The organism is Ruminococcus sp. NATIVEDY161 (assembly GCF_045819895.1).
GTDB lineage: Bacteria > Bacillota > Clostridia > Oscillospirales > Acutalibacteraceae > Ruminococcoides.
Genome location: NZ_CP162392.1, coordinates 1,095,128 through 1,152,798, shown reverse-complemented (window position 1 = coordinate 1,152,798; position 57,671 = coordinate 1,095,128). Strand labels below are relative to the sequence as shown.

The 57,671-nt window shown below is 46.3% G+C and carries 52 protein-coding genes, 1 tRNA gene and 2 riboswitches (2 of these 55 running past the window's edge); of the genes, 25 read left to right on the top strand and 28 right to left on the bottom strand.

Translation table 11 applies throughout. From position 1 onward, the window contains the following. The 6 genes from AB1I50_RS05620 to AB1I50_RS05595 form a co-directional block, all read left to right on the top strand. Nucleotides 1–707 carry the 3' portion of a LicD family protein gene (locus AB1I50_RS05620; protein ID WP_407725228.1) on the top strand. 169 nt of this gene lie to the left of the window's left edge, so 707 of the gene's 876 nt are visible here — the last part of the coding sequence; the start codon falls outside the window, past its left edge; the stop codon is at nt 705–707. Next, nucleotides 691–1,416 carry a DNA alkylation repair protein gene (locus AB1I50_RS05615; RefSeq protein ID WP_407725227.1) on the top strand — a complete coding sequence of 242 codons (726 nt, stop codon included), beginning with the start codon at nt 691–693 and terminating at the stop codon, nt 1,414–1,416. Before AB1I50_RS05620 ends, AB1I50_RS05615 begins: the two co-directional genes overlap by 17 nt. Nucleotides 1,417–1,453: 37 nt before the next feature. Continuing rightward, a riboswitch (FMN riboswitch) is annotated at nt 1,454–1,592 on the top strand. Nucleotides 1,593–1,697: 105 nt separating this feature from the next. After that, the gene (locus AB1I50_RS05610; protein ID WP_407725226.1) at nt 1,698–2,372 is read left to right on the top strand and encodes an ECF transporter S component; all 675 of its coding nucleotides are present in this window, start codon (nt 1,698–1,700) and stop codon (nt 2,370–2,372) included. A gap of 98 nt (nt 2,373–2,470) precedes the next feature. Next, nucleotides 2,471–2,568, top strand: a riboswitch (THF riboswitch). 62 nt (nt 2,569–2,630) lie between these two features. Next, nucleotides 2,631–3,203 carry a folate family ECF transporter S component gene (locus tag AB1I50_RS05605; RefSeq protein WP_407725225.1) on the top strand — a complete coding sequence of 191 codons (573 nt, stop codon included), beginning with the start codon at nt 2,631–2,633 and terminating at the stop codon, nt 3,201–3,203. Between the two features lie 184 nt (nt 3,204–3,387). Continuing rightward, complete coding sequence (locus AB1I50_RS05600) at nt 3,388–3,744, top strand: BlaI/MecI/CopY family transcriptional regulator (RefSeq protein WP_407725224.1); 357 nt, start codon at nt 3,388–3,390, stop codon at nt 3,742–3,744. Nucleotide 3,745: 1 nt separating this feature from the next. Continuing rightward, nucleotides 3,746–4,963, top strand: a complete 1,218-nt coding sequence (locus AB1I50_RS05595; RefSeq protein WP_407725223.1) for a M56 family metallopeptidase — start codon at nt 3,746–3,748, stop codon at nt 4,961–4,963. A 10-nt stretch (nt 4,964–4,973) separates the two neighbouring features. Here AB1I50_RS05595 and AB1I50_RS05590 read toward each other — a convergent pair whose 3' ends face one another. Together AB1I50_RS05590 and rny are read right to left on the bottom strand one after the other, a co-directional pair. Further along, the gene (locus tag AB1I50_RS05590) at nt 4,974–6,461 is read right to left on the bottom strand and encodes an IS5 family transposase (RefSeq protein WP_407723075.1); all 1,488 of its coding nucleotides are present in this window, start codon (nt 6,459–6,461) and stop codon (nt 4,974–4,976) included. A 370-nt stretch (nt 6,462–6,831) separates the two neighbouring features. Further along, entirely contained in the window at nt 6,832–8,385 is a 1,554-nt protein-coding gene (rny, locus tag AB1I50_RS05585; RefSeq protein ID WP_407725222.1) for a ribonuclease Y, read from the bottom strand. A 551-nt stretch (nt 8,386–8,936) separates the two neighbouring features. On the opposite strand from rny, the gene gap reads away from it, so the two are divergent. The 3 genes from gap (at nt 8,937) to AB1I50_RS05570 (ending at nt 11,895) form a co-directional block, all read left to right on the top strand. Beyond that, nucleotides 8,937–9,968 carry a type I glyceraldehyde-3-phosphate dehydrogenase gene (gene gap, locus AB1I50_RS05580; RefSeq protein ID WP_407725221.1) on the top strand — a complete coding sequence of 344 codons (1,032 nt, stop codon included), beginning with the start codon at nt 8,937–8,939 and terminating at the stop codon, nt 9,966–9,968. 368 nt (nt 9,969–10,336) lie between these two features. Beyond that, nucleotides 10,337–10,894, top strand: coding sequence for a DUF6935 domain-containing protein (locus tag AB1I50_RS05575; protein ID WP_407725220.1), 558 nt, complete (start codon nt 10,337–10,339; stop codon nt 10,892–10,894). A 23-nt stretch (nt 10,895–10,917) separates the two neighbouring features. Further along, nucleotides 10,918–11,895, top strand: a complete 978-nt coding sequence (locus AB1I50_RS05570) for a DUF4428 domain-containing protein (protein WP_407725219.1) — start codon at nt 10,918–10,920, stop codon at nt 11,893–11,895. Between the two features lie 449 nt (nt 11,896–12,344). Here AB1I50_RS05570 and AB1I50_RS05565 read toward each other — a convergent pair whose 3' ends face one another. The 16 genes from AB1I50_RS05565 to AB1I50_RS05490 all read right to left on the bottom strand — a co-directional run bounded on the left by AB1I50_RS05565 (nt 12,345) and on the right by AB1I50_RS05490 (nt 28,461). Then, complete coding sequence (locus AB1I50_RS05565) at nt 12,345–12,692, bottom strand: hypothetical protein (RefSeq protein ID WP_407725218.1); 348 nt, start codon at nt 12,690–12,692, stop codon at nt 12,345–12,347. A gap of 161 nt (nt 12,693–12,853) precedes the next feature. Then, a complete protein-coding gene (locus AB1I50_RS05560; protein ID WP_407725217.1) occupies nt 12,854–14,605 on the bottom strand; it encodes a M56 family metallopeptidase in 1,752 nt (583 codons plus the stop codon). Between the two features lie 3 nt (nt 14,606–14,608). Then, complete coding sequence (locus AB1I50_RS05555; protein ID WP_407725216.1) at nt 14,609–14,983, bottom strand: BlaI/MecI/CopY family transcriptional regulator; 375 nt, start codon at nt 14,981–14,983, stop codon at nt 14,609–14,611. 181 nt (nt 14,984–15,164) lie between these two features. Then, entirely contained in the window at nt 15,165–16,217 is a 1,053-nt protein-coding gene (gene rfbB, locus AB1I50_RS05550; protein WP_407725215.1) for a dTDP-glucose 4,6-dehydratase, read from the bottom strand. A gap of 14 nt (nt 16,218–16,231) precedes the next feature. Next, a complete protein-coding gene (gene rfbA, locus AB1I50_RS05545; protein ID WP_407725214.1) occupies nt 16,232–17,107 on the bottom strand; it encodes a glucose-1-phosphate thymidylyltransferase RfbA in 876 nt (291 codons plus the stop codon). A 12-nt stretch (nt 17,108–17,119) separates the two neighbouring features. Next, nucleotides 17,120–18,580 (bottom strand): hypothetical protein, encoded by a 1,461-nt coding sequence (locus AB1I50_RS05540; RefSeq protein ID WP_407725213.1) that lies wholly within the window; start codon nt 18,578–18,580, stop codon nt 17,120–17,122. 14 nt (nt 18,581–18,594) lie between these two features. Beyond that, complete coding sequence (locus AB1I50_RS05535) at nt 18,595–18,987, bottom strand: SMR family transporter (protein ID WP_407725212.1); 393 nt, start codon at nt 18,985–18,987, stop codon at nt 18,595–18,597. Beyond that, entirely contained in the window at nt 18,980–19,339 is a 360-nt protein-coding gene (locus AB1I50_RS05530; RefSeq protein WP_407725211.1) for an EamA family transporter, read from the bottom strand. Before AB1I50_RS05530 ends, AB1I50_RS05535 begins: the two co-directional genes overlap by 8 nt. After that, nucleotides 19,332–20,279 (bottom strand): glycosyltransferase family 2 protein, encoded by a 948-nt coding sequence (locus AB1I50_RS05525; protein WP_407725210.1) that lies wholly within the window; start codon nt 20,277–20,279, stop codon nt 19,332–19,334. Before AB1I50_RS05525 ends, AB1I50_RS05530 begins: the two co-directional genes overlap by 8 nt. A gap of 4 nt (nt 20,280–20,283) precedes the next feature. Further along, complete coding sequence (gene pseH / locus AB1I50_RS05520; RefSeq protein ID WP_407725209.1) at nt 20,284–20,811, bottom strand: UDP-4-amino-4,6-dideoxy-N-acetyl-beta-L-altrosamine N-acetyltransferase; 528 nt, start codon at nt 20,809–20,811, stop codon at nt 20,284–20,286. A gap of 3 nt (nt 20,812–20,814) precedes the next feature. Beyond that, complete coding sequence (gene rffA / locus AB1I50_RS05515) at nt 20,815–21,945, bottom strand: dTDP-4-amino-4,6-dideoxygalactose transaminase (RefSeq protein ID WP_407725325.1); 1,131 nt, start codon at nt 21,943–21,945, stop codon at nt 20,815–20,817. A gap of 642 nt (nt 21,946–22,587) precedes the next feature. Next, nucleotides 22,588–24,288, bottom strand: coding sequence for a phosphoenolpyruvate--protein phosphotransferase (ptsP, locus tag AB1I50_RS05510; protein WP_407725324.1), 1,701 nt, complete (start codon nt 24,286–24,288; stop codon nt 22,588–22,590). Between the two features lie 124 nt (nt 24,289–24,412). Beyond that, entirely contained in the window at nt 24,413–24,676 is a 264-nt protein-coding gene (locus AB1I50_RS05505) for an HPr family phosphocarrier protein (protein ID WP_407725208.1), read from the bottom strand. Between the two features lie 86 nt (nt 24,677–24,762). Beyond that, nucleotides 24,763–26,691: a PTS fructose transporter subunit IIABC gene (locus tag AB1I50_RS05500; RefSeq protein ID WP_407725207.1), complete on the bottom strand. Its 1,929-nt coding sequence runs from the start codon at nt 26,689–26,691 to the stop codon at nt 24,763–24,765. A gap of 100 nt (nt 26,692–26,791) precedes the next feature. After that, nucleotides 26,792–27,712 carry a 1-phosphofructokinase gene (gene pfkB, locus AB1I50_RS05495; RefSeq protein WP_407725206.1) on the bottom strand — a complete coding sequence of 307 codons (921 nt, stop codon included), beginning with the start codon at nt 27,710–27,712 and terminating at the stop codon, nt 26,792–26,794. After that, nucleotides 27,709–28,461 carry a DeoR/GlpR family DNA-binding transcription regulator gene (locus AB1I50_RS05490; RefSeq protein WP_407725205.1) on the bottom strand — a complete coding sequence of 251 codons (753 nt, stop codon included), beginning with the start codon at nt 28,459–28,461 and terminating at the stop codon, nt 27,709–27,711. The genes pfkB and AB1I50_RS05490 overlap by 4 nt, the downstream gene beginning before the upstream one ends. Nucleotides 28,462–28,660: 199 nt before the next feature. On the opposite strand from AB1I50_RS05490, the gene AB1I50_RS05485 reads away from it, so the two are divergent. From AB1I50_RS05485 to AB1I50_RS05460, 6 genes are all read left to right on the top strand, one after another. Beyond that, entirely contained in the window at nt 28,661–29,131 is a 471-nt protein-coding gene (locus AB1I50_RS05485; RefSeq protein ID WP_407725204.1) for an rRNA maturation RNAse YbeY, read from the top strand. Nucleotides 29,132–29,263: 132 nt separating this feature from the next. After that, entirely contained in the window at nt 29,264–31,267 is a 2,004-nt protein-coding gene (locus AB1I50_RS05480; protein ID WP_407725203.1) for a BMP family ABC transporter substrate-binding protein, read from the top strand. Beyond that, nucleotides 31,264–31,857: a metallophosphoesterase family protein gene (locus tag AB1I50_RS05475; RefSeq protein WP_407725202.1), complete on the top strand. Its 594-nt coding sequence runs from the start codon at nt 31,264–31,266 to the stop codon at nt 31,855–31,857. Before AB1I50_RS05480 ends, AB1I50_RS05475 begins: the two co-directional genes overlap by 4 nt. Nucleotides 31,858–31,872: 15 nt before the next feature. Next, a complete protein-coding gene (locus AB1I50_RS05470; RefSeq protein WP_407725201.1) occupies nt 31,873–32,646 on the top strand; it encodes an MBL fold metallo-hydrolase in 774 nt (257 codons plus the stop codon). 526 nt (nt 32,647–33,172) lie between these two features. Next, nucleotides 33,173–34,555, top strand: a complete 1,383-nt coding sequence (locus AB1I50_RS05465) for a TrpB-like pyridoxal phosphate-dependent enzyme (protein ID WP_407725200.1) — start codon at nt 33,173–33,175, stop codon at nt 34,553–34,555. 175 nt (nt 34,556–34,730) lie between these two features. Next, the gene (locus AB1I50_RS05460) at nt 34,731–36,257 is read left to right on the top strand and encodes an asparagine synthetase B family protein (protein WP_407725199.1); all 1,527 of its coding nucleotides are present in this window, start codon (nt 34,731–34,733) and stop codon (nt 36,255–36,257) included. A gap of 70 nt (nt 36,258–36,327) precedes the next feature. Here AB1I50_RS05460 and AB1I50_RS05455 read toward each other — a convergent pair whose 3' ends face one another. The 4 genes from AB1I50_RS05455 to AB1I50_RS05440 all read right to left on the bottom strand — a co-directional run bounded on the left by AB1I50_RS05455 (nt 36,328) and on the right by AB1I50_RS05440 (nt 39,734). After that, on the bottom strand, nt 36,328–36,957 hold the full coding sequence (locus tag AB1I50_RS05455) for a hypothetical protein (protein WP_407725198.1): 630 nt from the start codon (nt 36,955–36,957) through the stop codon (nt 36,328–36,330). Nucleotides 36,958–37,015: 58 nt separating this feature from the next. Then, a complete protein-coding gene (locus AB1I50_RS05450; RefSeq protein ID WP_407725197.1) occupies nt 37,016–37,702 on the bottom strand; it encodes a GNAT family N-acetyltransferase in 687 nt (228 codons plus the stop codon). A 67-nt stretch (nt 37,703–37,769) separates the two neighbouring features. Then, on the bottom strand, nt 37,770–38,630 hold the full coding sequence (locus tag AB1I50_RS05445; RefSeq protein ID WP_407725196.1) for a BRO family protein: 861 nt from the start codon (nt 38,628–38,630) through the stop codon (nt 37,770–37,772). Between the two features lie 306 nt (nt 38,631–38,936). Continuing rightward, the gene (locus AB1I50_RS05440; RefSeq protein WP_407725195.1) at nt 38,937–39,734 is read right to left on the bottom strand and encodes a histidinol-phosphatase; all 798 of its coding nucleotides are present in this window, start codon (nt 39,732–39,734) and stop codon (nt 38,937–38,939) included. A gap of 268 nt (nt 39,735–40,002) precedes the next feature. Here AB1I50_RS05440 and pflA point away from each other — a divergent pair, with 268 nt between their 5' ends. The 6 genes from pflA to AB1I50_RS05410 all read left to right on the top strand — a co-directional run bounded on the left by pflA (nt 40,003) and on the right by AB1I50_RS05410 (nt 46,865). Further along, complete coding sequence (pflA, locus tag AB1I50_RS05435) at nt 40,003–40,734, top strand: pyruvate formate-lyase-activating protein (protein ID WP_407725194.1); 732 nt, start codon at nt 40,003–40,005, stop codon at nt 40,732–40,734. Between the two features lie 18 nt (nt 40,735–40,752). Next, the gene (gene pflB / locus AB1I50_RS05430) at nt 40,753–42,996 is read left to right on the top strand and encodes a formate C-acetyltransferase (RefSeq protein WP_407725193.1); all 2,244 of its coding nucleotides are present in this window, start codon (nt 40,753–40,755) and stop codon (nt 42,994–42,996) included. Nucleotides 42,997–43,051: 55 nt separating this feature from the next. Continuing rightward, nucleotides 43,052–43,432, top strand: coding sequence for a rhodanese-like domain-containing protein (locus AB1I50_RS05425; RefSeq protein ID WP_407725192.1), 381 nt, complete (start codon nt 43,052–43,054; stop codon nt 43,430–43,432). A gap of 439 nt (nt 43,433–43,871) precedes the next feature. Continuing rightward, a tRNA-Leu gene (locus tag AB1I50_RS05420) sits at nt 43,872–43,958 on the top strand. Between the two features lie 333 nt (nt 43,959–44,291). After that, nucleotides 44,292–45,137 (top strand): tyrosine-type recombinase/integrase, encoded by an 846-nt coding sequence (locus tag AB1I50_RS05415; protein ID WP_407725191.1) that lies wholly within the window; start codon nt 44,292–44,294, stop codon nt 45,135–45,137. A 267-nt stretch (nt 45,138–45,404) separates the two neighbouring features. After that, nucleotides 45,405–46,865 carry a DUF6056 family protein gene (locus AB1I50_RS05410; protein ID WP_407725190.1) on the top strand — a complete coding sequence of 487 codons (1,461 nt, stop codon included), beginning with the start codon at nt 45,405–45,407 and terminating at the stop codon, nt 46,863–46,865. Nucleotides 46,866–46,957: 92 nt separating this feature from the next. Here AB1I50_RS05410 and AB1I50_RS05405 read toward each other — a convergent pair whose 3' ends face one another. The 4 genes from AB1I50_RS05405 to AB1I50_RS05390 are packed head-to-tail and all read right to left on the bottom strand — an operon-like array spanning nt 46,958 to nt 50,206. Beyond that, nucleotides 46,958–48,619 carry a recombinase family protein gene (locus tag AB1I50_RS05405; protein ID WP_407725189.1) on the bottom strand — a complete coding sequence of 554 codons (1,662 nt, stop codon included), beginning with the start codon at nt 48,617–48,619 and terminating at the stop codon, nt 46,958–46,960. Nucleotides 48,620–48,656: 37 nt separating this feature from the next. After that, nucleotides 48,657–48,893: a hypothetical protein gene (locus tag AB1I50_RS05400; RefSeq protein WP_407725188.1), complete on the bottom strand. Its 237-nt coding sequence runs from the start codon at nt 48,891–48,893 to the stop codon at nt 48,657–48,659. 48 nt (nt 48,894–48,941) lie between these two features. After that, complete coding sequence (locus AB1I50_RS05395; protein WP_407725187.1) at nt 48,942–49,928, bottom strand: relaxase/mobilization nuclease domain-containing protein; 987 nt, start codon at nt 49,926–49,928, stop codon at nt 48,942–48,944. Next, nucleotides 49,889–50,206 carry a plasmid mobilization protein gene (locus tag AB1I50_RS05390; protein WP_407725186.1) on the bottom strand — a complete coding sequence of 106 codons (318 nt, stop codon included), beginning with the start codon at nt 50,204–50,206 and terminating at the stop codon, nt 49,889–49,891. Before AB1I50_RS05390 ends, AB1I50_RS05395 begins: the two co-directional genes overlap by 40 nt. A 121-nt stretch (nt 50,207–50,327) precedes the next feature. Between AB1I50_RS05390 and AB1I50_RS05385 the strand changes: the two genes are divergently transcribed. Next, nucleotides 50,328–51,809: an IS1182 family transposase gene (locus tag AB1I50_RS05385; protein WP_407723922.1), complete on the top strand. Its 1,482-nt coding sequence runs from the start codon at nt 50,328–50,330 to the stop codon at nt 51,807–51,809. Nucleotides 51,810–51,998: 189 nt separating this feature from the next. Here the strand turns inward: AB1I50_RS05385 and AB1I50_RS05380 are convergent, their stop codons facing one another. After that, on the bottom strand, nt 51,999–53,144 hold the full coding sequence (locus tag AB1I50_RS05380; protein WP_407725185.1) for an AAA family ATPase: 1,146 nt from the start codon (nt 53,142–53,144) through the stop codon (nt 51,999–52,001). A gap of 280 nt (nt 53,145–53,424) precedes the next feature. Here AB1I50_RS05380 and AB1I50_RS05375 point away from each other — a divergent pair, with 280 nt between their 5' ends. Together AB1I50_RS05375 and AB1I50_RS05370 are read left to right on the top strand one after the other, a co-directional pair. Next, a complete protein-coding gene (locus AB1I50_RS05375) occupies nt 53,425–54,585 on the top strand; it encodes a DUF6076 domain-containing protein (RefSeq protein WP_407725184.1) in 1,161 nt (386 codons plus the stop codon). Next, nucleotides 54,578–55,390, top strand: coding sequence for a sigma-70 RNA polymerase sigma factor region 4 domain-containing protein (locus AB1I50_RS05370; protein ID WP_407725183.1), 813 nt, complete (start codon nt 54,578–54,580; stop codon nt 55,388–55,390). Before AB1I50_RS05375 ends, AB1I50_RS05370 begins: the two co-directional genes overlap by 8 nt. A 337-nt stretch (nt 55,391–55,727) precedes the next feature. On the opposite strand, the gene AB1I50_RS05365 is transcribed toward AB1I50_RS05370, so the two are convergent. Next, on the bottom strand, nt 55,728–57,215 hold the full coding sequence (locus AB1I50_RS05365; RefSeq protein ID WP_407723075.1) for an IS5 family transposase: 1,488 nt from the start codon (nt 57,213–57,215) through the stop codon (nt 55,728–55,730). 236 nt (nt 57,216–57,451) lie between these two features. Here AB1I50_RS05365 and AB1I50_RS05360 point away from each other — a divergent pair, with 236 nt between their 5' ends. Beyond that, nucleotides 57,452–57,671 carry the 5' end (the start) of a sugar transferase gene (locus AB1I50_RS05360; RefSeq protein ID WP_407725182.1) on the top strand. Its footprint extends 386 nt past the window's final position, so only the first 220 of its 606 coding nucleotides appear in the window; its start codon is at nt 57,452–57,454; its stop codon lies off the right edge, out of view.

The following is a 57,671-nucleotide window of genomic DNA, read 5'->3' as shown; positions in this document are numbered from 1 at the left end:
ACGACGTTGACGTTATGCTTCCGCGAGGGGATTACGAAAAACTGCCCAAACTCTGGCGCGAACAGCACGCCGACGGCAGGTTTAGGCTTTTGAAAACCGACGACGAAATGTTCACCGGCAACATCTTCATCACTATCACCGACACCGATTACACAATGGTAAAGACAAACCAGACTACGGTGGATATCCCCCACGGACTTGTGCTTGACGTTTTTCCTCTCGACGTTGCACCCGACAGCCGGTTCGCGCGTAAAATGCAGTTTGTCTGGACAATGATTTACTCGCTGTTTTTGGCGCAGGTTGTGCCCGAAAACAACGGCGGACTGATGGCCTTCGGCAGTAAGGTTCTGCTCGGGATTTTCAGGGGCAAAAAGATTAGAAACAAAATTTGGCGTATGGCTGAGAGCCATATGACAAAGTACAAGCTCAGCGAGAACAAATGCGTTACCGAGCTGTGCGCAGGGCCTAAGTGGATGCGCCCCGAGTACCCCAAGCGGATTTATGAGGGCGTTGATTACGTAACCTTTGAGGGCTTGCGTATGCCGTGTATGAAGGGCTACGACGAGTACCTCACGATGGTTTTTGGCGACTATATGACGCCTCCGCCTGCGGACAAGCAAAAGCCTCACCACGACGTGGCGTATCTCGATTTGAACACGCCCTGCGAGGTGTACGACAGAGAGCATAAAGATGAATTTACAAGTTGACGGCTGGAGCGCGGATTACTACGCACGATTTGTGGAATACTTAAAAACTTTTGCGGACGAAAAGTACAGGAGCTTTCATTCCGCACTTGTTCCGACCGAGCAAGTAGATACCTTCCTCGGCGTTCGTATGCCGAAGCTCAGAGAGCTTGGAAAAGAGATTTCCAAAGGCAATCCGAGGGATTACCTGAATATGCAAATCAGCGGATATTACGAGGAAAAAATGCTCCGCGGTATCGTCACCGGACTGATAAAGCCGAGGGACTTTGATGATTTTACAGCGCTTGCGGACGATTACATTCCGTACATCAGCAATTGGGCGCTGTGCGACTGCTTTTGCTCGGGCTTAAAATACGTCAAAAAGTGCCGTGCGGAGTTCTTTGCGCACATCAAAAGCGTTTATCTGACGAGCGAAAATCCTTGGGCAATCAGAACCGCACTTGTACTTATGCTCGACTACTACCTTGACGGCGAGTACATCGACGAGGTTTTGAGCCTGACGGACAGCGTAAATAACGACCACTACTACGTAAAAATGGCGCAGGCGTGGCTAATAGCTACCGCCGTCGCAAAGTGTGAGGAAACAACGCTAGAGTACCTCAAAACCGCGAAAATCCCAAATGACGTCTTTAACAAGGCAATTCAAAAGTCGCGCGAGAGCTTTAGAATAAGCGATGAAACAAAAGAATATTTGAAAACACTTAAGAAGTGATTGACAAATAGAAAATTTGTAATATAATAGTATTAGAGGTTGTCTTCGGGGCGGAGTGAAATTCTCCACCGGCGGTGAGCGGAAGTTTTTTCGTAAGTCCGCGAACAGGTGTTTTGCCTGCCGAGCCTGTGAGATTCAGGCACCGACGGTTATAGTCCGGATGAAAGAAGATGCAGAGCGGCTCGGCCGCATATTTTGCACCATAATACCCGACGTACAATTTGTGCGCCGGGCTTTTTGTTTTCCAAGGACAACTTTAATAAATCTTTGGAGGTCTTTTTATGGCAGACACAAAACAATTTTCAACAGGCAAAAAAATTGCCGCAATGGCAATGCTCACGGCGCTTGCCTTCGCGGCGGACTTTTTCCTCAGAATTCCGAACATCGCAGGATTTCTGACCTACGAGCCCAAGGACGTTGTGCTCACAATCGGCGCGTTCATCTTCGGCCCCGTGGCAGGGCTTGTAATGGCGCTTTTGGTGTGCTTGCTCGAAATGGTAACCGCAAGCTCAACGGGCGTTATCGGACTTTTGATGAACTTTTTGGCTTCGGCAACGTTCGTCGGCGTAGCCTCGGTAATCTACTACCGCAAAAAAACAATGCTCAGGGCGGTTATCGGACTGGTTGCAGGCTCGCTGTCGATGATAGCGGTAATGCTGCTGTGGAACTACATTATGACGCCGATTTATATGGGCGTTCCGCGCCAGGCAGTGCTCGAAATGTTCCTGCCCGTGCTCATTCCGTTCAACGCGATTAAGGCAGGTCTTAACTCGGCACTCGTGCTGCTGCTTTACAAGGCGGTTGTAACGGCTCTGCGAAAGGCAAAGCTTGTTCCCACGCGCGAGAGTAACGACAGCACAAACAAAACCACAAATACGATTATCGTCATAGTGGTCTCGGCTGTGGCGGTAGCGACAATGCTGCTCGTAATGCTGATTTTTGCAGGCATAATTTAAAGCCGCCGCACAGGGCAAACGGCTTGACAAAAACAAACTATTTCTTATTTAAAACTATTCCTTGACAAATTATCATTAGGTGGTATAATTAAAGCAATAACAGAGTAGAAACCAATGCGTAAAGTGGTTTGCGGACGGGGAGTTGCCGTGAACACGAAAGGCTTTGCCTGCGGTGTCGGTTTTGCATCCCGCTGTATTTATTGACGTATTTTAGCGGGCAGTTATTCTGCCCGTTTTTTTATTTTTAGGGGGTATAAAATGTCAGGACTTAAAGTGTTTGTTAATTCTGCAAAAGAACTAAAAAAAGTCTATTCGCTTGCGGCAATCGCGATGCTCCTTGCGCTCAGGGTAGTGCTGGGAATGTTCGCAAACGCGACTCTGCCGATGTTCGGCGGAACAGTAAAAATCAGCGGAGCGTTCTTGCCGATTGCTATTTGCGGCGCTATGTTCGGCCCGATTCCTGCCGCCTTGGTAGGAGCGCTGGGCGATGTAATCTCATTCTTAATCGCGCCGGGCGGAGCGTATATTCCGGGCTTTACAATCAGCGGAGCGCTGACGGGCTTAATCTATGGCTTCGCGCTGTACAAGGACAACGTAACAATCCCGAGGGTAGTCATCGGATGGCTGATTAATATGATAGCCGTCGAGACGTTTTTGGCGGCGTTTTGGTTTTACATCTTCTTCAATCCGGGCTATGAAACGCCGTACCTCGTGTTTTTATCAACGCGCTTCATCAGCGTTGCGGTCAAGTGTATTCCCGAAATCCTGCTGATTTTCGGCGTGGGCAAGCTGACCGCGAAGCTCGACAACCGAATAGGGAAGAAAGCGTAAATTTCAGGGGCGGATTTTCCGCTCCTTTTTTTGTGCAGAAAACTGCTATTTATAACCCCGCCGTTGAAGAAACATTACCGCACAATTACGCTGTTCAAAGGCGGGCAAGAGCGCCCACCGGCACTTGACAAGCTTGTCTATTGGTGATAGACTTATTGTATAATTAGACAGAAAGAGGATAAAAATGAAAAATCTCGGACTTGTAGAGGGAAAATTTTGCGATTTAGTGTGGGCAAACGCGCCGGTTACAACGGCTCAGCTTATAAAGCTTTGCGAAAAGGAGCTTAACTGGAAGCGCACAACGACCTACACCGTGCTGAAGCATATGATAAACCGCGGTTTGTTTGAAAACGACAACAAAACCGTGCGCGTGCTCATTACGCGCGATGAATTTTACGCCGACCAAAGCAGGGAGTATGTCAGCGAGCAGTTTGAGGGCTCTCTGCCTAAGTTTATCGCGGCGTTTACCTCAAAATCCAAGCTCAGCCGCGAGGAAGCGGAGGAGCTTAAGCGGATGATTGACAACGCCTCGGAGGACTGAAATGCCGTCAATGATTAGTTTTGTAAAAACGCTGGTTTCGATGAGCGCGTCGTCGGTCTGGATAATCTTAGCTGTTATAATTTTAAGGCTGATTCTTCGCCGTATTCCCAAGCAGGGAAGAGTGCTGATGTGGATTTTGCCTGCGGTAAGGCTGACGGTTCCGTTCAGGTTCGAATCGCGGTTCAGCGTAACGCCCGAATTTACAAAGGCGGTTCCTGCGATGTCGCCCATATATTCCGCGCCCGTCAGCCGTGCTGAAATCATAATGACCGTAATTTGGGCAGCGGTCACACTCGGAATGTTGCTTTATATGATTATAAGCTTTGTGCGGCTGAAAATCCGCGTGCGCGCAAGCCTTAATCTGAGGGATAATATTTTTATCTGCGATACTATCAGCTCACCGTTTGTGCTCGGTGTGATTCGCCCGAGGATTTACGTGCCGTCGGATATTGACGGCAAGGCGCTCGACTATGTTCTTATGCACGAGCAGGCGCATATCAGGCGGCTCGATACCGTCTGGAAGCCGCTCGCGTTTTTGATACTGAGCGTTCACTGGTTCAATCCGCTCGTGTGGGCGGCGTATGTGCTGTTTAACCGCGATATAGAGCTTGCATGCGACGAACAGGCGGTTAAAAATCTTACGTTTGGCAGGCGTAGGGAATATTCCACCGCTCTGCTTGACTGCTGTACAAAAAATTCCTTTACGGCGGCGTGTCCGTTCGCGTTTGGGGAAAAGCCGGTTAAACAGCGGATTAAAAGCGTGCTCGGCTACAAAAAGCCGAAGCTTGTTTATAAGCTCGCCGCGGTGGTCTGCTGTGCCGCGGCAACGTTGCTGTTCCTCACAAATCCCGTGACGGCAAAGGTCGTTCGCGATAACAGTGTGGTTTCGGTAAATCCGCTTAAAAATATTTGGGACGAACCGCCTGTAACTGAACCTGCAACTGAGCCTTCAACTATCGCACCTACCGAAACGGTTGAGAAAGATGAAGAACCACACGTGGAAGATTATGCCGAAGCGGAGTATTCATCTAACTCCGAAGAAATATACTACGAGGCGGATAATTACAGCGGCTATGAGGCGGAGGATAATAATTACAGCGAGGATTATTTGGATAACAGCGGAAATGAACCTGTCGGATATGTCGAACCCCAGCCATTTGAGAGCGACACTGAAAAGTATGTGCTTGAAAAGAACTGGTGGGAAAACCCGGTAATTTAGTCTCTGCTCATTAACCGCACGAAACGGATATGAGGTTATTTTTCAGCTTCAGCAGCATTGATATTACGTCGTACAGGAATCCCAAAAATCGGCGCAAAGAACCTCTTGCTAATTTTTCGAGGTTCAATACCAGTAGGGAAAGCGCAATGGAACAACGGGTCGTTGTATCGAGCTTCGTTCTGATGAGTCCCAAGCCGCAGCATCTCTTTGCGAGGCTGAAGCCTCGCTCGACTTCGATACGATCCGTGTTATCACTGTATGCAGTTTTGCGTTCCTCCGGCGTCGGTTCTTTTTTTGGACGCCCCAAAGCCGGACCGGATATACGGATACCCTTGCTCTTGCAGAAAGCTCTGTTGTTCCGATTGCGGTATATCTGATCGACCAGCACCCTTTCGGGATAGCGTCCGGTTCGCTTGCGGTATCTCTCTATTGCCGAGATGAGCACATCCGCTTCATTGTAAGCGTCAAAGGATAATCTCTCTAACCGTGCGAATCCGTTTTCATCAATGCTCATATCCAGCTTTGCACCGAATTCTACCGGAGCTTTTGCTTTGCCGCGCACGATGGGTCGGATATACGGCTGAGAAATACTGACGATGCGGTCTTTGACGCTGTGAACATTGTTGTCATACATGTACTTTTGCTGTTCATACAGCTCTTTGATGACCGTTAACCGCTTGGCTTGCTTTTCGGTAAGAACTACTCCGTTGGCTAATACAAACATATCGATATAGCCGAGGTCTCGACGAATATACTGAAGCTGCTGCTTGATCGCCTTGCGGATCTTTTTCTTGGTACGCTTTTTGCATTTCGCCAAATTCAGATAATCTTTTCTCGCGTTTTTGCGATACATCCTTGGCTTGTAAAAATTGTAGGTATAGCAGATATCGTCTATGATGGATTCAAGATTTTCTCTTGCCTCGTTCAGCAGATTGATGTCCTGCGGGTAAGAGATGTTCTGAGGAGCACAGGTAGCGTCAAGAATCAATGTGCCTTTGTTGTCTGCTTCGGATTTCTCATTCTCTTTGCTTTCAGCATCCTCGCCGCCATCGGAGTGACTGTTGTTATCCGAATCATCGTCTTCATTGTTTTCAGGCAGATTGAATTGGATCATCATTTCGTTGATGTCTTCAAGGATGTCATCTGTCAGACGTTTGCGAAACTCTACCAAAAGTGACGGCGCAAAAGGCGCTTCATAAGAATATCCCGGAAGTCCGATAAAGTATTGGTAGTAGGCATTCTCCTTGATTTGCTCGACAAGCTCACGGTCGGAATAATCATATTTCTTCTGGATCATCAGCGACCCGAGAGCTGTTTGTAAAGGTTTTGCCGGCATACCGGTCTCGCTCGGAAACAGCGCGGCATATTTTATCTCGATGTCGTACCACGGTATACTCGCAGCCTTCTTTACCCAGCGGTTCTCAGGATCCATCTGCATCCCTGCGGGCTGATTGAAATCTGTAAAACTCATTTGTTGATTTCTATGGAACTTATACATACTGTCCTCTAACTTAAGTGCAAGCTTTTTTATTGCTCTTGATTATTTTCTTGCACTTATTATAGCACATTTCGATGAAAAATGCACTGTTTATCGAGAATTTTACTGATTGCTTGTTTTGAAGGCAGTGACTAATTTATAATGTCAGAGGAGAGAGAATTGATTAAAAAATCAATCGAACTTTTACAGTATGACTGATAATATAAGAGCATAAAAATAAGCGCTTCCGTTTTGCGGAAGCGCTTATTTTTTGCGTTTGTTGAGTTGTAAAAATACATTGCCGTACCCGGCAATCCTTTGACGCGTCGTTAGTCCGCGGTCAGTATTAAACCGACTTAGCCAAAGGCGCATTGGATGCAACGTCACGTTGCTATTTTGCGAACTCCGCCGCGCGGCTTTCGCGGATGATGTTAACCTTAATCTGACCGGGATATTCAACTTCCTCTTCAATCTTCTTACAGATTTCTCTTGCGAGGGGAAGCATTCTCTCGTCGTTAACAACCTCGGGCTTAACCATAACCCTGATTTCGCGGCCTGCCTGAATAGCGAACGAGCGGTCAACTCCGCCGAACGAGGAAGCAACTTCTTCGAGCTTTTGCAGGCGCTTGATGTAGTTTTCAACGTTTTCGCGTCTTGCTCCGGGACGTGCCGCTGAAAGCGCGTCGGCAGCCTGAACCAGACAAGCGACGATTGTCTTAGCCTCAACGTCGCCGTGGTGCGCGTGAATCGCGTGGATAACGGCGTCGCTCTCCTTGTACTTTCTCGCCAATTCTACGCCGATTTGGATATGAGTTCCCTCAACCTCGTGGTCAATCGCCTTGCCGATGTCGTGCAAAAGACCTGCGCGCTTTGCAAGAGTCGGGTCAAGTCCGAGCTCGCTCGCCATCATACCGGCGAGGTAAGCGACCTCGATTGAGTGGTTAAGAACGTTCTGACCGTAGCTGGTACGGTAGCGAAGCCGTCCGAGCATTTTGATAAGCTCGGGGTGAATGTTGTGAATACCGACCTCAAGAACGGCGCGTTCGCCTTCCTTCTTGATAGTCGCGTCAACCTCGCGTCTTGCTTTTTCAATGGTTTCCTCAATTCTGGCGGGGTGAATACGACCGTCGGAAATGAGCTTTTCGAGCGCGATTCTCGCAACCTCGCGCCTAACGGGCTCGAAGCACGACAGCGTAATCGCCTCGGGTGTGTCGTCAATAATCAGGTCTACGCCTGTCAGGGTTTCAATCGCCCTGATGTTTCTTCCCTCACGTCCGATGATACGTCCCTTCATCTCGTCATTGGGAAGCGGTACTACCGAGATTGTAGCCTCGGCAACCTGCTCGGCGGCAAGTCTCTGGATAGACAGAGAAATAATGTTGCGCGCCTTCTCGTCAGCTTCTTCCTTAAGCTGCTCCTGATACTCCATAATCTTCACGGACTTTTCGTGAACAAGCTCGTCCTCGAGCTGAGTGAGTAAGTAGCTCTTTGCCTGCTCAGCGGTGTAGCCGGAGATTTTCTCAAGCATTTCAAACTGGCTCTTTTTGAGGGTTTCAACCTCAGCGAGCTTTTGGTCTGCTTCTTTGAGTTTCTTGTTAACTCTCTCGTCCTTTTTCTCGACATTATCGAGCTTGCGGTCGAGGGTTTCTTCCTTTTGCTGAATTCTGCGCTCTTGGCGCTGAACCTCTTTGCGTCGGTCGGAAATTTCCTTTTCGCTCTCGTTTCTGAAGCGGTGAACCTCGTCCTTACCCTCAAGAATAACCTCTTTCTTCTTAGCTTCGGCAGTCTTGATAGCGTCCGAGACAATCTTTTTGGCTTCTTCCTCAGCACTTCCGATTTCCTTTTCGGCAGTGTTCTTGCGGATTTGAATGCCCAAAAATACACCGATCACAGCGCCGACCAACAACGCAGCAACGATGCAGATTATCGCAATGGGTAACTGCATACTTACTGACACCTCCTTAGTTTAGTTTTTTTAAAATCATCATAATTCCATTACAAAAACTTTAAAAGGTGCCGTTAGACAAGATATTCAGTTTTAATCATTTAAATATTTTTTATATAGCCGACAGCCGAAAATCGCCTTAAACGGCTTAAAAATAACCCAAAGGTCATCAAGATTAATAAAAAATATCTATATATAACGGCTCTGTTAAAGAGTCTGGTAAAAAGAATAACAAAAGGCAACTCCATATTACGCCTTTTGCAAATCCATTACGCCATAATAACGGATTATAGAATAATTTTATAACAAATTCAATAATATGTCAAGTCGTCAACCGTGCGAAATGCAGAAAAATAATTACAATATCGAAATTTGTCTGTAAAAAATGCAATATAGTCTTAATCGGGTTTGCAAATTTACAAATCCGCAAAAATGTACGTAGGTTTTTAGAAAAAATTTCAAAAATTCAGCTCTAAATTGCCTTTAAACTATTGAAGAAATGAAAAAAATGTAATATAATAGAGATACCATAATATTAGGAGGAATTTATTATGTCAGTAAAAGTTGCTATTAACGGCTTCGGCCGTATCGGACGTCTTGCTTTCAGACAGATGTTCGGCGCAGAGGGTTACGAAGTTGTAGCTATCAACGATCTTACAGATCCCAAGATGCTCGCTAACCTTCTTAAGTACGACACAGCCCAGAAGGGCTATTGCGGTACAATCGGTGAGAATCTCCACACTGTTGAGGCAGGCGAGAATTCTATCATCGTTGACGGCAAGGAAATCACAATTTATGCTAAGCCCAACGCTGCTGAGCTTCCCTGGGGCGAGCTTGGCGTAGACGTTGTTTTGGAGTGCACAGGCTTCTACTGCTCTAAGGCAAAGAGCCAGGCTCACATTGACGCAGGCGCTAAGAAGGTTGTTATTTCTGCTCCCGCAGGCAAGGACCTTCCCACAATCGTATACAGCGTAAACGAGAACGTTCTCACAGTTGACGACAAGATTATCTCTGCTGCTTCCTGCACAACAAACTGCCTTGCTCCCATGGCTGATACTCTTAACAAGTATGCTCCCATTCAGAGCGGTATCATGAGCACAATCCACGCTTACACAGGCGACCAGATGATTCTTGACGGTCCTCACAGAAAGGGCGACCTCAGAAGAGCAAGAGCCGGCGCTGCTAACATCGTTCCTAACTCAACAGGCGCTGCTAAGGCTATCGGTCTTGTAATTCCCGAGCTCGACGGCAAGCTCATCGGTTCTGCACAGCGTGTTCCTGTTCCCACAGGTTCAACAACAATCCTTACAGCTGTTGTTAAGGGCACAGACGTTACCGTTGAGGGCATCAACGCTGCTATGAAGGCTGCTGCTTCAGAGTCCTTCGGCTACAACGAGGATCCCATCGTTTCTTCAGACGTTATCGGTATGCGTTTTGGTTCACTCTTTGACGCTACTCAGACAATGGTTTCAAAGGTTGCTGACGATCTGTACGAGGTTCAGGTTGTTTCTTGGTATGATAACGAGAACTCCTACACCAGCCAGATGGTTAGAACAATCAAATACTTTGCTGAGCTCGGCTAATAGCTGCTTGGTTTAATATTTGAGCTTAAAGGCTGTCCTTCGGGGCAGCCTTTTTTAGTGAATAATGAATATTGAATAATGAATAATGAAAAATTGTAGGGGCGACCTTAGCACGTCGGCAACCCTTTTGGGCTACGCCCATTTCCCCTAACAGGGGAATCACATTGCTCGCCCGCATAAGCCGAGCGTTCCCATTACACCGTTTTTTGAAAGGAAAAATTGGTTTCCTATCAGCGGGCGTGCACTGCACGCCCCTACAACACAATGATTTAATAAATAATAAAAATATCTTAAAATCCCTTGTAATTTTGTTTAATTTACCGTATAATGAAAATGTAAACATTTTAACTGACTAAAGGAGTGTAGCTATGGGACTTTTTGATAACATTACGAACAAGGCGCAGGGTGCCGTTCAAGGCGCAGGCGGCTCTAATAAATCCGTCGATGTGACCTTTGCCAAGCTCCCCGAAACCTTGGAGGAGTTTATGGCTTTGCCGCAGTCAGCCCTTGCAAATCCGTTTGATACCGCGGCTCTTACCGTGCTTGCCCTCTGCTTTTATCCGCAGGACAAGGAGCTCTGTTATCAAATGCTCGAGTTTCTGAAAGGTCCGGGCACGCTCAGTCCGTATGAAAAGCAGTTTATCAGGGACCGTTTTATGGACAGCGACTACGTGCCGAGGTCGTACTTCAAGGGCGCGACTCCGCAGAACGACTACCTGCCCTCGCAGCCGTACACAATTTCGGTCAGCGAAAATCCGTATTCATACCAAAATCAGGGCTACGCCAAGCTATTTATCAGGTCGGGCGGAGCGGATAGTCCGCGCGAGGTGCTCTTAAGGCTTGCCAAGGACGGCAAGTGGTATCTTTGGGAGCAGTTTTTGCTCGTCGGAATCCGCGCTCCCGAGAGCAGCAACCCCTGGGCATAAATTTAACATAAAGGAGAATTACTATGGGACTTTTTGAGAAGAAATATTGCGATATCTGCGGAGAGAAAATCGGCCTTTTGGGCAACAGAAAGCTCGAGGACGGCAACATTTGCAGCAAGTGCGCCGCCAAGCTGTCACCGTTTTTTACCGGCAGAAAAAAATCTACACTTGATGAAATCAAGGCTCAGCTTGCTTACCGCGAGCAAAACAGGCAGAACCTAAACTACTTCAACGCCACGCGCGTGCTCGGCAACAACACGAAGGTTTATATTGACGACACCCAGGCGAAGTTTGTAATCAGCCGCAAGAGCGACTACCGCTCGGAGAACGCCGATATTATCGACATTGCTCACGTGATCAGCGCGAGGTACGAGGTTGAGGAGCACAAGTCCGAGATTTACCGCGAGAACAACGAGGGCAGGAGAGAGTCCTACAATCCGCCCAGATACGACTGCGAGTACGAGATTACAATTTACATCACCGTAAATTCGCCGTATTTCAGCGACATCCAGTTTGAGCTCACCGACCAAAGACCTGAGAGCCGCTACACCGAGGAATTCAGACGTTACGAGCAGCAGGCTAATGAGATTGTTATGGCGCTGAACGGCAACGCAAATATGGGCAATATGGGCACTGTGGGCGGAATGGCTTACGGACAGCAGAATTTCGGTCAGCAGCAGCCCTACGGACAACAGAATTTTAACCAACAGCAGCCATACGGACAGCAAAACTTTAACCAGCAGCCGCAGCAGCCCTACGGTCAGCAGAACTTTAACCAGCAGCCGCAGCAGCCTTACGGTCAGCAGAACTTTAATCAGCAGCCGCAACAGCCTTACGGTCAGCAGAACTTTAACCAACAGCCGCAGCAGCCCTACGGTCAGCAGAATTTTAATCAGCAGCCGCAGCAACCCTACAAGCAGTCGGCAGGTTGGGTATGCCCCTGCTGCGGAGCAACAAACACCGGCAACTTCTGCGAGAGCTGCGGAGCGAAGAAGAACTGAGAATAGAGTTTTGAGATTAGAGTTTAGTGTTAAGAGTTTAGAGTTTAATTAAGAGAAAAAATTTGATATATATTTTAAAGGCTCCCCCGTCGCGTTAAGCTACGGGGGATTCCCCTGTCAGGGGAAATGTCACGAAGTGACAAAAGGGTTGCCGTTTTCGCCAGAAAAAGCTGTCGTGTTAGCGACTGAGGGGCGGCTTTTCCTTAATTGCCACGCTTAACAATTATTACTTTATAATTTAAATGTAGTGACAGCCTTAGCACGCCGGCAATCCTTTTGTCAGCTTCGCTGACATTTCCCTTAATAAGGGAATCACCTTGCGGCTGTCATCAGAGCAGACGTTTACTCTCGTCCGCAACTTTGATTTAACAAGCAAACCTTAATCGACTTGTTATAAAACGCAATCCTGTTCCGAAATTTACCGGAACAGGCTTTTTTCTTCACCACTATTATCTATCAACTTTTGCAATTAGATTTAACAGTGCGTTTTCACCGTCAGCTAGAGGTTCTACATGGAAATTACGTATAATATACGGACTGCCGTCCTCGAAAAGAGCGATAAAATCACGGCATATCCAATATCCGTCAGGCTTTTTAAAGAACAAAAAAGCTTTATCGTGAGATTCTGTTCCTTCAACTATACAATAGTATGGTAGTTTGTCGGACGCCGTTTTTCTAAAGTATAAGTTTTTATCCATTTGGCTTAAGTCATACAACGTAAAATCAGGGTCAAGCTGTCCCATTGTATTAATTATAGATATAGCATCATTAATATCATTTATTTTTGCGGTTTTCAAAGGAACTTGGCTGTCGGTTTCTAAATAATAATCCGATATTTGTATATTAGAAATTATTCTAAATGTCTCGCTGTTTATTTCTGCCTGCCCGATAGCTTCAAATTTAAATCCGTTAATATCAGCGTATTTTTCCGCGGCAGAGCCCTCATAGCCCCTGATTGTTAATTCCGTTTTTCACCGTTATCGTTGTAGCCCAAAGCACGATCATCAATAAAAGTAACGGATTGTGGAATGGTTACAGTTGTAAAATCACAGCCGGAAAACGCCATTACACCGATTTTGGTTATTGTATCGGGAATATCGATCTCTTTGAGCCTTGTTCCCGAAAAAGCAAAATTACCAATGATTTTTGTGTTTATGCCAAGCTTTACGCTTTCAAGTGCTTCACAGTCACTGAACAAACTGTCGCTGATAACCGTAACGCTGTCGGGCAATTCAATACTTTTTAGGGATTTGCACAGTCTAAATGAAGCTTCACCAATGTCGGTGAGGTTTTTCGGAAGCTTGATTTCCGTCAAGCTAATGCAGTTTAAAAACGCGAAATCTCCGATTTTTGTAAGAGAATCCGGCAATTCTATATGCGTTGTATCCTGTAAACCGTTTCTCGGCTTTCCCGTATTTCCGTCAATATCAGCGGAAAGAGCATTTGAGCATAGACTTGTAATGCCGTTATGAACTATAATTTTTTTCGTGCTTTCGGTGGATTGCCACGGCGGATTTGAAGTCTCATACTCGTTCATATCTCCTTCGCCGTAAATGTCCAGCGTGTCCGTAGCCCAGTTATAATCATAGGATATATTTGGGTTAATCTCATCGGTTTTTCCAGGTCTGTAGTTTTTATCCATAGCGTTCGTCAGGCAGATTACGGAAATTGCCGCAGCTAAAATCACCGCTATGACCGCAACGGCGGTTATCTTTTTGTATTTCGCTAAAAATTTTATCCTCCGCTTTACGTCCGACTTGCCGCTTTGAAGTGAGCTTGTGCCGAGGACGTACCTGTTCTTTGTCGCGGTTTTCAGCAGCAGCTTTGCATAGCGCTGCCTGTTGCCGGTGAATTTGAGCGTGCGCTCGTCGCAGTAAAGCTCAATGTCACGCTTGAACATAAAGAAGCTTACCCAGATAACAGGGTTGTACCAATTCAGGCACAGCACTGCCGCGGCTACGCCCGACCATAAAACGTCGAGGTGTTTTAAATGGCAGAGCTCGTGAATAAGCACAGCTTCTAGCTCGTGTTCACTGTAGCTGTCGGGGATATGGATTGACGGTCTGAACAATCCGGTCAGCACAGGCGTGGTGTCAGCAAAGTAAAGACGAACGCTGCGCTTTATGCCCAGCCTTTCTTTGCAGAAGTTAAAGACTGAGAGTGTTTTTTCGTCACATTCGTGCCGTTTCTTTTTTAGTCCACGTCGGTAAATTATCAAAACAATGATAAAGTAAACGGAGAGTACAAGCGCTCCGGCTGCCCATATCATCGCGAAAAATTCTCCGAAGCGGAACGCGTGAACGTTGGTGTTGTAATATACTCCGTCGCTGTCAGGTTTGTTGTTATCGGGCACGGCGTTCTCACCAAAGGTTAAGGAGTAGCGCGGTTCGTCGTTTTGTCTGTAATAGCCTTCCTGCGAAACGATATTTACCACCGATGATGAAGTGACCGACTGCTCGTCCATTTTCGCAAAATTGAATATCGAAACAGGCGTTGAGGGCAGAACGGGAAAGACAAGCCTTATCAGCAAAATTGCCCAGACAAGGAAGTGCCATTTTGCGCTGATACGGTTTTTGAAAATCAGCTTGAAAACGATAATTAACAGCGCGGTAGCCGTGGTGAAAACCGCGCCTTGCACTATCCAAAACCACAGCGGCTGTGCGACTTGCTCAAGTGCAAACCAAAAGTCAGAAAGAGTGTTGGGGCTCATAGCTTACTCCTTTCCCATTTTGTCAATCAGGCGCAAAAGCTCCTCCGTCTCTTTTTCGGTTAGGTTTGATTCCGACGCGAGGTTGGTGACGAGCATATTTACCGAGCCGTTGTACACGCGGTTTATAAAGCTCTTTGTCTCCTTTAGCCTGCATTCCTGTTCTGACAAAAGCGCGTAATAGCGGAACACCGCGCCCTCGTCGTTAATCGCGGCGGCTTTTTTTGACACAAGCCTGCGGACAAGGGTTTTGATTGTGGAGTCACTCCAGCCGTTACGCGAGAGCGCCTTGCGGATGTCCGTGATGGTCGAGAGCGGATTGCTCCAAAGAAATTCCATTACGCTCCACTCGGCTTCGGAAATGCTGATTTCATTTTTCATATTATCACCCCAAACAATTAAAGATTACGGTTGTAAACTGTAATTATAGTTTACAACCGTAACCTTGATATGTCAAGATGTTTTTAAAATAAAACGGGCGGACACACGGGTCCGCCCCTACGGTATATATTATATGTATTGCTGTAGGGGCATGCAATGCACGCCCCTACATTCAAATAGTTTACGCCTTTTTATACATATTATCGTAGTACTTCATATAGTCGCCGGAGGTGATTTTGTCCATCCACTCCTCGTTTTCGAGGTACCACTGGATTGTCTCGGCAATTCCCTGCTCAAAGGTGTACTTGGGAGCCCAGCCGAGCTGAGTTGTGATTTTTGTATTGTCAATCGCGTAACGTCTGTCGTGACCGGGACGGTCCTTAACGTACTTGATAAGGCTCTCGTCCTTGCCGAGGGTTTTGATGATGAGTTTTACAATCTCGATGTTAGCCTTCTCGTTGTTGCCGCCGATGTTGTAAATCTCACCGATTACGCCCTTGTGGAGCACGGTGTCGATAGCGTTGCAGTGGTCGGATACGTGCAGCCAGTCGCGGATTTGCATACCGTCGCCGTATACGGGGAGCTGCTTGCCGCTCTTGCAGTTGTTAATCATAAGCGGAATGAGCTTTTCGGGGAACTGGTAAGGACCGTAGTTGTTTGAGCAGCGTGTGATGTTAACGGGCATACCGAAGGTCTCGTGGTAAGCTCTTACTACCATATCTGCGCTCGCCTTTGAAGCCGAATAGGGGCTGTTGGGCGAGAGGGGAGTTGTCTCCATAAACATACCGGTCTTGCCGAGAGCTCCGTAAACCTCGTCGGTAGAAACCTGCAGGTACTTAACGCCTTCCTTGTACTCGGTGGAGTACTTGTCGTCGGGGTTAACCTTCCAGAACTTCTTTGCTACGTCAAGCAGAGTCTGAGTTCCGATAACGTTTGTTGTCAGGAAAATCTCGGGGTCGGTGATTGAACGGTCAACGTGCGACTCAGCCGCGAAGTTAACAACGGTGTCAATGTCGTACTTCTCAAAAATCTCAGTGATAGCCTCGCGGTCGCGGATATCAACCTTCAAGAAGGTGTATCTGCTGTCGTTCTCAACGTCCTTGAGGTTGTCGAGGTTGCCTGCGTAGGTGAGCGAGTCGATATTGATGATGTTGTAGTCGTGGTTTTTGAGCATATGATGTACAAAGTTAGAGCCGATAAAGCCGGCGCCGCCTGTTACAAGTACGTTTTTCATAGTGATATTCTCCCTTATTTTTTATTGTTTTTCGCCAGATTTAATAAATACTGACCGTAATCTGTCTTTTCAAGCTCTTTGCCGAGCTTTTCGAGCTGTTCCGAGGTGATGTAGCCTTTTCTCCATGCAATTTCCTCGATACAGCTTACATACAAGCCCTGCATTGACTGGATTGTCTGAACAAACTCCGCCGCCTTGAGCAGACCGTCGGGTGTTCCGGTGTCGAGCCAAGCCATTCCTCTGCCGAGCAGAACAACGTCGAGCTCGCCGTTTTCGAGGTAGAGGCTGTTGATTGAGGAAATCTCATACTCCCCTCTTGCCGAGGGCTCAATCTCCTTTGCGTACTTAACGACCTTGTTGTCGTAGAAGTAAATTCCCGGCACAGCGTAGTTTGACTTTGGGTGCTCGGGCTTTTCCTCGATTGAGATTACCTTGCCCTGCTCGTTAAACTCAACAACGCCGAAGGCTGTCGGGTCGTTAACAGGGTAGCCGAACACGGTCGCGCCGCTGTTTTTCGCCTTTGCTCTGAGGAGCATATTCGGGAAATTCTGACCGTAAAAAACATTGTCTCCGAGAATAAGGCATACATTGTCGTCGCCAATGAACTTTTCTCCGATTACAAACGCCTGGGCAAGTCCGTTGGGCTCCTTTTGAACGGCGTATTCAATTGAGATACCAAGGCGCGAGCCGTCGCCCAAAAGGTTCTGATACAGAGGAGTGTCCTTCTCTGTTGAGATTACGAGAATTTCATTGATTTCCGCAAGCATTAATATTGAGAGCGGATAGTAGATAAGCGGCTTGTCGTAAATCGGCAAAAGCTGCTTTGAAACGTTCTGCGTCATGGGGTACAGCCTTGTACCGCTGCCGCCTGCAAGAATAATACCTTTCATATTGTCATCTCCTTAACCGTATACTCTTTCGGGAGCCATTGTGAACAGATAAACGCAGAATACCGCGAAGGGAAGAATGATGATTGTTCTGAGCCAAAGCAGCGCTCTTACTCTCTTTTCCGCGTTAAGCTTTAATGTGTATTTTTCGTCGGGGTGGTTGAACACCAGCAGCAGTATACCGCAGATTACCGCGATACCCGAGAACAGCGGCTGCAAATGGTCGTACAGCTCGTCCTTGTCGAGAAGGTAGTTGTCGATGTTCATATACTTACCCTCGTCGTTGTACTTAACAGTGTAGCCGAATAAGCGGTAAATAAGGCTTTTGTTGATGAACCTGATTTGGAACATCTGCGAGCCGCGCAGTATCAGCTTTATCATAAGTCCCAGCTGCATTGTAAAGTCGAACAGCGAGTTGTAGAATACCATTTTCTCATTTTGAACAATCAAAATAAAGAGGAAGGGTACGAGAATGTCTATGCGGTAGAACGAGAACGGTGAGAACATTACGTAGTTCATATACACAAGACAAATGGTGTAGATTACGAACTTTTCCGTCCTTACCCGGTCCGTCTTAAGCGTATCAAAAGAGAAGTCGCGTGTGTACGCGTAAATATAGGTTAAAATCAGGAATATAGCGAAGAACGATGCCGGACCGAACGCAGTGCTGAGGTTGCCCGGGAACATATCCATAAGCATTTGTTTTGCCGGACCTGTGTTCATACTCTCCTCATATCCCGGAGCGCCGTTGAAGAAAAGCTTTTGTACAATCATTCCGCTCAGTCCTATGAGCAGCTTGAAGAAAATTTTGTAGATTTTCTTTTCGAGCAGCAGCAGTATCGCGAAATACGCCAGCACGAAAAACGGCTTGATTGAGATTGCGAGCGCCGACCAAAAGATAAACCAGCCCTGCTTTTTGTTGAACAGGCAGTAAACCGCGATGACCGAGGCGCAAATCATAAATATCTCGTTTTGTCCCGAGTAGCACACCGAGATGTAGAGGTAAATCGAGCTTGCCGAAAGAAAAGCCGCCCAAATACCCTTGTTTTTGTCGCCTGTAATCTGTTCGGTTACTTTCTTGGCAAAAATCAGCGTGATTACCGAGATTATAACGAGGAAAAACTTGGAGTAAGCAAGCATTACGGGTGAACCGACAATCGCTCTGCCTGTAAACTTCTCTACGAAGTACAGCGGCAAATTCCAGATTGACCACGGAAGCACGCTCATGAGCTCCGAGCCCATGTGGGTGTGGTGGACGTTCCAGACGTTGTCGGCTGTATACTGGTAGAAGTTCCTTATATTTCCGCCGTCAAACAGGACGTGCCAGAAGTTTACCGACCACTGCGTTAAGCTCTGCAAATCCCACGTTGACGAGGTGATAAAGACAAAGAGTCCCGTTGCGATGGCGAGCAGCCATTCCGCAAGGAAAACCTTGTCGGATTTGTACCTTGTGATAAACGCGTTAATCAATTTCATAAATATCCTCTAACCTATGCAAACATTTTTGAAATAAAATTAAATATCTCTCCGCCGAAGGAAAACACGACAATTCCCAGAAGAATGAGAACCATACCGATTGTTTTCTTGGCGGTAAATTTCTCTTTAAGAAAAATAAATCCGAGTATTCCGACAAATACGTAACCTGCGCTCTCAAAAATAGGGCCTGCGGAAACGTCAACGTATCTGTAGCAGTACATTGTAATCATCATCGAGCAGAAAAACATAATGTACGCGACGATTACCAAGGGGTTAAGGTACTCCTTAAGTCTGCTGTCGTAGGTTCGGTCGGCGCTCTTTTTAAGCAAAATCTGAGAAATTGATGAAATCAGAACCGAGCATAAAAATACGCCTGAAAAAATAATTACCATAGTATCCTTATTCATTGCTCGACACCACCAATACCACGCCCGGGAATACAATCAGCGAGCCGAGAATTTTGTACCAGGTAATCTGGTCGCCCAAAAACAGCGCTCCCCACAGCATACCCCACACAATGCAGATTGCTTTGTTGGTAAACGCCACGGTAAGGGGCATTTTTTTGAGCACCTGCTGCCAGATAATCGCGTAAATTCCGAGGAACAGCACCGCGAGTCCGGCAAACAGGAAGAAGTTAAATGAGAACATCTCATTTTGAAACGCGAGCTTCATAAACACGCCTACAAACGAGTAGAGCAAAAGTATAAAGTGAAGCACCGCGAAGGTTTTAAAGTCAAACTTTTTCTTTTTGTTATCCATTCTTTTTGTCCTCAACACCCACGGTTCTCCTGATAACGTACTGCGGAGAACGGTTAATACTGATGTAAATTCTGCCGACGTACTCGCCAATCATACCGAGCAGCAGCATAATCATACCGCCGATAAACAGCATGGCTGCCATTGTTGAGCTGTAGCCGAGCGGAGCGTTGGGGTGAATGAAAAATTTATTGATAATTACGTAAATTCCGTAGATAAAGCCGATTACTGCAGTGATTACGCCGACAAAGGTGGAAATTCGCAGCGGCTTGACCGAAAACGCCGTAAAGCCGTTAATCCAGAGCAGGAGCAGCTTGCCGATTGTGTAGCCCGACTTGCCCTCGAGCCTTTCACGGTGGTGAACCTCTGCGTTTTTAACCTTGTTGGTAACTCTGATGAGCAGTCCGCTGATGTAGGGGAAGGGGTTGGGATAGCGCAGAACCTCGTCGGTTACGTAGCGCTTGCAGGCGAAGTAGCTCATAATTTTCAAATTCTTTGGCTTACCGATAAGCCACTGAGCCATTTTGTCGTTGACCTTGCTGCCGAAGTTGCGGAAGCCCGAGTGCATTTTGTCCTTATACTCGGCAAAAACCAAGTCGCAGCTGTCGTCAAGTGCGTCAATGAGTTTGAACATCTCGTTTGCGGGCGTCTGCCCGTCGTCGTCGAGGGCAACCGTGATGTCGCCCGTCACGAACGAAAAGCCGGTCATAAGCGCCGAGTGCTGTCCGAAGTTGCGCGCGAGGTCGATTCCCTTGATGTGCGGATTTTCCGCCGCGAGCTTTTCGATTACCGAAAATACGTTGTCGGGAGAGCTGTCGTTTACGAGGATGATCTCGTAGTCATATCTGCCGTCCGCCTCAACGGTGGTGACGATTTCGTCAACAACCGTGCCGATTGTATGCTCCGAGCCGTAGCACGGAATAACAAATGATAGCTTTTTCATTAGGTTATTTTACACCCTTTTCCCATTCATTTCTGAGGATTGCCATAAATACCATATCATAGGGAGTGCCGTCGATGATAACGTCGTCCCTGAACGTGCCCTCGTACTTAAAGCCTGCTTTTTCGTAGCTCCTGATTGCCTGCTTGTTGTCGGCAAAAACTCTGAGGAACACGCGGTTCATACCGAGCTTTTCAAATGCGTAGTCGATGGCAAGCTTCGCGGCGGCAGATCCGATGCCCTTTCCGCGGCAGCTGTCCTCGCCTATAAAAATACCGTACTCGCATTTTTTGTGCTGCCGGTCGATGTCTCGCAGGTAAACCGAGCCGACGTCCGTGCCGCTCTCGTTATCTACGATGATGAACTGCGCTACGTCGCCGGTCTCAACGCGGTTGTGAAGCCAGTTAAGGTGAGCCTCCTCGGTGAGAGGAGTTCTGTATATAAAGTGTTCGTAAACCGAGGGGGTGTTGCGCCATCTTACGATATTGGCGGTGTCAGCCTCGGTCATCGGTCTAATAGTTACGTTGTTGTTCATAAATTAACCCTTATAGAATTTGTTTACAGCGTCGATTACGCGCTCAATTTCGTCGTCCTTTAAGCCGTAGTACATCGGAAGTCTCAAAAGTCTGTCGCTTTCCTTGGTTGTGTACTTGTCCTCGCCTACGAACTCGCCAAACTTCTGTCCTGCAGGTGCGCTGTGGAGCGGAACGTAGTGGAATACCGCGAGAATGTCGTTCTCCTTAAGGTAGGAGATAAGCTTTGTTCTCACATCAATGTTCTCAGCCTTGAGGTAGAACATATGCGCGTTGTGCTTGCACTCCGCCGGAATTACCGGACGGGTTACATAGCCCTTTTGCTCGAGCTGTTCAAAAGCCTTGTAGTACTTGTCCCACGAAGCGAGACGGTTGTTGTTAATCATATCCGCTTCCTGAAGCTGAGCCCAGAGGTAAGCGGCGTTCATATCGCTGGGAAGGTAGGACGAGCCGGCCTCAACCCAGGTGTATTTGTCAATCTGACCGCGCAGGAAGCGGCTTCTGTTAGTGCCCTTCTCGCGGATAATCTCGGCAAGCTCAGCGTTTTCTTCATCCTTGATAAGGAGAGCGCCGCCCTCACCCATGCTGTAGTTTTTAGTCTCGTGGAAGGAGTAGCAGCCGTAGTCGCCGATTGCGCCGAGAGCCTTGCCCTTGTACTCGCTCATTACGCCCTGAGCCGCGTCCTCGCAAACCTTGAGGTTGTGTCTTTTCGCGATGTCCATAATAGTGTCCATCTCGCAGCCTACGCCTGCATAGTGAACAGGAACAATCGCCTTTGTCTTATCGGTAATCGCCTGCTCAATGAGCTTTTCGTCGATGTTCATTGTGTCGGGGCGGATATCTACAAATTTAATCTTTGCTCCGCGCAAAACAAAAGCGTCGGCGGTGGAAACAAAGGTAAATGACGGCATAATAACCTCGTCGCCGGGCTTTATGTCGAGCAGCAGCGCCGCCATTTCAAGAGAATGGGTGCACGAGGTAGTCAGCAGAGCCTTTGCTGTGCCTGTCTTTTCCTCAATCCAAGCGTTGCATTTTTTTGTAAATTCACCGTCGCCGCAGATTTTTTGATTATTTACGGCTTCCTTGATGTAATTAAATTCCGTTCCCAAAAAAGGAGGTCTGTTGAACGGTATCATAATATCACTTTCCTCTACTTTGATTTTTACCATAATTAAACATTCTAATTCACATACCATTATATTATAAATACTTGTAAAAGTCAATAAAACCACACCTTTTTAGCGCCTTTTCGAGCCGATTTTATGATTTGAACAAACGCGGTGAAAAACGCCTTTCAGCGATAACCAAATATAATCGAAACGTCAACTTGTCATTTGGTAAATTTACACAAAACAGCTCCGGAATTTGATTTTTAGAAGTTTTTTGCACGGAAAATATTTGGTTATTATTAACAAAGTTAAAAGTATAAATTAGTGCAAAATGACAGGGCAGAAGTTAGGGGCTGAGAGTTTAATTAATTTACAGGAAACGTTTGTTGATAGTTTAAAGGCTCCCCCAACGCTTTAGCTTTGGGGGAGCTGTCAGCGTTAGCTGACTGAGGGGGCGGCGTTGCCTTAATCGCTCCGTTTTGTATTGCAACGGAAAACTCGCGCTAAATCACACGCAGCCCCCTCCGTCACGCCGCTTTGGCGGCGTGCCACCTCCCCCGTAGCTTGACGCGACGGGGGAGGCTTTAAATTCGTTTATTTTTATAAAAAAACAGAGGCAGACCGATGGTCTGCCTCTGCGTGCGAAATTTTAAAAAGGAGAGAATATGATTAAATCACCGTGTTGAGATAGTCTGTAATTTCTTTTTCAGTGGTGAAGCTCATAACCTTTTCAGCTACGGCGTCAGCCTCTGCCTTTGTCCATTTGGCAATGTTCTTTCTAACCTTCAAAACGGACGGAGCGGATACGCTGAACTCTGTAAGACCGAAGGAGATAAGCAGCGGAATCATAGCCGGGTTAGCCGCAGCCTCGCCGCACATACCTACGGGAATACCTTTGTTTCTCGCGCAGGTGATAATGCGTCTGATCATTCTCAGCACGCTGGGATGGAACGGTGAGTAGAGGTACTCAACGTCGCTGTTTCCTCTGTCGGCAGCCATTGTGTAGCCGGTCAGGTCGTTTGTGCCGATGCTGAAGAAGTCCGCCTCGTCAGCGAGCAAATCTGCGATAACGCCGGAAGCCGCTGTTTCGGTCATAACGCCAACCTGAATGTTCTCGTCAAATTCAATGCCCGAAGCCTTGAGGTCGGCCTTTGCTTCCTCAACAAGAGCCTTGCCCTCTCTGAGCTCTTCAACGGCTGTGATGAGGGGGAACATAATGCGGATGTCTCCGAACGCGCTCGCTCTTAGAATTGCCTTAATCTGTGACTTGAACATATCGCGGTTCTTAAGGCAGTAGCGGATTGCGCGGAAGCCCATAAACGGATTTTCCTCTTTCTCAAGACCGAGGTAGGGGATTTCCTTGTCGCCGCCGATGTCGAGAGTTCTGATAATCAACGGCTTGCCCTTAAGGATGAGCGAAGCCTGCTTGTAAGCGTCAAACTGCTCGTCCTCGGTGGGAAGTGAGCTTCTGTCCATAAACAGGAATTCTGTTCTGAAAAGACCAACGCCCTCGCCGTCGGCGTCAACAGCCTTAACGGCGTCCTTGGGAGTTCCGATGTTGCAGAAAAGCTCATACTCTGTGCCGTCTGCGCTCGCGGTAGCCTTTCCTCTGTAGTTTTCAAGCTCGCGGCGCTCTCTTAAAAACGCCTCGCGCTTTGCGCTGTACTCGTCAATCTGAGCCTGGTCGGGAGCGGTGATGACCTCGCCGTTGTCGCCGTCAACAATTACCTGCTCACCTGATGAAAGCTGTGCTACTGCGTTCGGAACGCTGAGCACCGCAGGGATTTCAAGCGCTCTCGCAAGGATTGCGGAGTGCGAGGTCTTGCTGCCGGTTTCGGTGATGATACCTACGATGTTCTCCTTTTTAATTCCGGCTGTCATAGACGGTGTGAGCTCTCTGCAAACGAGAACCGTGCCTGCCGGTGCGTCGCTGATTTTAACCTCCTCAACGCCCAAAAGGATTGACAGAAGTCCGTCGCGGATGTCCTTTACGTCGGCTGCGCGCTGCATTGTGAGGTCGTCGCCGGTTGCCGAGAACATATCTATAAACATTTTGCAAATCTGCTCAACGGCAGATTCTGCGCACTGATTTGCCTTAATCAGATTTTCAATCTCGCCGCCCATAAACGGGTCGCGGATAATTGCGATGTGGCCGAGCAAAATCTCAGCTTCCTTTTCGCCTGTGGACTGGCGTATCGCGTCAGCCTGAGCCATGGTGTTATCGCAAAACTTGTCAACCGAGCCTCTGAAACGCGCAAGCTCGGCTTCAATATTGGTAACCTCTTTCGGGGTGTATTCAAGGGTTTGTTCCTTGATAATCATAACTCTTCCGATGCCGATACCTTCGGAAGCGCCGATACCATTTAGCATTGTAATCACCTCGTTGTGGTGTGTTTTATTTGTTGATAATTATTGCGGCTTTTGACCTCGCCGTTTTTGGAGGCTGCCAAATTATCAAACGCATTAATAGGCGAGAGAAAGTGCCCACCGGCACCTATTCGCCTAAACCGCTCTCAATCATCTGTACAGCTTCGGCAAGAGCGTCGTTCTCGTCGGGGCCGTCGCAAACAAGCTCGATTTCGCTGCCGCACTTAATGCAAGCCGCGATGATGTTGAGCAGGCTCTTTGCGTTGTAGTCGTTGCCGTTGAATTTAATTGTTACGCTTGAAGTGTACTTTGCCATAGCCTGAGCAAATACAGAAGCCGGGCGCATATGGAAGCCCTGAGCGTTTACGAGTGTTACTTTTTTGGATACCATAATGATTTCTCCTTTACAATAGCGTTAAGGGCGGAGCGGCCGGCTCCGCCCTTGGGGTTTTAGTTATTTAATAGGATTTGAATTAATTATTTCTTGTCAATAGGTCTCTTGAGGATAGCGAGCATAATCATACCGAGCACCGCGCCGATAAGGAGCGCGAGGATATAGAACATCCATGTGCCCTGCATTGTCGCGAATACGAATACGCCGCCGTGAGGAGCCATAAGCTTGCACTGGAAAATTGCGGAGAGTGCGCCTGCCGCGGCAGAACCAACGATACAGCTCGGGATAACCTGGAGCGGATGACCTGCAGCGTAGGGGATAGCGCCTTCTGTGATGAAGGAGAGTCCCATGATGTAGTTAACAGGAGCGTTTCTTCTCTCTTCGTCTGTCCAACGGCTCTTGAAGAAGGTTGTTGAAAGAGCGATTGCAATCGGGGGAACCATACCGCCAATCATAACAGCAGCCATAATCATATAAGCGGCTTCTGTCTGAGAAGCGAGCATACCGGTTGCGAATACATAAGCAGCCTTGTTGAACGGGCCGCCCATATCAATAGCCATCATACCTGCGAGCAGTGCGCAGAGCGGAATGATAAGACCTGAGTCAGCCATTGACTTAAGAACGTTTGTCATGCCTGTGTTAATCCAGCCCATAATCGGGTTGATAGCGCACATAAGAACAGCTACGCCGCCGAGACCGAGCAGCGGATAAACAAGTACGGGCTTGATGCCTTCCAAAGCTCTCGGGAACTTGGAGCACATCTTCTCGATGCCGAGCATCATGTAGCCGCCTACGAAGCCTGCGAGCAAGCCGCCGAGGAAGCCTGAGGGGATGTCGCCGCCGGGAAGCGGGAAGGTAGCGCCTGCAGTTGCAAGGAAGCCGCCTACCAAGCCGACAAGCAAGCCGGGACGGTCAGCGATTGACATTGCAATAAAGCCTGCAAGAATCGGAACCATGAGGTTGAACGCAACGCCGCCGATGGTCTTGAACCAAGCAGCTACCTGGTTAACCGAACCGAAGTCAGCCGAACCTGCGTTGCCTGCGAATGTGTCGATTAAGAACGCGATAGCGATAAAGATACCGCCTGCTACAACGAACGGAAGCATGTGTGATACGCCGTTCATGAGGTGCTTATAGAGCTGTCTGCCGAAGCTTTCGTTTCCGCCGCCTGCAGAAGCCTCTACCTTTTTGTCTGAATGGAATACGGGAGCTTCGCCGTTAACAATCTTGTTGATGAGCTCCTCAGGCTTGTGGATGCCGTCGGCAACCTTTGTTGAATAAACGGGCTTACCGTTGAAGCGAGCGGTCTCAACGTTCTTGTCAGCCGCGATGATGATACCGTCGCAGTTTGCGATTTCCTCAGCGGTCAAAACGTTCTTTGCGCCGCCCGAGCCGTTTGTTTCTACCTTGATGGTGATGCCCATCTTCTCGCCTGCTTTAGCGAGAGATTCGGCTGCCATATAGGTGTGAGCGATACCTGTCGGGCAGGCTGTAACTGCGAGTACGCGGTAGCCTTCCTTCTTGGGCGCTGCAGGAGCTGCTGCCTCTTCGGGGAACTGAGCTGTTTCCTGCTCGTCGATAATCTTCATAAACTCGTCGGCAGTCTTGGCAGCCTTGAGCTTTGCGGTGAAGTCCTCGTGCATAAGCATCTGCATAAGTCTTGCGAGAACCTCGAGGTGAACGTCGCCGTCCAATGTTGCAGCTATCATAAAGATAAGCTTGCAGGGCTGTCCGTCGGGAGCGCCGTAGTCAACTCCGTTGGGAACTGTGATTGCGGAAAGGGCGGGAGCCTTAACAGCCTCGCTCTTTGCGTGGGGAATGGCAACCTCCATGCCGATTGCGGTTGTGCCCATCTGCTCACGCGCGAGAATACCTTCTTTGTAAACCGCCGCGTCGTTGAGGTTGCCGCTTCTGGTATGCAAATCAACCAGTGTGTCGATTGCTTCGCTCTTGTCCTTTACCGATACCGACAGAGCGATACTTTGCTTTTTCAGCAAATCAGTAATGCGCATAATATCCTCCTTGAAAATTTTTTATAAATTAATAACTATACTAACCCTTAACTAAATAATTTAATTAAGGATTAGTATTAAAAATTAATTCCTTAGTAAATCAGCTCTCGAATTCCTTTTCGAATTTAACAAGCAATTCGTCGATTTTCTCCCTTGTCGCCAGTCCGCTGAGGAACGCTGTCGCGTTGCCGCAAACGCTTCCGAGCTTAAGCGCGTAAGGATAGCTGTGCTCCTTTTCGTAGCCTGCTACAAAGCCTGCCACCATTGAGTCGCCCGAGCCGACGGTGTTGATAACCTTTTCTTTCAAAACGCCTGCCTTATGCTTTTCGCCGTTTTCGTCAATCAGCATTGCGCCTTCGCCGCCGAGAGAGATAAGCACGTTTTTCGCGCCCATCTTTTGCAGCTCCTTTGCGTATTTCTCGATATCCTCCTCGGTCTTGACCTCGGTGCCAAAAATTTCGGAAAGCTCCTGACGGTTGGGCTTAATCAGGAAGGGCTTGTATTTCAGTGAGTTTACAAGCAGCTGCTTTGTCGCGTCAACCACAATCTTTACGTCCTTGCGGCTGATTCTCTCGAGCATACGCTCATAAACGTCGTCGGGCATTGTATTTGGAATACTTCCGGCGATAACGAGTGTGTCGCCGTTTGCGATTCTGTCAATTTTCTGGAGCAGTCTTTCAAGCTCCGAGTCGTCAATGTGAGGTCCCTGACAGTTGATTTCGGTTTCCACGCCGGCTTTAATTTTGATGTTGATTCGCGATATGCCGTGCTTTAGCTTGATAAAGTCCGTGATGATACGGTCGTTTCTGATGCCTTTTTCGATTGCCTCTCCGGTAAAGCCCGCCACAAAGCCGTAGGCTGTGCTGTCGAGTCCGAGCTCCGCGAGCACGCAGGAAACGTTAATTCCCTTGCCGCCGAAGTAGTACTCCTCGCTTGTGGTGCGGTTTGTAATTCCGTTTGTAAGCTTGTCGAGCCTTACAACGTAATCTATAGAGGGGTTAAGGGTTACTGTGAAAATCAAAGCATGACCTCCTTTATGACTGTTTCATTTTTAAATAAGCTGTCGGTCACCTTGTCGGTGACGATACAGCATTTTCCGAGTGGTGAAAAGGACACGGGAAAGACGCGTCTGAACTTGGTGTGATCCGCCATTACAAAAGCCATATAGCTTTTTTCGATCGCCGTCTCCTTCATTTTTGCCTCGTCAATGTCCGGCGTGGTAAAGCCTGCCTCAATGTCGATTCCGTTTGTGCCGATAAACGATTTTGAAAAATTGAGATCCTTTAGGTTTGAAATACCCTCCGAGCCTATAACCGCCTCGGTTACGGGCTTGACCTTGCCGCCGACAATGTAGGCGTTAAGTCCGCGCTTTATAAGCTTTCGGGCGTGATATATACCGTTTGTCACGTAAACCGCCTTGCTGGTTTCGGGAATATAGTCAATCAGCCGCGAGGTGGTTGTGCCGGCGTCGATGTAGACAAAATCCGTGTCGTTAATAAGAGTCGCGCAGTAACGGGCAATTTCGGTTTTTTCCTCCCTCATCAGGGTTTCCTTCAGGGCTGTGTCGTCCTCAATAACGCTGATGGTCTGCTTGATAGAGGTTGCTCCGCCGAAAACCTTTTTGAGCTTTCCGAGCCGGTCAAGCACCGTAAGGTCGCGCCTTATTGTGGACTCCGAGGTGTCAAGGAGCTGCGAAAGCTCCGATACCGTGACTGCGTGCTTTTCGTTAATTGTGCTTAAAATTGAATGATATCTCTCCTGTGTGAGCAATTCTGGTCACCTCTTAATCATATTATAGCACTAAAATGAGCAAAGTCAAGCATATTTGTTGATATTTAATTAAATTTTTTTCGAATTTGTGCAAATATATTATGCAAATTGCGAATTTACATCTTGTCAATATTTTGGTACAATATAATTGCAAAAAACAAAACGCAGCAACAAAAAATTTTTTAAGGAGGTTTTAGTAATGTCTGACAAAATCAAGATTGTCATCTCAGATGAGCAAAAGTCGGTAAAAGTGCCAAAGGGCATAAGGATGATTGTCAGGCGCAGCTGCTTAGCGGCGCTGCAGATGGAAAATGTCGGCGGCCCGTGCGTAATTAACGTTACCTTTACGGATAACGCAAAAATCAGAGAACTAAAACAAAGGTATACGGGCAGGGGTGTTGAGGCAGGCGCTATGTGGCTGCCTGAGCCGGACGGCGAAGTGTTCGGAACGATTTATATCTCTATGGAAAAGGCGCAGGAGCTTTCGGAGTTTTACGACTGCTCGCTGCAAAAAGAGATTTGTTACCTTACCGTTCACGAGGCTCTGCATATGATTGAGAACAAAAAGCAATCAAAAAACAGCGAGCTCAGAATTCAGGAGAAAAAGGAAACTGTTATGTACCAGCTGGGTTTGCCGCTCAGCGCGGGGTACGCGTTAAGCAATACCTGATTTGCTATTTTTGATTAAACCGAATGTATTAACCGTTCCGTTTTTGCGGAGCGGTTTTTACTTTATTTATATTGATATTCACAGGGGTTTGTGATATATTAAGCATAGATATATACGAAAGGAAGTGGCTTTATGGAAGAACAACTGTATTATAAGGACGCCTTAAAGCTTGCGCAAAAGGACTACCGCGCCTGCGTTTGGGCGGGAAAATCTCCCTGCCTGCCTGTGCTCGATGACTTTGTTTCAGCGAGCAATGCCGCCAACGCCGTTGACCTCGGAATTGTCCAAATTCCGTCCGAGCTGATTGTCGGTACAAAAACAAGGGGCAGAACAAACGCCTTCAGCTCAAATTTTATGCCGATTTTGGAGGATGGCACGGAGTTTGCCGACAAGTGGAAGCGCCTTTGCAACGCCCACCTTACCGAGGGTATTCGTGATCCGATTAAGGCGTATGAATATATGAACCGATACTACGTTGAGGAAGGCAACAAGCGCGTCAGCGTGCTCAAATTCTTCGACGCGCTCACAATCCCCGGCCACGTTATCCGCATTATGCCCGAGGGCAGCGGCGACGACGTTGATTTATACAACGAGTTTGTCGAGTTTTACAAGTACAGCAAAATCAATTTTATAGAGTTCACAAAGAAGGGCAGCTATGCCCTGCTTCAAAAGGCTCTCGGCAAGGAAGCCGGAGAGGAGTGGACCGACGAGGAGCAGAGCGAATTTGCCGGAACGTACCACCATTTTAAAAAGGCTTATACCGCGAGCGGCGGCGACAAGCTGCAGTCCACCGTCGGTGACGCGATGCTCAGCTATATTATGGTTTACGGCTATCCAGAGCTCACCACCACCGACACCGCCGACATCAAAAAGAACCTCAGCAAGATGTGGGAGGAGGTTGAGCTGCACGATGATAACGAGCCGATTGAGCTAAGCGCCGAGCCTGCCGAGGAGCCCAAGCAAAGCGTATTGACAAAGGTGCTTTCCGCGGCTGCTCCCAAGCGGGTAAAGGTCGCCTTTATCCACGACGGTACTCCCGAAAAATCCGGATGGGTTCACGACCACGAAAAGGGCAGAAACTACGTTCAGCGCGTGTTTGAGGATAAAATCGAGACCGTTGCCTACAACAACGCCATGAACAGCGCCCTGGACAACCACCCCGACGAGGTGATTAAGCAGGCGATTGACGACGGCGCGAAGATTATCTTTACAACCTCGCCCAGGCTTACCCAGGCGAGCCTGAGGGCGGCTGTCGATAACCCCGATATTATTGTATTCAACTGCGCGCTAAATAAGTCGCACCGATATATCCGCTCATACTACACCAGAATGTACGAGGCTAAGTTTATCCTCGGCGCGCTTGCAGGCTCGCTTTCCGAAAGCGGCGAGCTCGGCTATGTCTGCGACTATCCGATTTACGGACAAATCGCCGGTATCAACGCCTTTGCGCTCGGCGCTCAAATGGCAAATCCACGCGCAAAGGTTTACCTTGAATGGTCGGCTGTCTGCGGAGCGAAGGCGGCGGCTCAAAAGCTCATTGACAAGGGAATTCACTATATTTCATCGCAGGATACAGCGCGTTTCCGCGAAGACGACCGCAACAGCTTCGGACTTTCGTACATCAACGGCGAGGAGATGGTTCTGCTCGCAAATCCCGTTTGGAAATGGGGCGTTTATTACGAGGAAATACTGCGCCGCGTGTTCAACAAAACAATGCAGGCGGAGTACGAAAAGAGCAACAAGGCGCTCAACTACTACTGGGGAATGTCCGCAGGCGTTGTCGATATCGGCTATTCGCTTGCGCTCAGCCGCTCCTCAAAGAAGTTCGCAGAATTCCTTAAGGATAGTATCTCACACAATGTCTGCACACCGTTCTTAACTCCGATTTACGCCCAAAACGGCGACGTTATCGGCAAGGACGAAAAGTCGCTCAGCCTCGACCAGATTATAAATATGGACTACCTTGTCGAGAATGTAATCGGCAGTATTCCGCAGTACGAGGAGCTCAGCCCGATGGGTAAGGCTACCGTTGACACCGCAGGCGTTGAAAAGGCTCAGAGCACCGCTGTTGCGGCTGAGGATGAGGTTGAAGCCGAAAAGGCGGACGATAATGCGGAAGCCGGTGAGCAGGAATGAGGGTTCTGACGGTATCGGACGTGGAGTCTGAGTATCTTTACGATTACTATGCTCCCGGCAAGCTCGACGGAATTGATTTGATAATCGCGTGCGGCGATTTGTCCGTCGAGTACCTCGAGTTCCTAGTCACTTTGGCAGATGTGCCTTTGCTGTATATCCACGGCAATCACGACGACAAATTCAAGCGTGAGCCCGAGGGTTGTATCTGCATTGACGATAAGTTTTTTGAGTACAACGGCGTGCGCTTTGTCGGCTTGGGCGGCTCATACCGCTACAAGGAAGGAAAGTATATGTACAGCGAACGGCAGATGAAGTTCAGAATTCAGAAGCTCTGGTTCAAAATCCGCAGGCACGGCGGCTTTGACGTGCTCGTTACGCACTCTCCGGCAAGGCATCTTAACGATTTAGATAACCATACGCACAGGGGCTTTGAGTGCTTCAATAAATTACTGGAGCGCTTTAAGCCGAAGTACTTTTTCCACGGACACGTACATACAAACTACGGCGCGAGAATTCCGCGCAGGTGCGAGCACAATGGAACAATTGTAATCAACGCCACCGACCACTATTTTTTGGACGTAGAAGTTTAGAGTTTTAAAATTAATATGAAAATAACCGCGTTAACCGAAAATACATCAAAAAACGGCTTGCCGTTCGAGCATGGGCTGAGCCTGTATATTCAGACGGAGAGTCGTAATATCCTGTTCGATACCGGTCAGACTGAGCTGTTTGCCGAAAACGCCGAAGCGCTCGGAATAAACTTGGCTGAGGCCGATATCGCCGTGCTCTCCCACGGTCACTACGACCACGGCGGAGGACTAAAAAGGTTTTTGGAGCTCAACAAAACCGCGCCTGTTTACCTGAGCAGGTACGCCTTTGAACCGCATTACAGGGGAGAGGAAAAGTACATCGGGCTCGATTTAAGCCTGAAAGACAGCGGAAGATTAATCTTCACCGACGGTGTTACAAAAATTGCCGACGGGCTGACGCTTTACTCCTGCAACGGCGGAAAAAAGGTTCTCGATTTGGGCTCGTTCGGCTTGAATATGAAGCAAGACGGCAGGCTTATTCCCGACGACTTCCGCCACGAGCATTACCTTTTGATTGAGGAAAACGGCAAGCGCGTGCTGATCAGCGGCTGTTCGCACAAGGGCATTGTGAACATCGAGGAATGGTTCAAGCCCGACGTGCTTGTGGGCGGATTTCACCTGTCAAAGCTCGAGCCCGGAAATACGCTGAAATCAATTGCGGAAAGGCTCAATTCCTACAATACGAGCTACTTTACCTGCCACTGCACAGGCGAGGCTCAGTATCGGTATATGAAGGGGATAATGGAGCGCTTGGGCTACCTTTCGGCAGGAGATAACATAATTGTCTAAATGTTTATGAACATTTTGACGGTTTAGTATAATACAAATTTTTCGCAAAAAAGTATTGACAAATTCTATTTGTCGGTATAAAATAATGGCAAAGAAAACAGAATTTTAAACCGTTGAGGAAGAGTGAGTAGGTCTTTCCACTTCTCTTAAAGAGAGTCGCGGACGGTGGAATCGCGGCAGAGAATGTCAGACTGAATGGACTTCCGAGGGCGAGCAGAAACGCTTTTGCGGAGTATGTGAGACGGAGTATGGCTTTCCGTAATCAAAAGCCGGCGTATGTAAGTACGCGCTAAGCGGACGATTTTATCGTCAAGCAGGGTGGCACCGCAGGAATTATCCTGTCCCGGCATTTTTCCGGGACAGGTTTTTTATTTTAAATTGGTGGTTAAAATATGGGTGTATTGTTAACAAAACGATGGCGGAGTTGAATTAAAGTTTATAAACGTATCGCAAAGCACAATTTATAATTCCAAAGATTATAAACCGACTTTTCCATCATAAATAAAAATAGAAGGAGCAAATTACTATGTCAGAAAACAAAATCCCTTACAAAATCTATCTGTCCGAAAGCGAAATTCCCTCAAAATGGTATAACCTGAGAGCGGATATGAAGAACAAGCCCGCGCCGCTTCTCAACCCCGGCACAGGCAAGCCCATGACAGCCGAGGAGCTGTCGGTGGTATTCTGCGAGGAGCTCGTTCAGCAGGAGCTCGACGACACAACTGCTTATATCGACATTCCGCAGGAAATTCAGGACTTTTACAAAATGTACCGTCCTGCTCCGCTTGTACGCGCCTACTGCCTTGAAAAGGCTCTCGGCACTCCTGCGAAGATTTACTATAAGTTTGAGGGCAACAACACCAGCGGAAGCCACAAGCTCAATTCCGCAATCGCCCAGGCTTATTACGCCAAAAAGCAGGGCTTAAAGGGCGTTACCACCGAGACCGGAGCAGGTCAGTGGGGTACGGCGCTTTCAATGGCTTGCGCGTACCTCGGACTTGACTGCAAGGTTTATATGGTTAAGGTAAGCTACGAGCAAAAGCCGTTCAGACGTGAGGTTATGCGCACCTACGGCGCTGAGGTTACACCCTCGCCGTCAAACACCACCAACGTCGGCAGAAAAATCCTTGCGGAGCATCCCGGCACAACAGGAAGCCTCGGATGCGCAATCTCGGAAGCCGTAGAGGTTGCTACCTCTAACCCCGGCTACCGCTATGTGCTCGGCTCGGTTCTCAACCAGGTTCTTCTGCACCAGAGCGTTATCGGTCTTGAAGCCAAGGCGGCGCTCGACAAATACAACGTAACTCCCGACATCATCATCGGCTGCGCAGGCGGCGGCTCTAACCTCGGCGGACTTATCGCTCCGTTTATGGGCGAAAAGCTCAGGGGAGAGAAGGACTACCGCATTATAGCCGTTGAGCCGGCATCCTGCCCGAGTTTTACACGCGGTAAGTTCGCTTACGACTTCTGCGATACCGGTATGATTTGTCCGCTCGCGAAGATGTACACCCTCGGTTCGGGCTTTATTCCGTCGGCTAACCACGCAGGCGGTCTGCGCTTCCACGGTATGTCAACAACCCTCAGCCAGCTTTATCACGACGGCTATATGGAGGCTACTTCCGTTGAGCAGACCTCTGTATTTGAGGCTGCCGAGCAGTTCGCGAGAGTTGAGGGAATTCTCCCTGCTCCCGAAAGCTCGCACGCAATCCGCGTTGCCATCGACGAGGCTCTCAAGTGCAAGGAGACAGGCGAGGAAAAGACAATCCTCTTTGGTCTTACAGGCACAGGCTACTTTGATATGGTGGCTTATGAGAAGTTCAACGACGGCGTAATGTCCGACTATATCCCCACCGACGAGGACCTTGCCGCAGGTCTTAACTCCCTTCCGCAGGTTCCCGGTCAGGAATAATTAAAAACAGCTTTAAAGCCTCCCCCGCAAGCGGTGGAGCCTTTAAAGGGCACACAACTCTTAGCCGCTGATGAAAAATTCAGCGGCTCTTTTACATTATATATAGTATATAATCTTGACTGAATTCCCCTTAGGTGATATAATTTTGACAGAATTCGACATTGGGGGTATCGTTATGTCAAAAACAGAAATTCGTTATTTCAGCGGATATATCCGCAACTATAAAGCGCTTTGCGCACAGCTTGGAATTGAGCAGGGCCTGAGCCGCGCCGAGCGTGAAAGTGAGATTTTAACCAAGGCATACGCCGAGTGGGGTATGGAAATGATGTCGCACATCTACGGCGCGTTTGCCTTTGCGATTTGGGATGAGGAAAAGCAAAAGCTGTTCTGCGTTAGGGACCAGGTTGGTCAAAAGCAGATGTTCTACGCCGTTTGCGGTAATGAATTTGTCTGCTCAGGCGATATTGACGAAATCGCTTCAAACGCGAATTTTGAAAAGAAGCTCAATATGCCCATGCTCCAGCAGTACCTGTTTTACGGCTACCCCATCGGAGAGCAGACCTTTTATCAGAACCTTTACAAGCTTATGCCCGGTCATTACGCCGTTTGGGACGGCAAGAGCGTAGAAGTTGTGCGCTACTTTATGCCCGATTTTAAGCCCGATTACTCAAAGTCCGAGGATGAGTGGGCGGCTGAGATTGAGAAGGTAGTTGATGAAATTCTTTCCGAGGAAAGAGAAGATACCGAGGTTCCCTACAAGGAATCGTTCCTCTCCGGCGGAGTTGATTCCTCATATCTTTTCGCGGCGAGCGACGCGGTTCAGGCGAACACCGTCGGCTACGGCGAGCAGGGCTTTGACGAGTCGGGCCTTGCGCGTCACACAGCGGAGCTTCTCGGCAAAAAGTTCGGCGTAAAAATCATCACCCCCGAGGAATACTTTGAGCGTATCCCCACGGTTATCGACAAGATGGGACAGCCGCTCGGAGACGCTTCCGCGGTTGCTTTTTCAATCGGCTGCAAGGCGGTCAAGGAGCACGCCGACGTTGTGTATTCGGGCGAGGGCATCGACGAATTTTTCGGCGGCTACAATGCCCACAAGCGCGAGCTTCCGTCCGACTGGACGTACCTGACTTGCTCACACATTATGTCCGAGGATTATGTAAAATCAATTATGCTCGACTACGACGGCAGCGTAAGGGCGGTTCAGCCCGTCGAGGCGCTTTGGAAGCACGTTCAGGGACAAGAGCCGCTCAACCAAAAGCTGACAATTGATATTTCGCTTTGGCTCGAGGGAGACATTTACCTCAACACCGACCGTACCAGCACAGCCTGCGGAATTGAGCTTCACACTCCGTTCAGCGATTTAAGACTGTTCAACGTTGCAAGCAAAATTCCGCCCGAGTATAAGTTCGCTCACGACCAAAACAAGTACGTTTTCCGCAAGGCGGCAAGCAGCAAGCTGCCCGATGAGGTCGCCTTCCGCAAAAAGGTCGGCTTTGCCGTTCCGGTTCGCAAGTGGCTTTCGGACGAGCGCTTTAACAAGCCGATTTCAGACAAGCTGTTCTGCGAGACCTCGGCAAAGTTCTTCAATCAGGACGAGATTAAAAAGCTCTGGACAAGCTACCTCAACGGCGAGGAACAGCTCTGGGGCAGGGTTTACGCGATTTACGCCTTCCTGCTCTGGTATGATTTAAAATTCTGATAAAGAAAAAAGCTCAAGGGAGGCACTTCGTAATGAAGTTGCTCTCTTGGGCTTTTATATTACCTCTTTTTTATTTCAATTCAAAGTGTTCAATCAGTTTTTGTAACGTGTTATCAATCGTGCTGTTTTCATCTCTGACAATCGTATAAAATCCGCTGTTAGCGTATTTATCATAAACTTCTTTAGCGTTAATTTTTTCAAGACATTTACGGTAGTTTTCCATTGCTTTCTCAGGATTCTCCGCTTGATTGAGTTGGGCAAGAATAAACCGCTTCTCGGGATCGCTTCTGTCGAAAAATCTTTCTACCGACATACTCTGCGGACAAAGCATAACCGCGATATGCTGATAGTCGGAAATCTCTCGTAATGTTTCCAAAGAGATATTCGTATCGACAAAGATTTTCTTATCTTCTGCAACCAACTGGAACAGTCTAATAATCTCTAAACTCTCTGCTTCTTTGGAACAGCCGTCAATCCAAGCGGCATATTCATCGGGAGTACGACTAATGAATTCCTGCCAATCCTTCATCGTATCGAAATAAGATAGATTGGGCTGATGTTCTTTATTGATATGCTTCATAAAAATATCGTGATAATTCTCGCCACAGCAAATACCGTCAAATCTTTCAGCCAATAGTTTTACGGCAGTTGACTTACCGGCATATGCCGTTCCGGTGATGAAATATACGTTTTGAAACAAACTTTTAATAATGTTGCTTTGTATCTGCATATTTTTCCTCATTTAATATAGAGTTTTATCAAATCATTTTATTAATATATTGGCTCTTTCTTGCCGTCAGTTCCACCCACGCAGGACGAAAAGCGCTTTTGATAGCATTGCGTACCGATTTGATATTCGACCAAGCGGCGCAGTAAAACGGAACCTTCCCCAGCGCCAATACTTCAAGCGCTAATCTGCTTGTTACAGCGGAAGCAATACCTTTTCGTCTGTATTCGGGAAGAACGTCCACACCGATTTGATACATCATCTCACAATCGGCGGAGCAACCTGAAAGCCCTATGAGTTTACCGTTATCATACGCTCCGACAGCCATCACATCTCTTTCTCTGTCGCTAAATGTCAGGGAATTATTCCACTGTTCCGTGTACAAATCTGCTAAGTCCTCTTTTTGCAAAACACGCAATTCATAACCGCAGTCAAGCTCCTTTAGCTTAGTTACGTCCGGTAGAAAATACTCCGCCATAAAGCAAACCTTCAAATCAAACGGAGCAAGCAAATCATTCAGCATATTGATTTGCGGCGTTTCAAAACAGCGGTAAGCGTCGAATTTATTGATGTACTCCAACACCGCCGGTTTCGTCCGTTCACTGACCTGTGCTACAATGTTGTTGCCATAGGAAACAAGGTCACATTCCAACGGCAGGGGAATGTATTTCCTTGCTTTGGGATTTGCTTTTGATAGCGTTACAACATTCTGTTCCAATATAAAGTCTTCCGGTTTGCAGTTGCAATCATACGCCGATTGCTGTAATGCAATATCCAATATCTCTTTATTTGTCATTGTTTTCCTCACTACTTACAACGCCCTCTATCATTCCCGTAACTACCTCATTCAGTCTTGCGGCGTTATCTGAGGTAATAACAGGCTTGCCTGTTTGTGCTTCAATATTTTTCCTTGCGTCGCCGGCAATTTTTCCGCCGCTTTGCGCTACTTCTCTGTTTTCTTCCAAGCCATAGGGGTTTTGTGTTTTAGTCAGTTCAGTGGTAGTCGCTTCGGCGAGCATATTCAGCGCAAGCTCCAGAGTGCTCATATTGTCACGCAGATTTTCCTTTTTCAGACCTTTGAGATTTTTATACTGACGTGTCGTCATACCTGACCACGCTTTGGTGACTTCATCGGTAAGGATAGCGTATTCTTTACCTTTCTCTACACCGTGAGCCTGCCACTGATCGGTCAGCTCCTTGCGGGCACGAATGGTTTGCAAACGTTGGTTTATCCAATCGGCAGGATAACCTTTCTTGGCATAAGTTTCCAATGCTCTTTCTATTGTCAGTTCGGGATCGATTATTTCTTCTATGCGCTCGCTGCCGACCTGCGCCAACCACATCTTGAACGGTTCAGCTTTTTTAGACGGGATAGATTGAATAATACGGAGAATACCTTTTGTATCTGCGGCGTTGATCTTCCTATATTTTCCGTCGGCGGTCATCATACGAACAGGGGTACAAATTGTACCCCACTTGGAATTTAACTCAGCGTCACGACTTCTCATTTTCTTTATGTATTGCTTTACATCTTTGCTTTCGGAAAGCACTTCGACAACATCCGAAACCGAAAAAAACCATTCCTCTTTTTCTTCATCCCACGCTGTTCTAATAGGTTGATTATCAAATCTTTTAATGTTATCCATTTGATCCACTCCCGACATTCTTCATAGCATACCAATTCAAATTAATTTTACCACACAACAGTTATATTAGCAACCGCATTTTACAGGACTTAGGGTGTCCCTAACAAGCGTGTTTTTACGGGCAGGAGTAAAAACGCACTGCTTGTTTAGACGTGACATCATCTCGCCGTCGCAATATGTCGAACGATTTTAATTGACAACGCAAAGAAAACTACGGCATAGCATATTGCCGTGCCGTAGTAATAATACATTAGATTTGCAAGTGCTGTCCTTTAGGGTATAACTTCCTTACGAAACACACCCGAATCAGCGGTTTTTGTTTTGCACATTTCTTATTTTAATTTTTGAAAATTCCATCGGCGACAAGCCCATGGCGTTTAGGTTTAGCACGCAGTTAAAAAACGCCTCGTCGTTTTGCAGGGCATCGGGATTGTGCGCGTCGTAGCCGATTAGTACGTCGTTGCCGATTTCGGAAGCGAGCTTCCAGAACTCGGGCTTGGGATAGCACTTTTTGTTTGTCATTCCGAGCAGATTGTACTCCAGCGGAATTCCCAGCTCCTTGGCGCAAACGCAAAGCTCCGCCATTTTGTCACGGTAATAGCCGGGCTCACCCTCGTAGTAGAGAATATCGGGGTGGGCGATGTAGGTGAACACGCCCTTGCGAAGTCCCTCGCAGACCTGAGCAACGTACCTTTCAAGCAGGGTTTCGTCGCGGTTCGGACGGCTTGAATAGTACGAATTTTGGTCGTACTCGTTGCCGACAAAGTGCTGTCCCATAATCAGGTAGTCGAGCTTGTACGGCGTTATGAACTCCATGAATTTGCCGTAGGTTTCGGGGTAATACTCGGTTTCAAGCCCGAGCAGAATTTCGATGTCATCCCTGTACTCGGCTTGCAGACTTCTTATACTTTTTACATAGCCCTCAAATTCCTCGGGCTTCATTCTAAAGTTGCTGTAGTAATCGGTGTTCGGAAAAAATTGCGGACAGTGGTCGGAAAATCCAAGGACTTTAATCCCAGCCATTATTGCCGACTCGACGTATTCGCGGTCATCGCCCTGAGCGTGATTACAGCGTATTGTGTGGGTGTGAAGGTTGTATTTCATCTTAATTCTCCAAAGGAATAATATTTGACATAACGGCAAATTTGCCTGAAAAATATTATATAACAAAACGACCGAGTTTTCAATAATAAAGGAATTATTTTTGTTACAAAATTCACGCTTATTTCTTAAATCTAATTATAAAATTACAATTTTGAAAACACACAATATATTGTGTCCTAAACTATTGACATATCCATAACTTGTGTGATATAGTTGATATGCTGTTTCGTTCGGAAACAGCATATTTAATCGTAAAAACGAGGTTTGTATGGATAAAACATTGGGCAGAATTCACTCCACAGAGAGCTTCGGCTCGGTCGACGGTCCGGGGGTAAGGTTCTTAATCTTTACCCAAGGCTGTAATATGCGCTGTAAGTTCTGCCACAACGCCGACACGTGGAACAAACGCTCAGGAACGCTGATGAGCGCCGACGAGCTGATTACGACGGCGCTCAGGTACAAGCCCTACTGGGGCGATAAGGGCGGAATAACCGTCAGCGGAGGCGAACCGCTCTTGCAGATTGATTTTCTGCTCGAGCTGTTTAAGCTCGCGAAGGAAAACGGCATAAACACCTGTATCGACACGGCAGGTCAACCGTTTACGAGGGAAGAACCGTTCTTTTCAAAGTTCAAAGAGCTTTGCACTTTGACGGATTTGTTTATCTGCGATATCAAGCACATTAATCCCGAACAGCACAAAAAGCTGACGGGCGTTAAAAACGAAAATATCCTCGATATGCTACGCTTTTTGTCCGATATCGGCAAGCCTGTGTGGATTCGCCAGGTGCTTGTCCCGGGAATTACGGACGACAGCGGTTATCTCAGACAGACGCGCGAGTTTATCGACACGCTCAAAACCGTTGAAAGAACAGAGGTTTTGCCCTACCACACAATGGGCGCTTACAAGTGGACGGAGCTTGGAATGAGTTATCCGCTCGAAGGAGTACAACCGCCGACGCAGGAAGGTATTAAATCGGCAAAGAATATACTAATTGACTGATACAAAAGGAGATTTACAATGGACGCTTGGAGAGGTTTTAAAGGCAGAAAATGGCAGGAGGACGTTAATGTCCGCGAGTTTATCCAGAACAACTACACTCCCTACGACGGCGACGAGAGCTTTTTGGAAGGCCCCACCGACGCTACAAAAAGGCTTTGGGATAAGGTTCAGGCTCTGCAAAAAGAGGAGAGAAAAAGAGGCGGCGTTCTCGAGTGCGAGACTGAGGTTGTATCCTCGCTCACCTCATACGGCGCCGGATATATTGACGAAAACGAAAAGGAGCTCGAAAAAATCGTCGGCTTGCAGACCGACAAGCCCCTCAAACGCGCGTTTATGCCCTACGGCGGCATCAAAATGGCGGCTCAGGCGGCTTCTACCTACGGCTACAAGGTTAATGACGACCTCGTAAAAATCTTTACCGACTACCACAAAACCCATAACCAAGCGGTTTTTGACGTATACACCGCCGAGATGAAGAAGGTTAGACACAACCACATCATCACAGGCTTGCCCGACACCTACGGCCGCGGCAGAATTGTAGGCGACTACAGACGAGTTGCACTCTACGGACTTGATTATCTTATTCACCGCAAGGAGAAGGATCTCCGCTACTGCGGCGGCAGAAATATGTCAGAGGAGCACATCAGGCTCAGAGAGGAAATTGCCGAGCAAATCCGCGCCCTTCACGGTATGAGGGAGATGGCGAAGATTTACGGCTATGATATCTCGCGTCCTGCCGAGACCGCTCAGGAGGCTGTTCAGTGGCTGTACTTCGGCTACCTCGCCGCAATCAAAACTCAGAACGGCGCGGCTATGAGCGTCGGCAGAATTTCGACCTTCCTCGATATCTACATCAGACGCGACCTCGAGGAGGGCAGAATCACCGAGAGCGAGGCTCAGGAGCTTATCGACCACCTTGTTCTTAAATTCCGCCTTGTAAAATTCGCGCGTATTCCGTCGTACAACGAGCTTTTCTCGGGCGATCCCGTTTGGGTAACCTTAGAGATGGCAGGCGTCGGTATGGACGGCAGACATATGGTTACCAAAAACGATTTCCGTTTCCTGCATACTCTTGAAAATATGGGACCTGCGCCCGAGCCGAACCTCACAGTGCTTTGGTCGTCAAGACTTCCCGAAAACTTCAAGAAGTACGCCTCGAAAATCTCGGTTGACACCTCGTCAATCCAGTATGAGAACGACTGCGTAATGCGTCCTGTTTGGGGCGACGACTACAGCATTTGCTGCTGCGTTTCCGCCACTCAGACAGGTAAGGAAATCCAGTTCTTCGGCGCGAGAGCAAACCTCGCGAAGTGCCTTAACTACGCTATCAACGGCGGTGTTGACCTCAAAACAAGGGAGCAGGTAGGACCTGAAATCAGACCTATCACAAGCGAGTACCTCGACTATGAGGAGGTAATGGACAAGTTTAATATTATGTTCAGCTGGCTTGTAGAGGTGTATGTCAACACGCTCAACCTCATTCACTATATGCACGACAAGTATTACTACGAGGCGGCTGAAATGGCGCTTATCGACACCTACACACGCCGCACCTTCGCAACAGGTATCGCGGGCTTCTCGCACGTTGTTGACTCGCTTTGCGCTATCAAGTACGCCAAGGTTAAGACCATCCGCGACGAGGAAGGCTTTGTTACCGATTATAAGGTAGAGGGCGACTTCCCACGCTACGGCAACGACGACGAACGCGCCGATAAAATCGCGATTTGGCTGCTCAAAACCTTTATGAAGAAGGTCAGGGAGCACCACACCTACCGCAATTCCGAGCCGACAACCTCAATCCTCACAATCACCTCAAACGTTGTTTACGGCAAGGCGACAGGCGCTACTCCCGACGGCAGAAAGGCGTTTACGCCATTCGCCCCCGGTGCAAACCCTGCATACGGTGCTGAGAAAAACGGTCTTCTCGCCTCGCTCAACTCGGTTGCGAAGCTTCCGTATGAGTTCGCGCTCGACGGAATTTCAAATACACAGACAATCAGCCCAGACGCTCTCGGCCACGACGACAGCGAGAGAATTGATAACCTCTGGCATATCCTCGACGGCTACTTTGACAAGGGTGCTCACCACCTTAATGTAAATGTTTTCGGCGTTGAAAAGCTTAAGGATTGTATGGAGCATCCCGAAAAGCCCGAGTACGCAAACTTTACAATCCGTGTTTCGGGCTACGCGGTCAAGTTCATCGACCTCACACGCGAGCAGCAGCTCGACGTTATCGCCAGAACCGAGCACAAGGTACTTTAATTATACAATCACAGGCAGGCGCTTTGCCTGCCTGTTTTACAACAGGAGTTTTGAAATGAAAAAGTTTTTAGCCGCGGTACTCGCCGCGATTACGCTGATTTTCGCAGGCTGCGCCCAGCCAAACGGTTATAAAGAAATCACCCAGGAGGAAGCCGCAAAGATAATGCAGGAGCAGAGCGGATTTATCATCCTCGATGTAAGAACCGCTCAGGAATTTAACGGCGGCCATATTCCGAACGCGATTAATGTGACCAACGAGAGCATTACCGATAAACAGCCCGAACAGCTGCCCGACAAAAATCAGATGATACTTGTGTATTGCCGCAGCGGCAGACGCAGCAAGCAGGCGGCTCAAAAGCTTGTGGATATGGGATATACAAATATTCTCGAGTTCGGCGGAATAAATACCTGGCAGGGCGAAACAACCCCTCAATAACAAAGATATCGTATTGACAAACCGTTTTTTATTTGATATAATAACGCTTGTGGATTAAGCAATACGCTCCGCCTCGGCAAGCTCAGCCGTGTAAAAATATGAGCAATTCGCGGATATGGCGGAATTGGTCGCGCTGCGAGCGCTGCCGGTGGCAGATGAAGCGAGCAAAAGCGAGGTTTGAAATAAGGAGTACAGGGAGCGTGTGCTCACGCGACGCGGTACGACTATATTTCAAGCGGGACACACCGCGCATGGTTCAGGTGACACCCCTTCGGTGTAACTGAAAAATCCGTCTTAAACTTTCTCCGAAACCTACAAAAATTTTATACTCGCAGGTATGGCGGAATTGGCAGACGCGCATGGTTCAGGTTACACCCCTTCGGTGTAACTGAAAAATCCGTCTTAAACTTTCTCCGAAACCTACAAAATTTTTATACTCGCAGGTATGGCGGAATTGGCAGACGCGCATGGTTCAGGTCCATGTGAAAGCAATTTCATGCAGGTTCAAGTCCTGTTACCTGCACCAGTATGAGTGTTCATAACGGATTTATGTTATGGACACTCATTTTTTTCAATTTCTACCGTTATGTATTCGGTGAGCAGGTTTTTGTGCCTGCTCACCTTTTCTCTTATGCGGATTTAGCTGTGGGGATATACTCCACGTCTACGCCTTTTCGGGTGTTGGCTTTGTAGTTTTCGTCCTCTGATGACGGTAGCTCTAAGTAGACGACAAAACGATAGTGCGGGGCTGTAGCTTTGCGCATTCGTAACTTAAGATGATACATTACATAATTAGATTGATAATTAATCGCTGTACTTTTCGAGTAAAATAGAAAGACAAATACTCGGAGGTAAGACTATGAAAGGAAGATTATTAACAGAAGAACATATAAAATCTTTTATCAATCATCTTCGGATGGAGGAAAAGAGCGCAAATACAATAGAGAAATATGCTCGTGATGTAAAGGCATTTGCGGCGTATTTGAACGGCAATGTGATTAGCAAGGAGCTTGTCATCGAGTACAAGCAAAAGCTGATTGCCGACGGATATGCTGTGAGCAGTATCAATTCGATGCTCGCCGCCGTGAACAGCTTATTTGATTACTTGGGCTGGGTTGATTGCAAAGTAAAGGCAATTAAAATTCAACGACAAATCTACTGCCCCGAAAATAAGGAGCTGAGCAGGGCGGAGTATTTACGTTTGGTCGAAGCTGCCGAACGCAATCACAACCATCGTTTGAATATGATATTGCAGACGATCGGCGGTACAGGCATCCGAATCAGCGAGTTACAATCCATAACGGTTGAAGCGGTGAAAAGCGGTACTGTTGAAGTAGCTTGCAAGGGCAAGAATCGCGTGATTTTCATTGTGAAAAAGCTAAAGAAAAAACTGCTCCGATACGCCGCCGAACGACATATCAAAGCAGGAGCTATCTTTATTACGAAATCTGGAAAGCTGGTCAACCGTACAAACGTATGGCGAGAGATGAAAGCCTTGTGCAAACAGGCTCACGTCAATCCAGATAAGGTGTTTCCTCACAATCTGCGACATCTGTTTGCAAGGACGTTTTATAAGCTGGAAAAAGACATTGCCAAGCTCGCCGATATTCTCGGTCACAGCAGTATCAACACGACAAGGATATATATTATTTCCACAGGCTATGAGCATCTAAAGCGTATGGAAAATATGCGGCTTGTGGTTTGATTACATAATGTCGATTATGTTGTAATATACTTAACTATTATACATTGATAATCATATTTAATCAACATATTTTGCTCAAAAAGTGCGAACGATTAATTATTTTTTCGAAATTTGACACAGAAAACCAAGTTCCTAAAAAGCAAGTATTTACGAACATAGTATTATTGCGCTGTTTTGCTTTGAAATTATGTTATAGCTCGTTGTGACTAAATCTTCTCTACAACATAATCGACATTATGTTATCAATTGATTTTTTGGAGTGATGATATGAAAGAGCTTTTAAGTAATAAAAAATCGATAAACACTGTAACAATATTATTCTTTGTTGGTTTATTACTTAGTATAATACCAATTATAGTGGCATCTTTCTATTCACACCCTTTGGCTGATGATTTTAATTTCTCAGCTAAGGTACACCAAGTTTTTGTTAATGGCGGTGGGTTATTTGAAATATTATTTGCAGCATTTTCTCAGGTAGGTGAAAGCTATAATGGATGGCAAGGTCTTTATTCTGCTTCGTTTTTTAATTCTTTGCAACCCGCTGCTTTTTCAGAAAATCTTTATTTTTTAACTACTGTTATTATTCTTTTATCATTGATTGTATCAACATTCTTTATTATTATTACACTTTTTAGCTCGTTTGGATTGGATAAACGATTTGCCGTTATAATATCTTGTATTATATTGTTTTTATCGATACAGCTTGTGGTTGATAAGCATGAAGCGTTTTTTTGGTGGAATGGTGCAGAGGCGTATACTCTTATGTATTCTTTTTCATTAGTATTGATTTCACTAATTATCAGGATGTATTTCGCTAGAAAAAATGTAATGAGAATAGTATATTTTGTTTTTTCTTTGCTATTGGCTGTAGTTGTTGGGGGAGGTAATTTTTCAACTGGACTAATAACAACAGTGTTATTAGGAATAGGAATAATAATAGTCTTTAAAACAAATATAAAAATCATACCATATTATTCTATTGTTTTTGCAGCATTATTGACAGGATTTATTATTAGCGTGATAGCTCCTGGAAACAGCGTTCGAGCTGCTGAGGTAACAGGGGAATCGCCAATTATGGCAATTATTCATTCAGTATTTTATGCGTTTACATTTATCGCGAGTTGGACTGGATTATGTCAAATTGCAGGATTCATTTTAATAGCATTGTTCGCAATGATTTTAACTAAAAGAACAAACTACAAATACAAGTATCCTTTCTTAGTACTTATAATTACATTTTTAGTGTTTGCGACACAATTAACACCGTCGCTTTATGCTATGAGTAGTGTTGGTTCCGGTAGACAAGTAAACATTTATTATTATTCATATTACTTTCTTGTTTCTTTCAATATATTTTACTTTTGTGGATGGATAAATAGCAGAAAGATAGTAAAGATAAGGATACAAAATATTAGGAAAAGTTACATTTTATGCAGTTGCTTAATAATTGTTGGTATATTTATTGGCGGTTGCTTTAATTATGGTTTTCATAATATAACTTTAGTGGATACAGCATTTTCATTAAAAAATGGGACCCCTCAAATGTATAGTTTAGAGTATATGGATAGGATTGATAAAATAAAAAGCGGAACAACAACAATAAGTGATATTGAAACTGTACCAGACTTCTTTTCTAAGTTTGATATAAAAGAAGATCCTAACTACTGGACCAACAGAGGCATTGCAAATTATTATAATGTGGAAAAAATAACATTGAAATCTAAATAGGATACACATTATTTGCAATCTCCGTTACACAGTTACAATAATATTTTACACGGCAGGAAGATAGTTTAACCGCTATCTCCCTGTCCTTTTCTTTACTCCTTAAACCTCATTCTTCTCCGCATTGCGAGCGGATAGTTGCCTTTTTCCAGCACCTTTATGTCACCTTGTTTTTCGCCGTTGCCATTGAAAATTATCATATGCTCAGTGAAGGCGGCGTTCAGATTTATCTGGATTCTTAAGCCTTCTCCGTCCTCGTAGATGATTATTTTGTCAATCAACTGCCGGAGATTGGCATTGCTGATTTGCCCTTCCTTGATGATTTCTTCAATCAAATCAACCGTCTGCTTCATTTCCGACTTGCGCTTTTTGATGGTTTCGCTGTAGTTTTGAATATCGTACAGTTCCTGAGATATTTTCTTGATGTCATTTTCACAAGCGGTGAGCATTTCATCGTAAACCTCGGCGTGTTCTTTGTCGCGGATGCGCTCGAGCAGAATTTCTTTTTGGTCGGATTTGCGCTGTTCAAGGTCGGCGTTGAGCTGTTTGATTTTTCCGGTGACGGTGCTTTTCTGTTTCAGCCATCGGCGGACGTCGTTATCAATATTCTTGTAATTCTCCTTTGCTTGTTCACGGATATTCAGAATTTCATTGTAGACAAGCTCGTCGATTTCGCTCTCGTTAATTCTATGCGCCGTGCAGTTCTCTTTGCCGTAGCGATGGTAACCGTTGCAGGCATACTCGATTCTTAACGGTTTATCGCGCCATTTGCGCTTGATTGCTACAAAGGTTGAACCGCAGTCGCCGCATTCAAGCAGTCCTGAATACCTATGACAGGGCTTCCCTGCGCTTGCTCTGACGTTGCCTTTTTTCTTCTGCTCAATCATCTTTTGAACTAACTCAAACTTTTCCTTTGAGATAATCGGCGTTACAAAGTTTTCGTGAACATATTGTTCTTCTTTGGGAACGTCCTTGCGGATATGGGTGATTTTATTGTTGTAGGTCTTGTGGCAGATCAGCGTTCCGATATAGAATTCGTTTTGCAGAATCCGCTTTACTCCCGTGTTATCCCACAGATATTTCAAGCCGATTTTCGGCTTGTTGTATCCGAGGTTCTTGCCGAGAAGCTGCTTTTGATAGTAGGCAGGCGACTTGATTCCTTCCTCATTAAAGATACGGGCTATGGCGGAAAAGCCATAGCCCTCAAGATACATATCGAATATTCTTCTGACGATTTGCGCGTGTTCTTCTACCACGACCACCTGATTAGTGTTTTTATCTTTGAAATAGCCGAGCGGCGGTATCATTACAAAGCCCTTCTTCTGCTTTTGTACCATGCCCGCTCTGACCTTTTTGCTGATGTCGCGCGCATACATATCATTGAACAAGCCTTTGAAACCGATAATCAAATCGTCGTCCTCGTTGCTTGTGTCGAGGTTCTCAGTGACCGACAGAACGCGGACGTCGTGCTCTCTGAGATAGTCAATGAACAGCGCGGTTTGCGTTTTGTGTCTGCCGAGGCGGGACATATCCTTGACGATAATCGCCTCAATCGTGCCCTGCTCGACCTGTTCATAGATTTTGTTAATGCCCTCACGGTTGAAGTGCATACCGCTGACGTTGTCGTCAAACGATTCGCCGACAATCTCGTGACCGTTTGATTTTGCGTACTCCACGAGGATGTTTTTCTGATTCGTGAGCGAGTTTAGCTCCGCGTCCTCATCGCGTGAGAGCCGATAGTATAACCATACTTTCATTTTGTTTCCTCCTGTTGGATATAAAATAAGCCTGCCGTTAAGCAGACTTTTTGGCAATGATTATTTCTTCTTCCGTGTCGGGAAGCAAGCTGTCATCGGTGATATAGTCTTTTATAACGCTTTTGATGAAAGCGTTATACTGCTCGTCCGTGCCGACATATTTGAAATGTACGGAGCTGATTTTGGTTTTCTTTTCAGTTTGCATAATCATATTTCCTTTCATATTTTTGTTGATACGCGCGTATGGTATCGCCGCGCCGTTTTGTTGACACAAACACTACCACACCTTTTTCGCAAAGTCCAGACAGATTCTGTAGAAATATTAATAAGTTTGCGCGATACCCTGCTCGCGCTCGTAGTCCTCACGGGTGCAGTAGGTGCGGAATGCTTCGTTGGAAATCTTCCGCCCGAGGATTTTCTCTAACCTCAACTTCTCCATTGTGCTCATTTCTTTGATATAATGCGGCTGATAATAGAAGCCCTCGGGGACAGTCGAGAGTATATCTCCGAGGAGATTTATCAATCCATCAGAGCTTGTCATGGTGAAACTGTCATCGTGATAAGGCGTAACGTAGTCACAGTAGGTGTCGAGCATTGCGCCGTCGCATCCGCCCATAGCGAAGTACAATTCGAGGTTGTTTTTTAGAAAACGCTCGTCAAACAATTTGTTGTCGCGCACTTTATAACCCTCGGGCGTGGTGAAAGTAATATATTTGTATTTGTCCTCCCACTGAACTTTATAGCCATGCTCACGCATATACTCAATGAATTCTTCCTTGGTAGCTGACCAGCCGATGGCATATGAAGCGGTTTCTATCAGGTCACGTTTCCATCTTGAGTTGCGCGGATTCTTGGTTTTGGTCTCGGTAACACTCAGTCCGTACTCTCGGCAGAGCTGATTGGAATACTCCTTCGCCTGCAGCATTTCATCACGGCTCTGGTGAAACTTTTTGCCATTCTCGAAGTTCACGCTGTTCATAATCAGGTGATTGTGGATGGCTTTTGTATTGATGTGCGTGGCAACAAGCACTTGAAAACCGGGAAAGTATTCCGCAAACTTCAAGCCAATTTCGTGCACGGTCTCGGGTGTGAGGTCGTCATCAGGTGAGAACGACTGCACGATATGGTAGTAACTCCTGCCATCCTCCTTGTGAAACCGCTTCTTGATGAACCGGAATTCATCGAGCGCGCTCTCGGGACAGCAGTTGATGCCGCTGATCAATTTGCTTTCCGTCGCTTCACTGCGCATTACATAATCAAAAATATTGTTCATCGGACTTCCTGCGTTAACGAATTTAACAACTGCCAAAGCCTTGCCACCTCCTCTCTCGTTTCACGCAAGTCAACCTCGTAAGCGTAGCCGGAATTTACCGCTCGCGTCAGCTGGTTGAGGTTGTTGCCGATTTTTCTCAGTTCATTTGCGACTTCATCAACACCTTTTACGACGATAATCTTTTTGCCAAGCGCACAGTCACGCAGATACATACTCGGCGTTCGGTAGGAAGAGTACGCCTTTTCCTCAATGATTTCTCTCTGCTCCGGCGTAACTCTCGTTGAAATGATTTCAGTTTTTGTTTGCTTTTTCATAATAATTACCTCCATTCTTTTAATAAAGGGGTGCGGGCGAGACTGTGTCAAAAGTAAAGACAAAGTCTGAAAAATATGGTATAATAATGATGCAATAAACAGATGCAAGGGAGTTGTTTGTATGCAGTATATTTCAGGTGAAGATCGGAATCAAATATCAATGCTGCCTCCCAGCATAGATGAATATGTCACAGAGGACAATCCGGTAAGGGTTATTGATGCTTTTGTCGACAGCCTTGATGTGGCTGCTATGGGATTTAATCATTCTGAGCTAAACTCAACCGGCAGACCACCGTATGCGTCTCAGGACATGCTCAAGCTATATATTTACGGTTACTTTAACCGCATTCGCTCCAGCAGATGTCTTGAACGAGAAACGCATCGCAATCTTGAGGTTATCTGGCTGATGAAAAACCTTCGACCGGATCACAAAACAATCGCTCGTTTCCGTCATGACAATACAAAAGCTCTTAAGAATACTTTTAAGGCGTTTGTAACTCTTTGTGCTAAATGCGGATTATACGGTAAAACACTTTTCTCAATAGACGGCAGTAAATTTGCAGGATGTAATTCCAAAGACAGAAATTTTAATTCCGAAAAACTAAAGGATAGAATCGCAAGAATTGATCAAAATCTTGAGAAATATTTGTCTGAGCTTGAAAGTAACGATGACGGTGAAGCTGAATCCGAAACCGGAACAAATTGCAGCATTCAACAAATAATTAGTGAGCTTACAGAGCGTCGTGATAAATATCAAGGTATGCTCGAGGATTTAAAAGAGAGCGGTGAAACACAGATTTCTTTAACAGATCCCGATTGCCGAAGAATGACCAATTCGATGAAAAAGACAGTTGTCGGCTACAATGTTCAAACGGCTGTCGACAGCAAAAATGGATTGATTGCTTCATACAAAATCACTAATCAGGTAACGGATATGGGGCAGCTTCACGATGTTGGCGCGGAAGCAAAAGATAATTTGAAAATAAAATCAAAGATAGATTTACTTGCTGATAAAGGATACAATTCTGCTACTGATATTGCTGAATGTTACGCAGATAATATGAACGCAAATGTTTGTATGGATATTGAAGAATTTGATATCTGCGTGGAAACAGATGAGGATACGCCAAAGCCAGAAACACATCAGAATGGACGCTGTGTATATCTAAAAGAGCGTAATGTTTGTATATGTCCCATGGGTGAAATACTTTATCCGGCAACTTACAGAACTGCAAAACACAGCGCTAAATTTAATAACTTCCGTAAATGCCGATTATGCAAACACCGCTGTACTACTGCAACAGCAAAGCAATTTGAAGTATGGATGTTGCCAAGTGAGTTTTCAAAAGAATACAATATTGAGAATCTTCACGTCAAACAAGTAAGAATAAAACCCAATAAAGAACTTCTCAAACAGAGGAAATGTTTGTCGGAGCACCCGTTCGGCACTGTTAAAAGAGCTTTTCATGCCGACTATCTGCTCACAAAAGGATTAACATTAACCGATGGAGAATTTGCGCTCGCTTTCTTGATTTTTAACATGAAACGAGCGCTTTCGGTGCTGGGTATAAAAAAGTTAACAAAAGCAATTAGAGCAGTGTAACAGAAATGTTATGCTGTTTTTTCATAAAACTCCCCTTCAAGGGGTTGGGGGCAACAGCGGGCAAGGTTCGGGCAGTGGCTTTTGACACAGTCTGGGGCCTTGCCCGCATCTGCCTTTGCGGCCGCCCGAAAGAGGGCGGTCGTAATACAAAGGCGAAACTGGCAATAAAGCGGGACGATAATCCGTGAATTAACGGTATCTGCCACGTCTGCGTTGTTCTTCGTAATATGCTTCCGAAGGTTTAACTCTTATTGTTATCGGTTTCTCATTAACAGGGACGACAGGAACGGCAGGGACGGCAGTTTTGACGCCGCTAATTTTGCCGTCCTTAACGTCACTGCCGTCACTTTCGGGATTATAACGGATATTCAGAAAACGCTTGCCGTTACTCCTGCCCGAGACAAAAAATACGCCGTAGCTTTCCAATTCATAGCGGTATTTATTCATCAGCTTTTTGAGCACGCTCGGCGTGATACTCTTACAGCAGAAAGAAGAAAAATCTTCGGCGAAGTCGGTGTTCGAACCAACGTACATACTCGTCTGCTTCATATACCTAATCAACTGATTAATTTCATCAGGCAACAACATTTCGGGATTTTCAATGCTGTCAGACAGCAATTTCCAAGTGTGTGTGTCGGCAGAGAAAGTCAGCTCCAACTCGCGGCTCTCTATATCTCTGCCTGTGCAGGTCAGCGTTGCGTTCTTCTGATTACGGCTGCTCCTGTCAAGAATCAGCGCGGTATCAATCGCTCCGCTGATGCCTGTAGTGCCGGAGATTTTATTCAGCGGATCGCTGTCGCCCTGTTTCCTCAAATGGTGCACAAGCAGAATGGTGATTTGCAGCTTGTCAGCTAATGCTTTCAGTCTTTCGATTTCCTGATAATCGTTGGAGTATCCGGTGTCCTTTTCTGTGTTACGAATCATCTGGAAGGTGTCTATCGTAACAAGTACCGTGTCCGGATGTTCAGCTACGAAATCAGTGATCTGTTTTTCAAGACCGCCGGACAACGAACAGGATGAGATGGCAAAGTAAGCGTTGCCGGGCGCTTCGTCCGTTACGTCAAACAACCTGCTCTGAACACGGTTCCAGTTATCCTCCAAGCAGAGATAGAGCGTTGTGCCCTTTGTCGTTTTGAAATTCCAGACATTTTCTCCCTTGGCTATGCGTATCGTCCAGTCCAACATCATCCAAGACTTGCCGATTTTCGGAGCACCGCTTATCATAGCAACGCCCTGCGGCAGAAGTCCCTCAATACAATAGCGGATTGGTTCTAATCGCATATCCATTAATGTTTCGCCGTCAATGACGGTGAGTTTTTTCTTTGTGATTGACATATTTATCACGCTCCTAAATATATTTTTTACAAATACAAAACTCCCACCTCGCGAAAGTGGGAGTAGTATTCATATTTGCGAAAGGAGAGCTTAGCCTTACACCGGTACTCGGCTGAGCTTTCCTTTCACTCTATCAATGTCAAATTTTCAAAATTTTCCGTATTTTCCCGTGAAGGGTTCAAACCGTTTCCGGATTTTTGTGAATTTTAGAACGAATATTCTAATTTGTATTGAAGTCTCCGAACGTATGTGCTATAATTATGCTGCGAGGTGAGAACGGATGTTTGAAAATGATATTCAAGATAAAGTGAAAAATTCCAATTTGTTTGAGGTCGTTTATAAAAAAGATAAGTTTTTGCTGGACGGTAAGGAGTATCCGATAGGATACACAAGCTATCTTGCCATTCAAGAAGAGTGCCGTTTTATGGATAACAAGCGCGTGAAATCCCTGCTTGCTTTTTCTGAAGACTTACTCCAAGATTTAACAATGGATAAACTCAGTTACCTGCACAAAATTATCCTGTCGGTTTTAAACTCGCTAAAAGCAAATCCGTTTTTCGGAATCTTTGATTATGACAAATATGCAGATAAATTAAACCTGCTTTTCTCGGACGAACGGTTAGAGCAATATATGGATATCTACATTGTTTACCGTGATAACTATGTTGTTGACACAGCAGAAAAAGCGGACAAGCTTGACAGGCTGATTAGGGCTTTTGATGATTTTATATTGGCGTTGTCCATTCCGAAGATCCTTGATAACGCGATTACGCAATTAACTTCTTATTCCTCGCTGGTATTTCAAATGACCCACCGTATTGTAGAGCGAGGCGCACGAAATAAAAGTCAGTTGGCAGACGCATTCGGCGATTTTTTGAATAACCCATATCTGCAGTTCACTTTTCGTACCGATACCCAGCCGTTCAAAACAAGGGCGACGGTGATGCCCGTTATTGAAAACGTCAATGGGGAAAACTATATTTTCCGAAAGGTCTATTACAATAATCTGAAGGACTTTTTGAACACCGATTTGTTTGAAGGATACATTCACGGGCATTATCTGTGGCGGTGTGATATTTGTGACAGGTACTTTTTTATGACGACGGCGCATAAGCAGCTGTATTGCAGTACGAAGAATCCAAAGTACGGCGTGCCGTGTTCATACGTAGCAAAACACCCGGAAGTAGTTAAGCGAAAAATGGAACGGCAGAAGAAAACTGACAGCCCGTATTATCTGCTTTGGCAGAAACGTAACGATTTGATCAGAAAAAACAAAAGCCTCGGCAAATACGATGAGACCATATCTGCCAAGGCAAAGGAATACATTGATGATCGTTTCGACGAAGCCCAAATCAATTGTGATTATGCGGAAACGCAATTTGAGAAGGATATGGAAATGGAGAATATTTACAAAGCGGCAAAGGAAATGCTAGATGTATGAATTAGATTATCAACCTGAACGGTTGGATTGGAATGAGTACTTTGTCAGATATAAGAAAACCGGAGAGATAAAGTATTTCAAAGCGTTTCTGCATTTTTATGAATCATATTTGGACAGAAAAGTTAGTCAGTTCATTAAACGCTATGAGTTGGAGGACTATCGCGCAGAGGATTTGAAGCAGATATTTGTTACTGTTCTCTGGGATGAGCTTCAAACTTACGATTCCAAGATGCCATTGCTGCAACTGATCAAATATAATGTGATGGCAGCTTGGCACGACTATGTGCGAATAAACTGCGGAAATTTCAGGTTGGATAACCGTCATCAGTACGCGATGCTGAAAAAGATAGCCTATCTATACTATCAGAAAAAGGAAAAGAATAAACCGCTATCGCAGATCATATCCGAAATATCGGACGAAATGGATTTGTCAGAAGAAAGCATAGAAAACTACCTGATTGCCGTAACCACTTTCAAGCCAAAGTATAACGCCGATTTTTACGGCAGCGACGAGGACGAAGATTACTATTCTTCTGCTGTAAATTCCGCTGAAAATGATTTGGATACGGAACGTTTATATTTCAAACTGAGCCAACAAGAAAAGTTGCTGAACGCCCTTACCAAACTCAACAAGAAAGACCGATTGTTGGTAGAGTACGTCTACGGTATCTGCCCGCAGTGCCTGAAAGACAAGGAGCGAAAAACGATCCGCCAAGCGTCCTTGCTGTTGGGCTTGACCGAGGACGGCGCACAAAAGAAACTGAAATCAATTCTAAATAAACTGCGAAAACTACTGCAAGAGTAAAGGCTGTGGAGACAATCCGGATTGTTTCCTCAGCCTTTATTTCGTGCCACAAACCGCAACAAATCGGCTGTGTGGGCTTTGTCCGTCGTGGTCGGGACATTTTTCGAAGGTTTTGTTTGAGCGACCCAGGGCGAAATATCGCGCGTTTCTTTTTTCAAAAACAACTGGCTTTCTCTAACCGATTGACTTTTACTATAGAAATATACGGATATTAATGCACAGCAACAATATTTTATCTGAAATCAAGTCCATAAAAACAATAAAAGCAACATGTGCAACATATTTTTGCAATAATTGACAATGTATTTTACTGCTTGACATAAATAGTCTCTGCTCATTAACCGCACGAAACGGATATGAGGTTATTTTTCAGCTTCAGCAGCATTGATATTACGTCGTACAGGAATCCCAAAAATCGGCGCAAAGAACCTCTTGCTAATTTTTCGAGGTTCAATACCAGTAGGGAAAGCGCAATGGAACAACGGGTCGTTGTATCGAGCTTCGTTCTGATGAGTCCCAAGCCGCAGCATCTCTTTGCGAGGCTGAAGCCTCGCTCGACTTCGATACGATCCGTGTTATCACTGTATGCAGTTTTGCGTTCCTCCGGCGTCGGTTCTTTTTTTGGACGCCCCAAAGCCGGACCGGATATACGGATACCCTTGCTCTTGCAGAAAGCTCTGTTGTTCCGATTGCGGTATATCTGATCGACCAGCACCCTTTCGGGATAGCGTCCGGTTCGCTTGCGGTATCTCTCTATTGCCGAGATGAGCACATCCGCTTCATTGTAAGCGTCAAAGGATAATCTCTCTAACCGTGCGAATCCGTTTTCATCAATGCTCATATCCAGCTTTGCACCGAATTCTACCGGAGCTTTTGCTTTGCCGCGCACGATGGGTCGGATATACGGCTGAGAAATACTGACGATGCGGTCTTTGACGCTGTGAACATTGTTGTCATACATGTACTTTTGCTGTTCATACAGCTCTTTGATGACCGTTAACCGCTTGGCTTGCTTTTCGGTAAGAACTACTCCGTTGGCTAATACAAACATATCGATATAGCCGAGGTCTCGACGAATATACTGAAGCTGCTGCTTGATCGCCTTGCGGATCTTTTTCTTGGTACGCTTTTTGCATTTCGCCAAATTCAGATAATCTTTTCTCGCGTTTTTGCGATACATCCTTGGCTTGTAAAAATTGTAGGTATAGCAGATATCGTCTATGATGGATTCAAGATTTTCTCTTGCCTCGTTCAGCAGATTGATGTCCTGCGGGTAAGAGATGTTCTGAGGAGCACAGGTAGCGTCAAGAATCAATGTGCCTTTGTTGTCTGCTTCGGATTTCTCATTCTCTTTGCTTTCAGCATCCTCGCCGCCATCGGAGTGACTGTTGTTATCCGAATCATCGTCTTCATTGTTTTCAGGCAGATTGAATTGGATCATCATTTCGTTGATGTCTTCAAGGATGTCATCTGTCAGACGTTTGCGAAACTCTACCAAAAGTGACGGCGCAAAAGGCGCTTCATAAGAATATCCCGGAAGTCCGATAAAGTATTGGTAGTAGGCATTCTCCTTGATTTGCTCGACAAGCTCACGGTCGGAATAATCATATTTCTTCTGGATCATCAGCGACCCGAGAGCTGTTTGTAAAGGTTTTGCCGGCATACCGGTCTCGCTCGGAAACAGCGCGGCATATTTTATCTCGATGTCGTACCACGGTATACTCGCAGCCTTCTTTACCCAGCGGTTCTCAGGATCCATCTGCATCCCTGCGGGCTGATTGAAATCTGTAAAACTCATTTGTTGATTTCTATGGAACTTATACATACTGTCCTCTAACTTAAGTGCAAGCTTTTTTATTGCTCTTGATTATTTTCTTGCACTTATTATAGCACATTTCGATGAAAAATGCACTGTTTATCGAGAATTTTACTGATTGCTTGTTTTGAAGGCAGTGACTAAATAGAAAAAATGATATAATATTATAAGTTATATTTAAATTGGTTACTTATGTGCTTGAGGCGTAATTTGATAAAAGTCGCGTAAAAACTGACGGTGTTACTATGTATAAAAGGTTTTTTAAAAGATTAATAGATGTTATTCTGTCGGTTTTAGCGCTGATACTGCTTAGTTGGCTTTATCTTATTATTGCCGTCATAATCAAGGCTACATCAAAAGGACCGGTGCTTTTCAAGCAGGAGCGCATCGGAAAGAACGGAAAAGTGTTCAATATTCTAAAATTCCGTTCAATGAAAGTCGGAGCAGAGAAAACCGGTTCAGGCG

Coding starts and splice junctions, on each gene's coding strand:
- AB1I50_RS05415 (WP_407725191.1), top strand. CDS start 44,292: ATGAAAGGAAGATTATTAACAGAAGAACATATAAAATCTTTTATCAAT.
- AB1I50_RS05610 (WP_407725226.1), top strand. CDS start 1,698: ATGGCAGACACAAAACAATTTTCAACAGGCAAAAAAATTGCCGCAATG.
- AB1I50_RS05375 (WP_407725184.1), top strand. CDS start 53,425: ATGTTTGAAAATGATATTCAAGATAAAGTGAAAAATTCCAATTTGTTT.
- AB1I50_RS05385 (WP_407723922.1), top strand. CDS start 50,328: ATGCAGTATATTTCAGGTGAAGATCGGAATCAAATATCAATGCTGCCT.
- AB1I50_RS05595 (WP_407725223.1), top strand. CDS start 3,746: ATGCCGTCAATGATTAGTTTTGTAAAAACGCTGGTTTCGATGAGCGCG.
- AB1I50_RS05470 (WP_407725201.1), top strand. CDS start 31,873: ATGAAAATAACCGCGTTAACCGAAAATACATCAAAAAACGGCTTGCCG.
- AB1I50_RS05370 (WP_407725183.1), top strand. CDS start 54,578: ATGTATGAATTAGATTATCAACCTGAACGGTTGGATTGGAATGAGTAC.
- AB1I50_RS05440 (WP_407725195.1), bottom strand. CDS start 39,734: ATGAAATACAACCTTCACACCCACACAATACGCTGTAATCACGCTCAG.
- AB1I50_RS05605 (WP_407725225.1), top strand. CDS start 2,631: ATGTCAGGACTTAAAGTGTTTGTTAATTCTGCAAAAGAACTAAAAAAA.
- AB1I50_RS05445 (WP_407725196.1), bottom strand. CDS start 38,630: ATGGATAACATTAAAAGATTTGATAATCAACCTATTAGAACAGCGTGG.
- pflA (WP_407725194.1), top strand. CDS start 40,003: ATGGATAAAACATTGGGCAGAATTCACTCCACAGAGAGCTTCGGCTCG.
- AB1I50_RS05410 (WP_407725190.1), top strand. CDS start 45,405: ATGAAAGAGCTTTTAAGTAATAAAAAATCGATAAACACTGTAACAATA.
- AB1I50_RS05425 (WP_407725192.1), top strand. CDS start 43,052: ATGAAAAAGTTTTTAGCCGCGGTACTCGCCGCGATTACGCTGATTTTC.
- AB1I50_RS05615 (WP_407725227.1), top strand. CDS start 691: ATGAATTTACAAGTTGACGGCTGGAGCGCGGATTACTACGCACGATTT.
- AB1I50_RS05390 (WP_407725186.1), bottom strand. CDS start 50,206: ATGAAAAAGCAAACAAAAACTGAAATCATTTCAACGAGAGTTACGCCG.
- AB1I50_RS05465 (WP_407725200.1), top strand. CDS start 33,173: ATGTCAGAAAACAAAATCCCTTACAAAATCTATCTGTCCGAAAGCGAA.
- AB1I50_RS05500 (WP_407725207.1), bottom strand. CDS start 26,691: ATGCGCATTACTGATTTGCTGAAAAAGCAAAGTATCGCTCTGTCGGTA.
- AB1I50_RS05555 (WP_407725216.1), bottom strand. CDS start 14,983: ATGAAAAATGAAATCAGCATTTCCGAAGCCGAGTGGAGCGTAATGGAA.
- AB1I50_RS05460 (WP_407725199.1), top strand. CDS start 34,731: ATGTCAAAAACAGAAATTCGTTATTTCAGCGGATATATCCGCAACTAT.
- rfbA (WP_407725214.1), bottom strand. CDS start 17,107: ATGAAAGGTATTATTCTTGCAGGCGGCAGCGGTACAAGGCTGTACCCC.
- gap (WP_407725221.1), top strand. CDS start 8,937: ATGTCAGTAAAAGTTGCTATTAACGGCTTCGGCCGTATCGGACGTCTT.
- pseH (WP_407725209.1), bottom strand. CDS start 20,811: ATGAACAACAACGTAACTATTAGACCGATGACCGAGGCTGACACCGCC.
- AB1I50_RS05560 (WP_407725217.1), bottom strand. CDS start 14,605: ATGAGCCCCAACACTCTTTCTGACTTTTGGTTTGCACTTGAGCAAGTC.
- AB1I50_RS05600 (WP_407725224.1), top strand. CDS start 3,388: ATGAAAAATCTCGGACTTGTAGAGGGAAAATTTTGCGATTTAGTGTGG.
- AB1I50_RS05530 (WP_407725211.1), bottom strand. CDS start 19,339: ATGGATAACAAAAAGAAAAAGTTTGACTTTAAAACCTTCGCGGTGCTT.
- AB1I50_RS05525 (WP_407725210.1), bottom strand. CDS start 20,279: ATGAAAAAGCTATCATTTGTTATTCCGTGCTACGGCTCGGAGCATACA.
- ptsP (WP_407725324.1), bottom strand. CDS start 24,288: ATGCTAAATGGTATCGGCGCTTCCGAAGGTATCGGCATCGGAAGAGTT.
- pflB (WP_407725193.1), top strand. CDS start 40,753: ATGGACGCTTGGAGAGGTTTTAAAGGCAGAAAATGGCAGGAGGACGTT.
- AB1I50_RS05380 (WP_407725185.1), bottom strand. CDS start 53,144: ATGTCAATCACAAAGAAAAAACTCACCGTCATTGACGGCGAAACATTA.
- AB1I50_RS05540 (WP_407725213.1), bottom strand. CDS start 18,580: ATGAAATTGATTAACGCGTTTATCACAAGGTACAAATCCGACAAGGTT.
- AB1I50_RS05535 (WP_407725212.1), bottom strand. CDS start 18,987: ATGAATAAGGATACTATGGTAATTATTTTTTCAGGCGTATTTTTATGC.
- AB1I50_RS05590 (WP_407723075.1), bottom strand. CDS start 6,461: ATGTATAAGTTCCATAGAAATCAACAAATGAGTTTTACAGATTTCAAT.
- AB1I50_RS05570 (WP_407725219.1), top strand. CDS start 10,918: ATGGGACTTTTTGAGAAGAAATATTGCGATATCTGCGGAGAGAAAATC.
- AB1I50_RS05505 (WP_407725208.1), bottom strand. CDS start 24,676: ATGGTATCCAAAAAAGTAACACTCGTAAACGCTCAGGGCTTCCATATG.
- rfbB (WP_407725215.1), bottom strand. CDS start 16,217: ATGAAAAACGTACTTGTAACAGGCGGCGCCGGCTTTATCGGCTCTAAC.
- AB1I50_RS05365 (WP_407723075.1), bottom strand. CDS start 57,215: ATGTATAAGTTCCATAGAAATCAACAAATGAGTTTTACAGATTTCAAT.
- AB1I50_RS05480 (WP_407725203.1), top strand. CDS start 29,264: ATGGAAGAACAACTGTATTATAAGGACGCCTTAAAGCTTGCGCAAAAG.
- AB1I50_RS05405 (WP_407725189.1), bottom strand. CDS start 48,619: ATGAAAGTATGGTTATACTATCGGCTCTCACGCGATGAGGACGCGGAG.
- rny (WP_407725222.1), bottom strand. CDS start 8,385: ATGCAGTTACCCATTGCGATAATCTGCATCGTTGCTGCGTTGTTGGTC.
- rffA (WP_407725325.1), bottom strand. CDS start 21,945: ATGATACCGTTCAACAGACCTCCTTTTTTGGGAACGGAATTTAATTAC.
- AB1I50_RS05575 (WP_407725220.1), top strand. CDS start 10,337: ATGGGACTTTTTGATAACATTACGAACAAGGCGCAGGGTGCCGTTCAA.
- AB1I50_RS05485 (WP_407725204.1), top strand. CDS start 28,661: ATGTCTGACAAAATCAAGATTGTCATCTCAGATGAGCAAAAGTCGGTA.
- AB1I50_RS05475 (WP_407725202.1), top strand. CDS start 31,264: ATGAGGGTTCTGACGGTATCGGACGTGGAGTCTGAGTATCTTTACGAT.